This is a genomic window from Pseudomonas sp. NPDC089734, assembly GCF_044748865.1.
In the GTDB taxonomy this organism is placed as follows: domain Bacteria; phylum Pseudomonadota; class Gammaproteobacteria; order Pseudomonadales; family Pseudomonadaceae; genus Aquipseudomonas.
The window spans coordinates 114,012-170,055 of record NZ_JBIVGV010000007.1; the positions used below are offsets into that span (position 1 = coordinate 114,012).

Sequence of the window (56,044 nt, forward strand, 5' to 3'; positions counted from 1 at the left end):
GTTTCCCAGCGGAAGTGCAATTGCGCAACACCTGCGGGGGCCAGCACGCGATAGGCCGTGTAGAACACCAGCCACGTCAGGGCAATCTGCAACAAGGCTTCGCCCAGGTTGGCATTCTGTCCACGGGCATCGATCTGCAGGGCGTAACCGCACAGAGCCAGTCCCAATGCAACGGGCATTGCCAGCAGGACATTGATCAGCAGCGCCAGGGGCGTTTTCCACTGGCTGTCACGTTTGAAGTGGCCGATGTCCGCGTGCAACTGGCCCAGTTTCTGATACAGCGCCTTGCGCCGCCAGGTCAGTACGCCGATCAGCAGCAACAGGGGCATGAACAACAGCGGACGCTGCGTCAGCCCGTCGGACAGCTCGCTGATGCTGGAGGTCCAGGGCAGGGTGGCAAGCTGCTTTTTCAGACGCGGCCAGATGTTCTGGAACCACTCCATGTCCAGCGGCTTGTTGCTGGGAATCCAGAACATCTGCTCGTCCAGCGTGGCACGCAGGCTGATGGCGGTGCTGGTCAGCTGTTTCTGGTTCAGTTGCAGGGTGATGGATTCGTTGAGCAGGGCGCTGAGTTCGCGATTCAGGCGCTCCAGCAGGTCGCTGCGTGTAATCGCCAGATCCAGCAGGGTCTTGCGCAGTTGCGGAGTGATGTCTTCAGGAGGCTGGGTTGCCAGCAGTCTTTCGACATAAGCCGAAGGACTGCTCATCTGCTCGCGTTGCTGATTGACCTCGAACTGGTACAGACGAATGTTGGCGATTTCGTCGGCCAGCCCTTTGTCCAGTTGCAGATGAGGCAAGGCCTGCTTCTGTTTATAGAGAATCTTGGACAGCAGGAGGCTGCCGCTCAGTACGTTGATCTGTTCGTTGAGCGCCTGATCGGTCTGGGTCAGGTTGTCCAGTTGCTGCTTGGTCTTGAGGTTCTGCTGGGTCAGCTCGTTGAGCCGGTCAGTGCCACGCAGCAGGTAGTCGGACAGCTTCAGGTTGGCCGCGCTTTCGGTGGCCAGCAGGCTGCTGCTGCCTGCTTTCTGGGCTTCTAGAGCAAGCTCCGCCACGGTCTTTTGGGACTGGGCGCGGCGTTTGTCGTTGATCAGGGTTTGCAGGTCCTGAATTTCCTGCTCCTGGCGGCTGACTTTTTCGGTCAGCAGGTCGTGCTGGCTGTTGCCAAGATCCTGAAGCTGGCTGTTACCGGCCAGTTCCTGACGACGCAACAGGTTCAGGGCGTTGATCGAGGCCAGTTCGGCATTGAGCATATTGCGCTGGTCGGCGCTGAGCGTCTTGCCGTTGTCCTTGCCCAATTTGAGGATGGCATTGATCTGCTGGATGCGTGTCTGGTTGGCGCTGATTTCCGCCTGGGCCCTTTCCGGGCGCGTCTGGGCCGTGATGGTCAGGCTGTTCGCATCGTTCAGCGCTTTTTGCAGATCGCTTTGCTGGGTGCTGCGCTGGCTGAGCATCTGTTCCAGTTGCGGCACATCCAGGTTGCCATAGCGCTGGGCCACCGGGATGACTTTGCTTTCCTTCAGGCGCAGCAACTCGCGCTGGTTATCGGTGGTCTGTTTGGGGGCCTGATTCAACTGCTGCTTGAGGGCCGTCAGCTTCTGCTGGCTGTCCTGTTGGCTGTCGAGAAAGGCCAGTGTCTGTTCCAGCACCTGTTGCAGTGCTTTTTGATCGGCTTCCGGAAGTTTACGGTCGGCAATCTTGTCCAGACTCTGCTGTACGGTTTCCCTGGCCGGCGGGTCGGCAGCCAGCGCCGGGAAAGTGGAAAGGCAGAGCCCAAGCAGAGTGACAGCAAAAAAGGCACGCAGGGAGAACATAGACACCGGTCGCTGGATAAAACGAGTGGATTGGCAGTTTAAAGGAACAATCCGGGACTCGGGCGGCTTCCTTCTGGGAATCTGACGCCGACTTTGAGGATCTTGTTCCCTTCCATCACCGCAACCGTCCAAATAGTTCCGTTCCATTCGATCTGGTCGCCCACGACCGGCTCTCCACGGTTTTTCTGGATGATGAACTGACTGAGCGGCATGTTCGCGTCCAGACCGTCGAGTTTCAGGCCATAAAGTGCGGCAACGGCACCCAGTTGAGCATCGCCTTCAAGGACGAAGTCACCAAAGAAGCGCAGGTCCAGACCGCGCTGCGGGGCCTGGCTGAACAACTTGCCCAGTGCCGGAAGGTCGTGTTCGTGGCCGATCACGCACAGCAGGTCGCCCACTTCCAGTGTGGTACTGCCCGAAGGGTGAAGCAGTTGCTGGCCCCGGAACAACGCAGCGATACGTGTGCCTTCCGGCATCTTCAGTTCGCGCAGGGCTGCACCGATGCACCATTTTTCTGCGCCCAGTCGATAGACAAACAACTCCCATTCACTGGTGACATGCACTTCCAGTGCGGCGCGGGAAATCGGGGCCGGATCAGGCGGAACCGTCACCTTCAGCAACTTGGCCATCCACGGCAGGCTGGTGCCTTGCAGCAACAGCGAAACCAGAACGATGAAGAACGCGAGGTTGAAGTACAGCTGCGCGTTGGGCAGGCCGGCCATTAGCGGGAACACCGCCAGAATGATGGGGACCGCACCGCGCAGGCCGACCCAGGCAATGAAAGCCTTTTCGCGACCGTGGAATGCCTTGAACGGCAGCAGGCCGACCATGACCGAGAGCGGACGTGCCACCAGAATCATCCACAGCGCCAGGCCCAGGGCCGGGATGGCGATGGGCAGCAAGTCATGCGGTGTGACCAGCAGGCCCAGCACCAGGAACATGCCGATCTGTGCCAGCCAGGCCATGCCGTCGAGCATGTGCAGAATGCCGTGGCGACTGCGGATCGGTCGGTTGCCCAGCACCAGACCGCAGAGGTAGACGGCCAGGAAGCCGCTGCCATGGATGGCGTTGGTCAGAGCAAAGATCGCCAGACCGCCTGCGATGACCAGAATCGGATACAGCCCGGCGGCCAGGTTGATACGGTTGACCAGTTGCAACATCAGCCAGCCACCACCCAGGCCGATGACACTGCCAGTACCGAATTCCTGAATCAGATGCCCCAGCAGTCCCCAGTGAAGGCCGGTCTGGCCACTGGCAAGCATGCCGATCAGGGTGACGGTCAGGAACACGGCCATGGGGTCGTTGCTGCCGGATTCGATTTCCAGGCTGGCGGTCACCCGCTCGTTCAGGCCTTTGCCGCCCAGCAGCGAGAACACCGCTGCGGCATCGGTCGAGCCGACGATTGCGCCGATCAGCAGGCCTTGAATCATGTTCAGGTCGAACAGCCACGCAGCGACCATGCCGGTCAGTGCGGTGGTGATCAGCACTCCGACGGTCGCCAGCGACAGCGCAGGCCATAGCGCCACCCGGAAACTGGCGACTCGCGTGCGCAGGCCGCCATCGAGCAGAATCACGGCCAGCGCCAGGTTGCCCACCAGATACGCCGTGGCGTAGTTGTCGAAGATGATCCCGCCGCCGTCGACGCCTGCAACCATGCCGACGGCAAGGATGATGACCAGAATCGGAATGCCGAGTCGTGAAGAGAGTGAACTGACCAGAATGCTTGCAGCTACCAGCAACGCGCCGATAAGGAACAGGCTGTTGATGGTTGTGGCATCCAAGGGCGGTACTCCATATAAAACGAATCAAAACAGTGAGGGCGAAAACTGACCATGCAGTCCGCGTGCCAATCGATTTAACCTGTTGAATTGGCTGGCTGTCAAAGCATTGCTGCATGTGACCGGATAATAGTGGTCCGATTAGGGGAGGTGTGATGGGGTCTTGCCTTTGCATTCGCAAAGGCAGATCGGGGAAAGAGGGCTAGAACCCGTTTTCCTGCATGGACAGGCAAGTGTCATCGCGGGTTTCGAGAAGGGTCAGTTCATGATGGCAACCCGGTATTTCCCAGGTCAGAAAATAGCGAGCGGCCTGTAGTTTGCCTTTATAGAAGTCGGTGTCTGCCGGGTTTCCTTCTTTCAGGCCCTTCTCGGCGTGAATCGCCTGTTCCAGCCAGCGCCAGCCAATGACGGCATGGCCGAATACCTTGAGGTACAGGGCTGAATTGGCGAGTGTTTCATTGACCTTGCCGTGAGCCAGATCGGTCAGCAGGCCGACGGTAACCGTTTGCAGGTGTGTCACCAGTTGTTCCAGGGGCTGGCGCAAGGCTGTCAGGTTGTCGTGGGCACTGGCGCGTCTTGTGGTGTCAGCGATCAGGCGGATCAACTGCTTGAGCCCGGCTCCGTCATGTTGCGTCAGCTTGCGCCCCAGCAGGTCCAGAGACTGAATGCCGTGGGTGCCTTCATGGATCGGATTGAGACGGTTGTCCCGGTAATACTGCTCCACCGGATACTCACGGGTATAACCGTGGCCGCCCAGAATCTGGATCGCCAGCTCGTTGGCCTTCAGACAGAACTCCGAGGGCCAGGATTTGACGATGGGTGTCAGCAGGTCAAGGAGTTCATGGGCCTGATGACGGACTGCTTCGGTTTCGCCGGTGTGGGTGTCGTCGAACAGGCGAGCGCTATACAGGCCAAGATCGAAAGCGCCTTCCACATAGGCTTTTTGAGTCAGCAGCATGCGACGGATATCGGCGTGCTGGATGATCGGCACCGGTGCGCTATCGGGTTTCCTGTTGTCCGGCAGTCGTCCTTGCGGGCGTTCGCGTGCGTAGTTCAGCGAGTACAGATAACCCGCATAACCGAGCATCACGGCTCCCATGCCCACGCCGATACGGGCCTCGTTCATCATCTGGAACATGTAGCTCAGGCCCTGATGCGGCTGGCCGACCAGATAGCCCACACATTGCCCGTTATCGCCGAAGTTCAGTGCCGTTGACGTTGTGCCGCGCCAGCCCATCTTGTGGAACAGTCCGGCCAGGATCACGTCGTTACGGGGGCCGATGCTTCCGTCTTCACTGACCAGAAACTTGGGCACGATGAATAGCGAAATGCCTTTCACACCCGCTGGTGCGTCCGGCAGTTTGGCCAGCACCATATGCACGATGTTCTCCGACAGCGAATGATCGCCGCCGGAAATGAAAATCTTGTTGCCGCGCACGCGATAACTGCCATCTCCAGCAGGCTCGGCGCGGGTGCGGATATCCGACAGAGAAGAGCCTGCATGAGGTTCGGTCAGCGCCATGGTGCCGAAGAATCGGCCTTCGATCATCGGTTGCAGAAAGCGTTGCTTCTGCTCGTCGCTGCCAAAACTCTCGATAAGATTGGCTACGCCCATGCTCAGGAAGGGATAAGCCGTGGTGCCTGCGTTCGCGGCCTGAAAATGGGCAAAACAGGCTTGAGACAAAAGGGTCGGCAACTGCATGCCGCCAGCCTCGAAGTCCCGTGCCGCGTTGAGAAATCCGGCCTCCAGAAACGCCTCTACCGCCGGTTTGACCTCGGGGATCAGTACCGCTTCGCCATGCTCATACCGTGGCTCGTTTTCATCGGCCTTGCGGTTGTGGGGCGCAAAGTATTTCTCGGCAATCGTGCGGGCTGTGCCGATGGCTGCATCGAATGTTTCGCGGGAGTGCTCGGCAAAGCGCTCGCGCCGGGTCAGGGACTCGGCATCCAGCACTTCATAGAGCTCGAAAGCCAGATTGCGGGAACTGAGCAGCGTCTCGGACATGACCGTCACCATTCTTCTGGAATGGCCCGAGTCTAGGGCAGCGAAGGGGGACTGCACAGCATGATTGATACGGGTGATGGTGCAGAAAAGAGAGACAATCCGTTATCACCGCAGGCTGGGGCGGTGAATGGACGCAAAGCCCGCTATCCAGCGGATAGCGGGCTTTTCAGGTCAAGGCACCAGCTTTTCCAGCAGGGCCTTGTCGCGTACAGCGCCCTTGTCGGCGCTGGTGGCCAGCAAGGCGTACGCCTTGAGGGCTGAGGTCACTTTGCGTGGACGCACTTCGGCAGGCTTCCAGCCTTTCTTGTCTTGCTCTGCACGACGCGCAGCCAGCTCTTCATCGCTGACCAGCAGGTTGATCGAGCGATTCGGAATGTCGATCAGCACCTTGTCGCCATCGCGTACCAGGCCGATTGCACCGCCCGCAGCGGCTTCCGGCGAAGCGTGGCCGATGGACAGGCCGGATGTTCCGCCCGAGAAACGGCCGTCGGTGAGCAGGGCGCAAGCCTTGCCCAGGCCTTTGGATTTCAGGTACGACGTCGGGTACAGCATTTCCTGCATGCCCGGGCCGCCTTTCGGGCCTTCGTAACGGATGATCACGATATCGCCCGCTTTCACTTCGTCAGCGAGGATGCCGCGTACAGCGCTGTCCTGGCTTTCGAATATCTTGGCATTGCCTTCAAAGACATGAATCGACTCGTCCACGCCTGCGGTTTTCACCACGCAGCCATCCAGTGCGATGTTGCCGTACAGCACGGCCAGACCGCCTTCCTGCGAATAGGCGTGCTCGAAACTGCGGATGCAGCCGTTTTCGCGGTCGTCGTCCAGGCTCGGCCAGCGGGTGGACTGGCTGAAAGCCGTTTGTGTCGGAATGCCCGCCGGACCCGCCTTGAAGAAGGTGTGTACCGCTTCGTCGTCAGTCTGGGTGATGTCCCATTTGGCGATGGCTTCGGCCATGGACTTGCTGTGTACGGTCGGCAGATCGGTATGCAGCAGGCCGCCACGGGCCAGCGAACCGAGGATGCTGAAGATGCCGCCAGCGCGGTGTACATCTTCCATGTGGTACTTCTGGATGTTCGGAGCCACCTTGCACAACTGCGGAACCTTGCGGGACAGACGGTCGATGTCGCGCAGGTCGAAGGCCACTTCGGCCTCCTGAGCGGCGGCCAGCAAGTGCAGGATGGTGTTGGTCGAGCCACCCATGGCGATGTCCAGCATCATGGCGTTCTCGAACGCCTTGAAGTTGGCAATGTTGCGTGGCAGAACCGACGCATCGTTGTTGCCGTAATACTGTTTGCACATCTCTACGATGGTGCGACCGGCCTGCAGGAACAGTTGTTCACGGTCGCTGTGGGTCGCGAGTGTCGAACCGTTGCCCGGCAATGCCAGACCCAGTGCTTCGGTCAGGCAGTTCATGGAGTTGGCGGTGAACATGCCGGAGCATGAACCGCAGGTCGGACAGGCGCTGCGCTCGTACTCGGCAACTTTCTCGTCGCTGGCGGTGGAGTCGGCCGCGATGACCATCGCATCGACCAGGTCCAGACCATGGCTGGCCAGTTTGGTCTTGCCCGCTTCCATCGGGCCACCGGACACGAAAATCACCGGAATATTGAGGCGCAACGACGCCATCAGCATGCCGGGGGTGATCTTGTCGCAGTTGGAGATACAGACGATGGCGTCAGCGCAGTGGGCGTTGACCATGTACTCCACGGAGTCGGCAATGATCTCGCGGCTCGGCAGCGAATACAGCATGCCATCGTGACCCATGGCGATACCGTCATCCACGGCGATGGTGTTGAACTCCTTGGCCACGCCGCCGGCGCGTTCGACTTCACGGGCGACCAGCTGGCCCATGTCCTTGAGGTGGACGTGTCCCGGTACGAACTGGGTGAACGAGTTGGCAATGGCGATGATCGGTTTCTTGAAGTCTTCGTCCTTCATGCCCGTGGCGCGCCACAAGGCGCGGGCGCCGGCCATGTTGCGGCCGTGGGTGGACGTTTTCGAGCGGTAATCAGGCATTGGAGCACTCCGGCAAAACAGGCTAATCAGTAAGGGGAGTGAGCTTCTATTGACGCCACACGCACACGGCAGTGACCGGATGCAGCGAAGAAACCGAACGCCACGGGATCACCGTGCACTCGGCCTGAGCTCATAAACCCGCCGGGGGATGACTGGCGATGAATAGCGTCGATTCTACACCGGTCGGCAGGTTGCGGACACATCCTGAACAGCTAATCGGGGTGAGGGTTTTCGTTTGGCCCGTTCTTGGGAGTTGGCTCTATGCGTCGGATGGGAGCTGCTGTTTGGGCTTTTCAGGCCAAGTACGAAAGATATATCCCTGTATCGGTGTCGACAATCTGCTCATTCATGATCGAAAAAATCATATGGGTCAGAATCAGGTTTTTTTCAGGCAGGCGATTTTATCCCTGTTGTGGAGTGCAGAAATTCGGTTGTGCAAAATAAGGGCGCTTAAAAAAAGGGCTGTACCCTGAATAATGATAAGTGTAAAGAATTCGTGTTTATCCCATGAAAGGGTGTAAATAACAGGCGTGGCTGTAGTCAGCATAAGGATGTTGACTATTATTTGGGGGGTTAGGGTGTCATTTCGGGCGCGAAGATGGGCCATTGTCAGTGCCAGAAAGGCATTGCCTGTCAAAAAGAAAACGGTAGTCAGATACAGTGAGCTAGTAAGATGGAGAGTGTTGTTGCTGTAGGTGATAAAGAAATGGTTTCCTGTGATATAAAGCAATCCAGCGAGGGCGCTGCTTATTCCGGTTGTCCAGAGTATTCCATGATGGTAGTTGTATTTTGATTTCGTTGGTTGTTGGCTTGTATGAAGGCTGTGAATCTGGCTAAAGGCCTGTGACGGGGTTGAAATGATATTGATGATGCTCATGAAAATGGACAGCTGGATGGTCAGGTCTGGATTGGTTGTTGTGAGCCGTTCCACCATCAAATAAAAATAGATCTTTTGGCCCGCAACCCCACTTGCAAGAGGGCCTCCTTTTTTTAACAGGTCGCTGGCTATTTTCTGGGCGTGGCGGGTTGAGATGAAGCGGTATCCTGTACTGAGTTTTATCAGGTAAATGAATAATAATGCCTCCGTGAGAAGAAAATAGCTCATGGCGTAATATTTGAATGCGTTTCTTGGGCTGTAGGCAAAGGCGGTTAGCAAGAAGATTGCGCCGAGAAAGGTGGTGCCTGTTTTTATTTTTGAATAGTTTGAGTGCCTTTTGTCTGCTTCGTGAAAGAGTTGAAGGAAAAAATTTATTGAGAGTAGAGGTATGGCAGGTAGATAAATAAGTGACAGACTCACAAAGGCGGGTGTATGAACATTTCTCATGCCTGGAAGAGTAAGAGCTATGAAAAGCACCATGATAGAAAGTATGGTGCTTGCACTGGCCAGGCAAAGTGTCGTTGTAAATCCTCCTGTGAAAAAATTACGTTTCGCTGCCTCGTCATCAATCAACGAAGATGTGGTGTTGCCTGAGGTTGCTATCAGCATGGGAGCGATAGTCGATACAATGGAAAATAGTGCCAGCACGTAGGATATTGTGACGAGATCATCAGGTGCTTTATGGGCAGTCAGCGAGAAGAGTAAGGATATTCCCAATAGTGGAGTGAGACGGCTTGATGTAAATGCAGGTAATGTTTTTTTCACGAAGTTGTTGTACGTCATGCTATCGCTCCCAAAGAGATAGTATTCTATTGCCGAACTCAATTTCGTGAAGTGTTTGGGTAACCTCAAAGGCAATATTCAGATTTTTGGAGTCCTGTTTTCCTCGTGTCCCAAATTGAGGGTAGTGGTGAAAGTAGTGGCCGAATATTTTTCGGCAGTCTGTGGTGTAGGTGCGAGTGTCCAGAATGTGTTGATGCCATATTTCGTCGATTTCGATTGATGGTGGTATGACGGGGTAGTGTTTTAAATATTTTTTATTTAAAAATAAAAAGTTTTTATAGTATTGAATAGCTACTTCGCACTCTGCAGTGCTCCATGTTCTGGTCAGGAGTTTGCTTTCAGAGCACAGCTTGTTTTTAAGTGAGGATAAGTCCATTTGTTCTATGTGGATGACGGCCTCTTCAAGGGAGGGGGTACTGGTAGCCGTCGTGTCTTTCATGTGAGGCAAGGTATCGATGATTTTTTTATAGAGTTTGTTCATTTTTATTTGCCTTGAGTGGCTACGCTGTGTGAGCAGCGTAGCGCTTTTTAGTTTGAACTTATTAGTGCCAGCCTCCACCGCCTTGGCAATGATGGCCGCTCGCTTTCATTTCTTGACGCCTCATCAATAGCGATTGGGCTTCAGGAGAGAAGATTTGTGTGGGTTTGTTTTGAGTTTGATTGTTTTTAGTAGGCTTGTTCATGTTTTTTCCTATTCTTAAGTGATCACAATGTTGTGACAGGCTCAGAATAGTTTTTTGGAAAATATGATCAAGTACTGAATGTGTAAGGCGACGCTCTGAGTTTTGTGCGAAATTTTACTTTGTGGGCTGAATGCGTTTCAGCAAACTCTATGGCGGGGATGTGTTCGGTTTGTATCTTGGCGTTAGTTGGGTTTTTGAGAAAGAATAAAAGCATAGGGGGCTGATTTTGTATTCAGCAGGAAGTGGTTCAGCAGGCCGCCTCTCCCTTGCAGCGTTTCCAAATCATTTGATCAGACGCGCAAAGGAGGGCGGTTACCAAAATCAGCTATTGGGCAACAACCTGCAGGTAATGCTCTTGATATAGCGGGTTTCATGGATAGCCGGGTGGACGGGGTGATCCGGCCCCTGGCCACCGCGCTCCAGGAACTGGATATTGCGGTCCAGGTGGCGGGCGCTGGTCAGGAGGATGTTTTGCAGGTCATCCTCGGGCAGGTGCATCGAGCACGAGGCGCTGACCAGGATGCCGTCCTTGCTGAGCAGGCGCATGGCCTGTTCGTTCAGGCGGCGGTAGGCGCCTTCGCCGTTCTTGATGTCCTTCTTGCGTTTGATGAAGGCGGGCGGGTCGGCCACGATCACATCGAAACGCTCTTCGGCGGCTTTCAGCTCTTTCAGGGCTTCAAACACATCGCCTTCGATGCAGGTGACCTTTTCGGCAAAACCGTTGAGTGCCGCATTGCGTTCAACGCCGTCCAGAGCAAAGCCCGAGGCATCGACGCAGGTGACTTCGCTGGCGCCAAAGGCACCGGCCTGGATGCCCCAGCCGCCGATGTAGCTGTACAGGTCCAGCACGCGCTTGCCTTTGACATACGGAGCCAGGCGAGCACGGTTCATGCGGTGATCGTAGAACCAGCCGGTCTTCTGGCCGTCGAGCACCGGTGCTTCAAACTTCACGCCGTTCTCTTCCAGGGCGACCCACTCCGGCACTGCGCCGTAGGCGGTTTCCACATAGCGGGTCAGACCTTCGGCATCGCGGGCGGCCGAGTCGTTCTTGAACAGGATGCCGCTGGGTTTGAGCACCTGAACCAGAGCGGCGATCACGTCTTCCTTGTGATGCTCCATGGTCGCGGACGCCAGTTGCACCACCAGAATATGGTCGAAACGATCGACCACCAGGCCCGGCAGCAGGTCCGAGTCGCCGTAGACCAGGCGATAGAAAGGCTTGTCGAACAGGCGCTCACGCAGGGACAGCGCCACGTTCAGGCGGTGAACCAGCAGGGATTTGTCCAGCGGCAGCTTGATGTCGCGCGACAGCAGGCGAGCACAGATCAGGTTGTTGGGGCTCATGGCGACGATGCCCAGAGGCTTGCCGCCTGCGGCTTCGAGCAGTGCCTGATCGCCGGCTGCAAAACCATGCAGCGGGGTCGCGGCTACATCGATTTCATTGCTGTAGACCCACAGGTGACCGGCGCGCAGGCGACGGTCGGCATTGGCTTTGAGGCGCAAGCTAGGCAGGGACATGACGTCGCTCCGGAAAAAAGAGCGGGATTATAGCCTGTGATTGGCTTGCATGAGGCTCGGGATGTCAATTTACGAGTAAGAAACCGGATGTCTGGCAAGATCGGCAAATGAGAATCATGAAACTTGGATAAAGTCATAGCCATGTGCCCAAGTGGCTGTGGACCGGCTCTCATTAAGCGGGCAGAATCTTCACCTGACCTTGAGTAAGTTCTTATGTCTGAAGAGTTGACCCCCGAGCAGATCCAGAAAGCCCTCCAGGGCATCAGTGTCCCGCCGCAGCCACAGATCATGGTGGACCTGCAGATGGAGCAATACATGCCAGACCCCGATCTGGCCGTGATTGCACGTCTGATTTCACAGGACCCGGGCCTGTCCGGTGCGTTGCTCAAGATCGTCAACTCGCCGCATTACGGCTTGTCCAACAAGATCGCCTCGATTCAGAAGGCCGTTAACCTGCTGGGCAGTCGCACCGTCATCAACCTGATCAATGCTCAGTCGATCAAGGGTGAGATGAGCGACGAAACCATCGTGACGCTCAATCGCTTCTGGGACAGTGCACAGGATGTGGCCATTACCAGCCTGACCCTGGCCAAGCGCATCGGTTCGCAGACCGTGGATGAGTCCTATGCCCTGGGGCTGTTCCACGATTGCGGTATTCCGCTGATGCTCAAGCGTTTTCCTGACTACATGCAGGTGCTGGAAGACTCCTACGCCAAGGCCAGTTCCGAATGCCGCATCGTGGACACCGAAAACAGCGCGTTCGACACCAATCATGCCGTGGTCGGTTATTTCACGGCCAAGTCCTGGCGTCTGCCTGAGCACGTGTGCAATGCCATTGCCAACCACCACAATGCCCTGGCGATCTTCAAGGACGATTCGAGCCGCAACACGACGCTCAAGAATCTTCTGGCTCCCCTGAAAATGGCCGAGCATATCTGTGAGTCCAGCCGGGTGCTGGGCAACCAGGACCAGGATCATGAGTGGGACAGCATCGGTGACCTGGTGCTGGATTACGTCGGACTGTCCGAATACGACTTTGAATACCTCAAGGAAAGCATTCGCGAGCTGGGTGCGCACTGATCCTGCGCATCCGCGGTTTTTCTCTTCTGCACCACCGAGTTTTCCATGCCCGAATTACCTGAAGTCGAAACCACGCGCCGAGGCATTGCGCCCCATCTGGAAGGGCAGCGTGTCAGTCGTGTGATCGTGCGTGATCGACGTTTGCGCTGGCCCGTTCCCGAAGACCTGGATGTGCGTCTGTCCGGGCAGCGTATTCTGCAGGTCGATCGGCGCGCCAAATACCTGTTGATCCAGGCCGAGGTCGGTACGCTTATCAGCCATCTGGGCATGTCGGGCAACCTGCGTCTGGTGGAAGCCGGTTTGCCTGCGCTCAAGCATGAGCATGTGGATATCGAGCTGGAGTCCGGGCTGGCCCTGCGTTACACCGACCCGCGTCGATTCGGTGCGATGCTCTGGAGCCTGGATCCGCATAACCACGAACTCCTGATCCGCCTGGGTCCGGAGCCTCTGACGGACCTGTTCGACGGTGAGCGGCTTTATGAGCGCTCCCGAGGCAAGTCGATCGCCGTGAAGCCCTTCATCATGGATAACGCGGTGGTGGTCGGGGTGGGCAATATCTATGCGACCGAAGCGCTTTTTGCCGCCGGTATCGATCCGCGCCGCGAAGCCAAGAGCATTTCCCGGGCGCGTTACCTGAAGCTGGCCATCGAGATCAAACGCATATTGGCTCATGCCATCGAGCAGGGCGGTACGACGCTGCGTGACTTCATCGGGGGCGATGGAAAGCCGGGTTATTTCCAGCAGGAACTCTTTGTCTACGGTCGTGGCGAACAGCCTTGCAAGGTCTGCGGCTCCCAGTTGCGCGAGGTCAAGCTGGGCCAGAGGGCCAGTGTGTATTGCCCCAGGTGTCAGACCTGAAGCCCACGCTTTGAAATACCTGCTTCCTTGCTTAACCCTCAGTGCTGTTTATAGTTATCAGCATTCCAACCCGTAACACCTGAAGGACCACGTCATGAGTCTGTTTCGTATTATTGCCGCCACTCTGGCTCTGCTCGTCGGGCTACAGGCTGTACCGGCCGTGGCAGCCGACATTCCGGCGGGCAGCGGTGACCCGGTCTACAGCATCCAGACCCCGCCGGCTTACGCCATGATCGGTGATCTGATCATTGCCCGTCCCCTGTTGATTGCAGCGACCATCGTCGGCACGGGCCTGTTCGTCATTGCTGCGCCCTTTGCCGCAGCGGGTGGCAATCTGGGCGCAACGGGCAAGGCGCTCGTGGTCGACCCGGGCAAGGCTGCGTTCGTCAGGTGTCTGGGCTGTACCGGCGATGGGTATGGCAAGCAGGAATGATTCGACGCGTTTCCACCACCGGCGGATAAAGGCTAGGCCTTGCCGGTGATGAGGCGGTATTTGGTCATCAGCTCGTCTTTGCTTTCGACGCGGTTTTCGTCAAGCGGGATGCAATCCACAGGGCAGACCTGCTGGCATTGCGGCTCGTCGTAATGGCCAACGCATTCCGTACACAGGTTCGGGTTGATCACGTAGATCTCCTCGCCTTGTGAAATCGCCTCGTTCGGGCACTCGGGTTCGCAGACGTCGCAGTTGATGCAATCGTCAGTGATGATCAGGGACATGAAGCACTCCAGCCGCGGACTGTACCGGGGCATATGAAAACCAATGCGGCGAATTGTGCCGCATTAGCGCTTTTGATGCACCTCGACGTTACGAACGCTTGAAGCGGTCAGTCAGGGCCTGGGCCACGACCGGGTGCACAAACTTGTTGATATCACCGCCCAATGCGGCAATTTCACGGACCAATGTCGACGAAATGAACGAATAGCGTTCCGACGGAGTGAGAAACAGACTCTCGACGTCCGGTGCCAGTTGTCGGTTCATGTTGGCCAGCTGGAATTCATACTCGAAATCGGAAACCGCCCGCAGACCGCGCAGAAAGACATTGGCGTTCTGCTCCTTGGCGAACTGCGCCAGCAAGGTCGAAAAGCCTACGACTTCGACATTGGGCAGGTGTTTGGTGACCTCGCGCGCCAGCTCCACACGTTGTTCCAGTGGGAACAGCGGGTTTTTCTTCGGGCTGGCAGCCACGGCAATGACCACCTGGTCGAACAGGCGCGAGGCGCGTTCGACCAGATCGCCGTGGCCCTTGGTTATAGGGTCGAAGGTGCCTGGGTACAACACTCGGTTCATCGCGTCGTCCTGGTCGGAGTCCGGTTGGGGACTCGGATGTTATCGCAGCCGCTCCGGTGGGCCAAGTCGAGGTGTAGCTGGCGAAGGTCGTATTGTGCCGATTATCGGCGATTTTTTCTCATGCTGACGGCATCTGATAACACTGGTTGTCAGGTGAAACTCAGCGCAGGAACAGTTTATAGACCAATCGCTGAAGGAATTTTCCATAGGGTGGGTAGACCAGGCGCGCCGCATTGAAACGTTGCTTGATGAGCACGCTTTTGGCATGGCTGAAGGTCAGAAATCCTTCCCGGCCGTGGTAGTGCCCCATGCCCGAAGGGCCGATGCCACCGAACGGCAAGTCATCCTGAGCGGCATGCAGCAACGTATCGTTCAGGCATACGCCACCGGAGTGGGTGCGCTCCAGTACCTGTTTCTGTTCGGCCTTGTTGTAACCGAAATAGTAGAGCGCCAGTGGGCGAGGTCGCTGATTGATGTAGGCGAAGGCTTCATCGATATGGTTGTAAGGCACGACAGGCAACAAGGGGCCGAAAATTTCATCCTGCATCACCAGCATGTCGTCGTTGACGTCCAGCAGGACGCTGAATGGCATGCGTTGCGCCTGCCCCTGTTCATACAGTGTGATGACCGTGGCTCCTTTGCCGGTTGCGTCGCTCAGGTAGTGATTCAGACGTGCCAGTTGTCGTTGATTGATGATGGCCGTGTAGTCCGGGTTGTCGGCAAGTGTTGGATAGAAGCCTTGAACGGCCTGCTTATAGGCTTCGACAAAGTCGTCTGCCCGATCCTGTGGCACCAGCACGTAATCCGGTGCGATGCAGGTCTGCCCGGCATTCAGCGTCTTACCGAAGGCAATGCGCTCGGCGGCGTCCTTGAGCGGTACATCATGGGACACGATGGCAGGGGACTTGCCGCCCAGTTCCAGCGTAACCGGTGTCAGGTTCTCGGCCGCGGCCCGCATCACGTGTCGGCCAATGCTGGTGGCACCCGTGAACAGCAGGTGATCGAACGGCAAGCGGGAGAAAGCGATACCCACATCGGCTTCGCCCAGCACCACGGCAACCAGATCCTCAGGAAATACCTGAGCGAACAGGCGCTTGAGCAGTTCGCCTGTCGTGGGAGTGGCTTCACTGAGCTTGAGCATTACCCGATTGCCGGCTGCCAGAGCGCCAATCAATGGCCCGATGGCCAGAAAAAGCGGGTAATTCCACGGCACGATTACCCCGACCACGCCCAGAGGCTGGTACTCCACCCTGGCCGACGCTGGTTGAAAGACCAGGCCGACATGGCGGCGCGAGGGTTTCATCCAGCGTTTGAGCTTTTTACGGGCATCGCGGATACCCAGCAGGCTGGGCAGCAGTTCGGCCAGCAGGGTTTCGTCGGCGCTACGATGGCTGAAGTCATGGCTGATGGCCTCGATCAGGGCCTGACGATGCTCATTGAGCAGTTCACCCAGGCTTTTGAGCCATTGCGAACGCTGAGCGGCCGTGGGCATCGGGTTGGCTGCAAAGGCCTGACGCTGGAGGGCAAAGCACTGTTCCAGTTTGCTGTCTGGGGGCGTGGCGTCAGGCATGCCGTGAGGTCCGTGCTGATTTTTTCAATCTTTTAGAGTTAATACTCTATAAAGTCAAATGGCTTTATGATGCGGTTCAATCCAATCGCTTGCGCTACCATCCCCTGATCAATACACCCGAGGGATCGAGCTGAGTATGGCTCCGCGTATCAAAACCCGTGAACGTATCGTGCAGGTCAGCCTGGAGCTGTTCAACCAGCAGGGTGAGCGTAGCGTGAGCACTAACCACATTGCCGCGCACATGGACATTTCGCCGGGTAATCTCTATTACCACTTCCCCAACAAGCAGGCGATCATCGCATCCTTGTTCAGCGAGTACGAAGCGTTGGTGGACGGTTTTCTGTACCCCCCGAAGGAACGTCTGCCCACGGTCAAGGACAAGCGTGACTACTTGCTGGCGATACTGGATGGTATGTGGCGCTACCGTTTTCTGCATCGCGATCTTGAGCACCTGCTCGCTTCCGATCCTGAACTGGCGACACGCTACCGGCGTTTTTCCCGGCGCTGTCTGCTTCAGGCGATGGCGATCTACAGTGTGTTCGTCGAAGCGGGCATCTTGAGCATGGATAAGACGCAGGTCGAATCGTTAACCCTCAACACATGGATCATCCTGACGTCCTGGGTACGTTTTCTGTGCACCACGCGGGAAAACACCACGCACTTGAATGAGGATGCCATTCGACGCGGTGTCTATCAGGTGCTTATGCTGGAGTCCGGCTATATCACGCCTCAGGCGCGCAATGAATTCAATGCCTTGTGCAATGATTTCTGCACGCCCTTGCCGAGTGTCTTGGGGGAAGGGGCCTGATAAGGGCCGGATCAATAACATTGCCGTCTGCTCGGCCTGCATGAATATTCGATTTTCTGTCTACAGGAGTTTGTCATGTCCATTGCGCAATTGATCAGCCCGAAGCAACTGGCGGCACGTCAAAAAGAGCCGGGGCTGGTGATTCTCGATTGTCGTTTTGCCCTGGAAGACCCCGATTACGGGCAACGCAGCTATGCCCAGGGGCATATCGACAGAGCGTCTTTTGCGGATCTGGAGCGTGACCTCAGCGGGCCGGTCATCCGGGGCAAGACCGGGCGTCATCCTCTACCGGACCCAAAGGCACTCGTGCAGCGTTTTCAGGCGTGGGGTATCAACCCGGACAGTGAAATCGTGCTGTATGACGACGGTCCCGGTGCCTTTGCCGCTCGTGCCTGGTGGCTGCTGGCCTGGCTGGGCAAGCGCGAGGGCGTCTATCTGCTCGATGGCGGTCTGAAAGCCTGGCATGCCGCGGGGTTGCCGTTGAGCCTCGATGCACCGGGTAACAAGCCTGGCGAATTTGCAGGCGAGCCTGACATGTCGCTGGTGCTCACGGCCAGCCGCTTGCAAGGACGTCTTGGCCGGCCGGAAATGACCTTGATCGATGCGCGTGCCGAAGCCCGTTTCCGGGGGGAGGTCGAACCCATCGATCCGGTCGCCGGGCATATTCCCGGCGCCCAATGTGTGACCTTCAATGAAAATCTGGGGGCGGACGGGCGCTTCCTGCCAGCCGAGCAACTCAAGCAGCGTTTTGCCGATACGCTGCAGGGGCGTTCGCCGACCGAGCTGGTTGCCTATTGCGGCTCAGGCGTCACGGCCTGTCATAACCTGTTTGCTCTGTGCCTGGCCGGTTATCCGTTGGGCGTGCTGTATGCCGGATCGTGGAGCGAGTGGATTACCGACTCTGCCCGTGAGGTCGTCACCGGCCCATAAATCTGTAGGCGCGAATGTATTCGCGAACGAGTAAATTCGCGGATAAATCCGCTCCTACAGGCAGTGTGCGTGCACGTAAGGATTGTCCCGCTCATGGGCAATGCTCAGCCAGAGCGGGATACGTCTCTCCAGGTAATAGCCGGGGTTTTTCAACGAGCCGTCGACAAACCCCACATGCCCGCCTTTGGCCTGTAGCTCGAATTCCGTGCAGGGGGATAACTCGCCGGGTTCGGGCAGGCTGTGGATAAATACGAAAGGATCGTCTGCGGCCTGGATAATCAGTGTCGGCGTGCGGATCTGGCCCAGGAAATACCGGCTCGATGCCCGGCGATAGTAATCCTGGGCATCGACGAAACCGTGCAGCGGTGCAGTCACCCTGCCATCGAAGTCCCAGAACGTGCGCATGTTTTCCAGTGAGCCCAGAGCCGCCAGCTCTGCCAGCCCTTCGCTTAGCCCTTCATGCTTGAAGCGGCGTTGCTTGTCCCGGACGTAAGCCAGCATTTCCCGCATGAAATGCCGTTGATAGACCCTGGAAAATCCCTGCCCGATACGGTTGGCACACTCGTCCAGCCGGAAGGGGACCGATACCGCGACAGCCCCCAGCAACTCGCTCTGTGTGCCTGACTCACCCAGGTATTTGAGCAGGACATTGCCGCCCAACGAATAGCCCACGGCATAAAGCGGGGCCATGGGACGCAGTGCCCGCAGGTGGGCAATGACTTCGGCCAGGTCCTCGCTGGCACCGGAATGGTAACTGCGCGACAACAGGTTGGGTTCGCCGGAGCAACCGCGCCAGTTCAGCGCGACACTGGCCCACCCCTGCGCGGCCAGCGCCTTTTGCAGACCGGCGACATAAGGCGAGTTGGATGATCCCGTCAGCCCGTGCAGGACCAAAACCAGCGGCGTATCGGCCTGATGCGGGCCATGCCAGTCCATATCGAGAAAGTCCCCGTCCTCCAGCCACATGCGCTCACGGGTACGCTCAAGCCGCGTACGCTTGCGCAACAACGGCCCCCACAAGGTTTGCAGGTGGGGATTGCCCAAGCCTGAAGCCGGGACGAAATGATTCGCCAAGGGGAGTTGAAGGGGGCTGGTGGACACGGTCTTGCTCGTCGATGGAGGTAAAGACCGTACGTTGCCACTAAGTGATGCGAGATGTAAGCGGTTTTTGGCTGAGTGGTTTGAGGGCTTCGCGAATGAATTGGCTCCTATGCAGGCGGTAGGAGCGAATTCATTCGCGAACGAGAGGAGCGTTACCCCCGCTGCCAGAGTGCGTAATAAACCTGCCCGGCCTTTTTCTCTCGATGCAGCCTCCAGTTGCCCGGCAGGCCGGTGGTGGAGGGGGCTGTTTCGCTTTCGGTGTAGATCCAGGCGTTGTCGGTCAGCCAGCCTCGGGTTTCCAGCAGGTTGCAGGCGGATGCCAGCAAGCCCAGGTGGAAGGGCGGGTCGAGGAAGACGACGTCAAACGGCGCGGCGGTGACTGTTTCCAGATGACGCAGGGCGTCCGTCTGGGCGACCTGGCCTGTGGTGCAGCGCAACAGGCTCAGGTTTTCGCGCAGGCTGGCGATGGCGGCCGCGTTGCTGTCCAGTGCCAGGCCCATGCTGGCACCGCGCGACAGCGCCTCGAAATACAGTGCGCCGCTGCCGGTGAAGACATCCAGTACCTTGGCGCCTGCGATATAGGGGGCCAGCCAGTTGAACAGGGTTTCGCGCACGCGATCCGGTGTCGGGCGCAAGCCGGGAGCGTCGGGGAAGGTCAGGCGGCGGCTGCCCCATTCTCCCCCGATGATACGAAGTTGGCCCAGGCCGTTGTGGGTCTTTGGACGTGGATTGGCCATTAGTGCTCCGGAACCCCTACAGGTCGTTGGACGGGTTTGTCGGTGGGAGGTGGCAGAGGTTTCTGCGGCACGGTCGGGCCAACGGTGACAATCACCATCTTGTCCGCGCTCAGGTGCTTGTTCATGGCAGCCTTGACCTGCTCGACCGTCACGCTCTGTGCCTGAGCCATGTAGTCCTCAAGAAAGTTCAGCGGCAGGTCGTAGAAACCGATGGAGCCCAATTGGCCGACAATCGCGGCGTTGTTGGCGGCTGTCAGCGGGAAGCTGCCGGTCAGCTCGCGTTTGACGTCGTCGAGTTCCTTCTGGGTCGGGCCGTTGGCGAGGAAGTCACGGACGATGTCCTGCACCAGTTTCAGGGTGTTTTCACTCATGTCGGCTCGGGTTTGCAGGCTGATCATGAAAGGACCGAGCCCCTGCATCGGGGTGAACCCGGAAGATACGCCATAGGTCAGCCCGCGCTTTTCCCGGACTTCTGTCATCAGACGGCTGCCGAAACCGCCGCCACCCAGCACCGAGTTGCCCACGCTGAGGACGGCGTAGTCAGGGTCATTACGGTCAATGCCCATTTGCGCCAGCATCAGGTGGGTCTGGTTGGAGGCGAATTCGATGTGTGTGCTGCCGGGCTTGGGCTCGGCCGCCTTGGCAATTTTCGGCAGTGCCGGACCTTTGGGCAGCGAAGCCGAGACGTGCGCGGCGATGGCTTGCGCTTCATCCCGCGACAGGTCGCCGACCAGCGCGATGACCGCATTGCCAGCGGCATAGCTTTTGGCGTGAAAGGCCTTGAGTTGTGCCTGGGTGATGGCGTTGATGCTTTTGGCATCGCCGTCGCTGGGGTGGCCGTAAGGATGGTCGCCATACAGTTTCTTGAACAGTTCCTTGCCGGCAATCGCGCCGGGGTTCTGTTTCTTGTACTCGAAACTGGCGAGTATCTGGTTCTTGATGCGTGCCAGCGAGTCGGCGGGAAAGGTGGGTTTGCCCACGACTTCGCTGAATAGCTTCAGGGCCGGTTCGCGTTTGTCCGACGCGCTGAGGCTGCGCAGGGAGGCCACGGCCATGTCGCGGTAGGAGCCGTTGCCGAAGTCGGCACCCAGGCCTTCAAAGCCTTGGGCGATAGCGCTGACATCCTTGCCTTTTACGCCTTCGTTGAGCATGGCATTGGTCAGCAGGGCGATACCGGGTGTGTTCTGGTCCTGGCTGCTGCCTGCGGCGAAGGTCAGGCGCAGGTCGAACATCGGCAGTTCACGGGATTCCACGAACAGCACCTTGGCGCCTTCGGCAGTTTTCCAGGTCTGGATGTCCAGAGTGCGGCGGGCCGGCGTTTTGCCGTCCAGTTCCTTGAGGGTCTGTAACTGGCTGCCCAGTTGAGGCGTTGCCTGGGCGGTATTGTTACCTGCGGCGTTGTCCGCCAGAACGGGCTGGGCGATGAGTGCCGACAGCGTGAGGGCAAGCCATGTATGGCGGGGAGCGATGCGCTTGATCATTTGGCTTTCTCCTCAGGCAGAGCGTGTGCAACGCTGAGGCGTTCACGGGTGAAGTAGGTGTTGGCGGCTTTCTGAATATCGGCCGGAGTCACGCTTTGCAGGGCGGCAACCTCTTCGTCGATCAGTTTCCAGGACAGGCCGACGGTTTCCAGTTGGCCAATGGTGGTGGCCTGGCTGGTAATCGAATCACGCTCGTAGACCACGCCTGCAATGACCTGGGCGCGCACGCGCTCCAGCTCTTCGGCTGACGGTGCCTTGGTTTTCAGGTCATTGAGCAGGCGCCAGATGCCCGCTTCGGCATCGGCCAGGGTCTTTTTCTTTTGCACGTTGGGTGTGGCACTGATCATGAACAGCGTGTCGCCGCGGGTGAAGGCGTTGTACAGGGACGATGCGTTGGAAACCAGCTCTTCACCCCGCTCCAGACGGGTCGGAATGCGTGCGCTGTAGCCGCCGTCGAGCAGGGCTGCAATCAGGCGCAGGGCATTGACCGAGCGAGGGTCTTCGGCGGTGGTCAGGCTGGGTACGTTGAAGCCGTAGATCAGGCTGGGTTGTTGAGTCTGCACATGCATGCTGAGACGACGTTCGCCCGGCTCGGCCAGTTCCAGCGGTTTTTTCGACGACGGTACATCGCGGCGAGGGATCGCGCCGAAGAAGCGTTCGGCCAGGGCTTTGACTTCATCGGGTTTTACATCGCCCACGACCACCAGCGTGGCGTTGTTCGGCGCGTACCACGACTCGTACCAGTGACGCAGCTCCTCGACCTGCATGCGGTTCAGGTCCGACATCCAGCCGATGGTCGGCGTATGGTAGCCGCTGGCTGGATAAGCCATGGCCTTGAAACGCTCAAAGACCTTGTTCATGGGCTTGTCATCGGTGCGCAGACGGCGTTCTTCCTTGATGACTTCGATTTCGCGACTGAATTCGTCGGCCGGCAGCTTCAGGGTTGCCATGCGGTCGGCTTCCAGTTCCAGGGCCACGCTCAGACGATCCTTGGCCAGCAACTGGTAATAGGCGGTGTAGTCGTCGCTGGTGAAGGCGTTCTCTTCGGCGCCCAGATCACGCAGGATCAAGGAGGATTCGCCCGGGCCTGTCTTGCTGCTGCCTTTGAACATCATGTGCTCAAGGGCGTGGGACAGACCGGTCTGGCCCGGCGTCTCGTAGCTGGAGCCGACCTTGTACCAGATCTGGGATACCACGACCGGTGCGCGGTGGTCTTCCCGGACGATGACTTTCAGGCCATTGTCCAGCATGAACTCGTGAGTAGGCTGTGGATCGGCGGCCAATGCTGTCAGGGGCAGACAAATCGTGCTGAGCAGCAGGCCAGCGGCGCGGCGGGCTAGAGCATTCATTCGTAATTCGAACCTGTAGGACTGCCCGCTTGAACTTAGCGTCGGCGGGCGCGGGGGTGTTAGGATACTGATCCGTTTGCGACAGAAACAGCCTTCATTAGCCAAGTGCGAGTGAAACCTGTTCAAATCGCGGTTAAACACTAGACCTATAAAGAGCTGCGGAATGAACAAGCGGTTCTAAACGCAGTCTTGGTTACATGTCAGAATTTCCCGAAACGCCATATGGCGTTTCGCTACCTTGAGATAGCCGTCCTCCATGTTTGGTTCCAACGACGACAAGAAGACCCCAGCTGCGGCTGGCGAGAAGAAAGGCCTGTTCGGTTGGCTGCGCAAGAAACCGCAGGAAACCGTACAACCGCCGCAAGAATCATCCACTGCTCAGCCTGAGCCGGTCGTTGAAGCGGCTGTGCCCGCGGAGCCGTCACTCGCTGTGCCACCGACTTCCGAGCCTTTGCCTGAAGCGGTCGCACCAGCGCCCCAGGCACATGTGCAACCGGGAGAGCCGTCTCCACAGCCCTGGCTGACGTTGCCTGTGGCCGAAGAGCCCGTGGCGCTGACGGATGAGCACGAAGCCCATGTCACGCCGCCGATTCCGGCGCAGGCGCATGTTCCGGCCGCTCCAGAGCCGGACGTCGCTGCGGCTCCTGAGCCACAGGTGGCACCTGTCGTGGAGTCTGAGCCTGTTACTCCGGCTCCTGCGGCTGAGACGCCAGTGGAGGCACCTCCGGTTGCTCCGGTCGTTGCCGAGCCTGTCATCGAGCCCGCTCCTGCCGCCGAGCCGCAGGCCGAAGCCCCCAAGGCTGGCTTCTTTACCCGCCTCAAGCAGGGCCTGTCGAAGACCAGTGCCAGCATTGGCGAAGGCATGGCCAGCCTGTTTCTGGGCAAGAAGGCGATCGACGATGACTTGCTGGAAGAAATCGAAACCCGTCTGCTGACGGCCGACGTCGGTGTCGAAGCGACCTCGGTGATCATCCAGAACCTGACCCAGAAGGTCGCACGCAAGCAACTGACCGACGCCCAGGCGCTGTATACCTCGTTGCAAGGCGAGCTGGCCGAGATGCTCAAGCCCGTCGAGCAGCCTCTGGTCATCAAGGCCGAGCACAAGCCATTCGTGATTCTGGTGGTGGGCGTCAATGGTGCGGGCAAGACCACCACCATCGGCAAGCTGGCCAAGAAGCTGCAGCTCGAAGGCAAGAAAGTCATGCTGGCCGCGGGCGATACCTTCCGTGCCGCCGCAGTCGAGCAATTGCAGGTCTGGGGCGAGCGCAACCAGATTCCGGTCATCGCCCAGCACACGGGTGCCGATTCCGCTTCGGTGATCTTCGACGCCGTGCAGGCGGCCAAGGCCCGTGGCATCGATGTGCTGATCGCGGATACCGCTGGCCGTCTGCACACCAAAGACAACCTGATGGAAGAACTGAAAAAGGTTCGCCGTGTGATCGGCAAGCTGGATGCCGAGGCTCCCCATGAAGTGCTGCTGGTGCTCGATGCCGGCACCGGACAGAACGCGATCAATCAGGCCAGACAATTCAACCAGACGGTCGCCCTGACCGGTCTGGCACTCACTAAACTCGATGGCACGGCAAAAGGCGGTGTGATCTTCGCCCTGGCCAAGCAGTTCGGCCTGCCGATCCGTTATATCGGTGTGGGTGAAGGTATCGACGATCTGCGTACCTTTGAGGCGCAGCCTTTTGTTCAGGCTCTGTTTGCGGAGCGGGAGCGTTCATGATTCGTTTCGAGCAGGTCGGTAAGCGTTATCCGAATGGACATGTCGGATTGCATGAACTGAGCTTTCGAGTGCGTCGCGGTGAGTTCCTGTTCGTCACCGGCCATTCCGGTGCCGGTAAAAGTACCCTGTTGCGCCTGTTGCTGGCCATGGAGCGACCCACCAGCGGCAAGCTGATGCTGGCGGGTCAGGACCTGGGGCAGATCAGCAACGCACAGATTCCATTCTTGCGGCGGCAGATCGGTGTGGTGTTCCAGAATCACCAGTTGCTGTTTGATCGCACGGTGTTCAACAACGTCGCGCTACCCTTGCAGATCCTGGGCTTGTCCAAGGTCGAGATTGCCAAGCGCGTCGACTCGGCCCTGGAGCGAGTGGCCTTGTCCGACAAAGCCGAGCTGTACCCGGGCGACTTGTCCACCGGTCAGCAACAGCGTGTGGGTATTGCCCGTGCCATCGTCCATCGCCCGGCCTTGCTGCTGGCCGATGAGCCGACCGGTAACCTCGATCCACGATTGGCAGCGGAAATCATGGGTGTGTTTGAAGATATCAACCGGTTGGGGACCAGTGTGCTGATTGCCAGTCATGACCTGGCCCTGATCGCACGCATGCGCCATCGCATGCTGACCTTGCAGCGCGGCCGTCTGATCGGTGACGGGGAGGCCGGAGCATGAGTGCCACACGCAGCCCCAAAGTGTCGGATCGCGTTTCTCCAAAGGCCGCCGAGCCGGCCCCGCAGAAACAGAAGAAACGTCAGGATCACGATGATGATGGTCCAGACTTCAATACCTTGCTGGCGGCCTGGCTGGAAAGCCATCGCTCCAGCCTGCTCGACAGCCTGCGTCGCCTTGGCAAGCAGCCGATCGGCAGCTTCTTTACCTGTCTGGTAATGGCTGTTGCCTTGAGCCTGCCCATGGGCTTGTCGCTGCTGTTGAGCAATGTCGAGCGCCTGGGCGGGTCGTGGCAGCGAGCGGCGCAGATTTCCATTTATATGAATCTGAATGCCAGCACTGCTGACGGCACTCGACTGAGAGACGAAATCAAGGCAATGCCCGGCGTCGCCGAGGCCGAGTACATCAGCAGCGAGCAGGCACTCGATGAGTTCCAGCAGCAGTCCGGGCTGGGCGAGGCGCTCAAGGAACTGCCGCAGAACCCGTTGCCGGGCGTGGTGCTGGTTACGCCCCATGAAGTCGACAAGGCGGCACTCGAAGCCTTGCGTGCCCGTCTGGCCGAATTGCCCAAGGTGGAGCAGGCTCAGCTGGATCTGGTCTGGGTCGAGCGTCTGGCGGCCATTCTCAAGCTGGGCGACCGTTTTGTCTTCGGCTTGACGGTCCTGCTGGTTTCCGCTTTGCTGCTGGTGATCGGTAATACCATTCGCCTGCACATCGAAAACCGCCGTACCGAGATTGAAGTCATCAAGCTGGTGGGCGGCACCGACAGTTATGTGCGCAGGCCTTTCCTTTATATGGGCGCGCTGTATGGTTTCGGGGCGGGTTTACTGTCCTGGGGCGTGCTGGCATTCGGCCTGGACTGGTTGAACGACTCGGTTGTGGGGCTGGCCGGGCTGTATGGCAGCGACTTCGCATTGGCGGGTGTTCCGCTGGCCGATGGTCTGTCGCTCTTGCTTGGTGCGGTCTTGTTAGGGTATATCGGTGCATGGATTGCAGTCGCACGTCATCTAAGAGAGCTGGCGCCGCGCTGAAATGAATTTTGTTTCACCAATTGACTTTTTCAGCTTAGGGAACTTGTCTAGCGGTTCCCGGTCAATTTCGCAGTGCTGAACTGCACGAGTCATGTGAGTCGGAGGTTTTTTCGTATGACCACTTCTTTGCAACCTGCTTATGCATTGGTCCCGGGTGCAAACCTGGAAGCCTATGTGCACACGGTGAACAGCATTCCGTTGCTGACGCCCGAGCAGGAGCGTGAACTGGCTGAGAGTCTCTACTATGAGCAGGACCTGGACGCGGCCCGTCAGATGGTCCTCGCCCACCTGCGTTTTGTCGTACATATCGCACGCAGTTATTCGGGTTACGGTCTGGCACAGTCCGACCTGATCCAGGAAGGCAACGTCGGCCTGATGAAAGCCGTCAAACGCTTCAATCCCGAAATGGGCGTGCGTCTGGTGTCGTTCGCCGTTCACTGGATCAAGGCCGAAATTCACGAATTCATCCTGCGCAACTGGCGTATCGTCAAGGTCGCCACGACCAAGGCCCAGCGCAAGCTGTTCTTCAACCTGCGCAGCCAGAAGAAGCGTCTGGCATGGCTGAACAACGATGAAGTGCATCGTGTGGCCGAGAGTCTGGGTGTGGAGCCACGTGAAGTCCGTGAGATGGAAAGCCGTCTGACAGGCCAGGACATGGCATTCGACCCGGCAGCAGAAGCTGACGACGACAGCGCCTTCCAGTCTCCGGCCAACTACCTGGAAGACCACCGTTACGATCCGGCGCGTCAGCTGGAAGATTCCGACTGGAGCGACAGCTCCACGGCCAATCTTCATCAGGCGCTGGATGTGCTCGACGAGCGCAGCCGCGACATTCTCTACCAGCGCTGGCTGGCAGAGGAGAAAGCCACGCTGCACGACCTGGCGCAAAAGTACAACGTCTCTGCCGAGCGTATTCGTCAGCTTGAAAAGAGCGCGATGAACAAGCTCAAGACGTCGATAGCCGCTTGATAAAAACGCCCTGATCATCAGGGCGTTTTTGTTTCTGCAGGAGTGAATTCATTCGCGAAGGCTTTCGCGGATAAATCCGCTCCTACAGTCTGCGACTGTTGTTCAGCCCGGCCAGATAACTGTCCCCGCCCAATTGACGCATCTGTTGACGAATCCAGCCTGCGCGGCGTGAAACGTAACTGCTGGGGTGGCTGGCGCTCCATTGGCGTGGATTGGGCAGTACCGCCGCCAGATAGCTGGCCTGCTGGGTCGAGAGTGTGCTGGCGTTGGTGCGGAAGTGATGTTGCGCCGCTGCCTGGGCACCGAAGACGCCTTCATCCCACTCGACACTGTTCAGATAGACCTCAAGGATGCGTTCCTTGGGCCACAGCAGTTCGATCAGCACGGTAAACCAGGCTTCCAGCCCCTTGCGCAGATAGCTGCGGCCCGACCACAGGAACAGGTTTTTCGAGACCTGCTGGCTCAGCGTACTGGCCCCGCGTATCGAGCCACCGCGTTCGTTATGCAGAATTGCCGCCTGGATGGCATTGATATCAAAGCCCCAATGTTCGGCGAATTTTTGATCTTCGCCCGCAATGACCGCGACTTTCAGGCTGTCCGAGATCCTGTTCCAGGGTTGCCAGGTACGTTGCAGGTCAATAGGTTCGCCATCGATCCATGATTCAATCTTGCGCTCGACCATCAACGCGGTGCCTGGTGGCGGAATCCAGCGCAGGATCAGAACCAGAATGAAACTGCCTGCTGCGAACCACAGCAGGGCTTTGGCGACACGATGCAAGAGAAAACGCAGCATAGAGATGGCTTGGCCGAACCCGTTGAGCGGGCCATTATACAGACCATGCGCCATTGGACGATTTTTGACTGGAGATCCTGATGCTTCGTAGTTTTTTGATGCTTGCGGCCTTTTTCGGATTTACCGGCGTAGCGCTGGGCGCCTTTGCGGCTCATGGCCTGAAGGGGCGCTTGAGCCCTGAATATCTGGCCATTTTTCACACCGGTGTGCTTTACCAGTTGATTCATGCGTTGGCCTTGCTGGGCGTGGCTGTGCTGGCCGCACAGATTCCCGGAAGACTGGTCACGTGGGCCGGTTTCTCGTTTGCCATTGGCATCGTGCTGTTCTCCGGCAGCCTGTACGTACTGACGCTCAGCGGTATCAGCAAGCTGGGGATCGTGACGCCGTTTGGCGGGCTGGCCTTTCTGATCGGCTGGCTGATGCTGGGTGTGGCTGCGTGGCGTCTGGGCGGTGTATCCCAGTGATTGCAGGCCGCGCTTGAGACGAATGGCGCGGCTTTACCTTGGTCATACCGGCTGATCGGGCTAGAATGCTGGCCCCTAAAATGATGGCTGCTGTCGCGCATGCACATTCAGTTGAACGGTGAATCCTTTGAATTGCCCGATGGTGAAACCGTCGCGGCGTTGTTGGCTCGTCTGGATCTTGCCGGACGCCGGGTGGCCGTCGAGCTGAACCTGGATATCGTACCGCGCAGTCAGCATGTCTCCACGGTCCTGTCCGAAGGCGATCAGGTCGAAGTGGTCCATGCCATCGGCGGCGGCTAGCCCCGGCACCGCAATGACCCCATTGTGCTAGTTAAAGAGGATTCCCGATGAGCAATGTTCGCAGCGACAAGCCATTCATCCTGGCCGGTCGTACCTTTGAGTCGCGTCTGCTGGTAGGTACCGGCAAGTACGCGGATATGGAACAGACCCGCCTGGCTATCGAAGCCTCGGGCGCAGAAATCGTCACGGTCGCCGTGCGACGCACGAACCTGGGTCAGAACCCGGGCGAGCCGAACCTGCTGGATGTACTGCCGCCGGACCGCTACACCATTCTGCCCAACACCGCCGGTTGTTTTGATGCGGTCGAAGCCGTGCGCACCTGCCGCCTGGCCCGCGAATTGCTCGACGGCCGCAATCTGGTGAAGCTGGAAGTGCTGGCCGACCAGAAGACCCTGTTCCCCAACGTGATCGAAACCCTCAAGGCCGCCGAAGTGCTGGTCAAGGACGGATTCGACGTGATGGTCTACACCAGCGACGACCCGATCGTCGCCCGGCAACTGGCTGAAATCGGTTGTATTGCCATCATGCCGCTGGCCGGTCTGATCGGCAGCGGTCTGGGGATCTGCAATCCGTATAACCTGCAGATCATCCTGGAAGAAACCAGGGTTCCGGTGCTGGTCGATGCCGGTGTCGGGACTGCGTCCGATGCCACCATCGCCATGGAGCTGGGCTGTGAAGCCGTGCTGATGAACTCGGCCATCGCCCATGCCCAGCAGCCGGTCATGATGGCTGAGGCCATGAAACACGCTGTAATTGCAGGTCGTCTGGCGTACCTCGCCGGGCGTATGCCACGAAAACTCTATGCCAGCGCCTCCTCGCCGCTGGATGGCCTGATCAAGTAAGAGCCCGTTGATGACTGATTCGCACGTTCCACACCCAGAGTTGCCTGCTACCGAAGAGGGCGAAGAGCGCCATCACCGCCGCATCAAGAGTTTCGTGATGCGTGCCGGGCGTATGACCGAAGGCCAGCAGCGCGGCCTGGATCAAGGATTACCGCGCTTCGGGTTGCAATTGACCGATGCACCGGTGGATTTCGATCAAGTGTTCGGCCGCTCTGCACCACGCACTCTGGAAATCGGCTTCGGCATGGGGCATTCGCTGCTGGAAATGGCCGCCGCTGCACCTGAGCACGACTTCATTGGTGTCGAAGTGCATTCTCCGGGTGTCGGGGCGTTGCTGAATGGCGTGCTGACTCAGGGCCTGACCAACGTGCGGGTCTACGATTGCGATGCGATTGAAGTGCTCAATCGTTGCGTGGCCGATAACAGCCTTGACCGGCTGATGCTGTTCTTCCCTGACCCATGGCACAAGAGCCGTCACCACAAGCGCCGTATCGTGCAGCCCGAGTTCGCGGCACTGGTGCGCAGCAAGCTCAAGGTCGGCGGTGTATTCCACATGGCCACCGACTGGGGGCCATACGCCGAGTACATGCTGGAAGTGATGAGCGTAGCGCCTGGCTATCGCAATCAGGCTGAAGACGGCCAGTACATTCCCCGTCCGCAAGAACGCCCGATCACCAAGTTCGAGCGCCGTGGCGAGCGTCTTGGGCATGGTGTCTGGGATCTGAAATTCGAGAAGCTGTAGGAGCGAATTCATTCGCGAAATACGCGATGTTCGCGGATAAATCCGCTCCTACAGAGGTTATTTGCGGTCTGCGATGACGCCAATCAACACCAGCACCACCAACAACACCGGTGCCAGGCTGTAATTGTTGAACTGGCTCAGGCCACGCACGACCCAGGGCGTGGCGTAGATCAGCGCAAGGCCGCTGCCGATGGTGCACAGCAGGGCCAGAAGCGGGATGCGCAATGCACCCGCCATGCTGCTGATGCGTTGTTCGATCCATACCTTGAAGTCCGAGCCGAACAGCACCAGCAGACATCCCACCAACGCCAGTGCAATTTCTGAGAGATTGTTGCGACTCCAGCGCGAGACGGTGGCGAGCAGATCGAGTATGAGATCCATGCAGGGTCCTTAGATCAGAAAGTATTGCAGCAAGTCATTGAGAAAAAGCTGGCCTTGCGGGGTGGCGACCAGACGTGTCGGGTCGGCTTGCAGCAGGCCGCGTTGTTCGGCCTGCCTGCGTGCGCTGGCCAGTGAGTCGACGCTTAGACCTGTTCTTTCGGCAAATAATGCAGCGTCCACGCCATTTGTAAGGCGCAGTGCGTTCATCAGGAATTCAAAGGGCAGTTCTTCGACGCTCAGCAGTTTGGAACCAGCCTGGAACGGCTTTTTCGGATTGAGGTAATCCTTGGGCAAGCGCGTCTTCCAGGTGCGCACAATGCGCCCGTCCGGATGGCTGAGCTTGCCGTGGGCACCGGCACCGATACCGATGAAGTCCCCGAAGCTCCAGTAATTGAGGTTGTGCCGTGCCGGTTTGCCGGGTTGCGCATATGCCGAGACTTCATACTGGGCATAACCGCTGTCGGCCAGGAGTTGTTGGCCGGTTTCCTGAATATCCCAGAGGATGTCGTCTTCGGGCAGAGCCGGTGGCTGATTCCAGAAGACGGTGTTGGGCTCAAGGGTCAACTGGTACCAGGACAAATGGGTCGGAGCCAGGGCAATGGCCTGGCGCAGGTCGCCCAACGCTTCGTCCTGAGACTGATCCGGCAGGCCGTGCATCAGGTCAAGGTTGAAGTTGTCGAAACCGGCCTGACGCGCCATGTCGGCGGCTCGGATCGCTTCGTCACCGTTGTGAATGCGGCCCAGCGCCTTGAGCTTCGATTCCTGAAAGCTCTGGATACCAATGGACAGGCGATTGATGCCCAGGGTGCGATAGGCGCTGAACTTGGCCTGCTCGAAGGTGCCGGGGTTGGCTTCCAGAGTGATCTCGATGTCGCTGGCAAAACGGATGCGCTGTTCGACACCGGCCAGCAGGCGGCCCAGGGCTTCGGCGCTGAACAGGCTTGGCGTGCCGCCACCGAAGAAGATCGAACGCAGCTCGCGCCCATGGACGTGAGGCAGGTCCATATCCAGGTCTGCCAGCAGCGCGTCGACATACTCCTGTTCTGGCAGAACAGGGCTTGCACTGTGGGAGTTGAAGTCGCAGTACGGGCATTTGCGTACGCACCACGGAATATGGATATACAGCGACAGCGGTGGCAGTTGCGGCAGTGCAACCCTGGGGCTTTCCGAGGAGAAACCTGTCTCACCCAGAAACAGTGGTTGCACGGGCGGATCGTGGATCATTTCAGGCCCAGGCGTTGACGCAGTATGGCCATGGCGCGGGCGCGGTGGCTGAGCTGGTTCTTCTCGGCCGGGCTGAGTTCGGCGCTGGAGCAGTTACGTTCCGGCACCCAGAACAGCGGGTCATAGCCGAAACCATGTTCGCCACTGGCCGCGTGCAGGATCCGGCCGTGCCACAGGCCTTCGCAGAGAATCGGCAGCGGATCGTCGGCATGGCGTACCAGCGCCAGCACGCAGACAAACTGTGCTCCGCGCTGCTCATCAGGCACGTCTTTCAGCACTTCCAGCAACTTGGCATTGTTGGCGGCGTCACCCTGGCCATCGGCATAGCGTGCCGAATAGATGCCGGGTGCTCCGCCAAGGAAGTCCACGGCCAGCCCCGAGTCATCGGCCAGCGCGGGTAACCCGGACAGGCGCGATGCATTGCGGGCCTTGAGGATTGCGTTCTCGACGAACGACAGGCCGGTTTCTTCCGGCTCGACGTGACTGAACTCGCCCACCGAGCGCAGTTGCACGCTGTCGCCCAGCATGGCCTGGAGTTCTTTGAGTTTGCCGCCGTTATGGCTGGCCAATACAAGTTGTGTAAGGTTCATCATTGGCCCGGAAAGAGTTCCTGGTTGAAACTGAAGCTGTTGGTGCTGCTGCCAGTTTTAACGGTGATGTCGAAGGTCCGGTTTTCCTGCTGCGGAACCGGGTACTGCGCAATGTAATAGATCGCGCCTTTTTCGGTGATCTGCCTGAAGCTCAGCGGTATCGACGCGCTGGTCAGGTCCTTGACCGCTCCGCTGACCTGCGCCATCTGCGGCTTGCCATCCTTGAGTACGGAAATGTTGATCACGCCCTGGTTCTTGCTGCGGATCAGTTCCGTACCCTTTGCGATCTCCGGTTGCAGGAAGGTCGAATTGAAAGTGGAGTAATGAACGGTTATGTCACCAAACGTCTCCTGTCGTTCGCCTTTGATGGCGTCGGCTGCCAGAACAGGCAGCCCCAGACAGGCAGTCAGCAGGAAAATGGCCAGGCGGCTCATGTTCGTTCTCCTCGAAAGACAATGGCTTAAACAGCGACCTGATGTTCGGCCAGCCCCGGGCTGCTGACCCGGTAGATGCCGATTTCACCCAACAGGTTAGGCCATAGCTTACTGGCCCACCCATGGCGGTGCTGTTGATCGACGGCAAGCCTGTCGATCACTTGCGCATCACGTTCGCGGCACAAGGCTTCAAAGTCTTCAAAGGTGCAGAAGTGAATGTTCGGCGTGTTGTACCAGGTGTAGGGCAGAAACTCGGACACCGGCATGCGTCCCTTGCTCGCCAGGTACCAGCGGCAGCGCCAGTGGCCGAAGTTCGGGAAGGTGATGATGCACTGGCGACCGACACGCAGCATCTCGTCGAGGATCTTGTCCGGATAGTGAACAGCTTGCAGCGCCTGGGTCATGACCACGATATCGAAGCTGTTGCTGGCAAAGTTGCCCAGGCCCTTGTCCAGGTCCTGCTCGATCACGTTGATGCCCTTGGCCACGCATTCGGCAATGTTGTTCGGGTCGTTTTCAAGACCGTAACCGGTGACTTGCTTGTTATCGCGCAGCCAGGTCAGCAGTTCACCATCACCACATCCCAGATCGAGGACGCGACTGCCAGCGGGAATCCATTCCTGGATGATCTCAAGGTCGGCTCTCATGGCGTCCTCACAACGAAATTCGGTTCATGTAGTTACCGAAAGCCTGCAGGTAGCGAGGGATCGGAATCAGGAAGGCGTCGTGCCCTTGAGGCGCATCGATTTCCAGGTAGCAGACGTCCTTGCGGGCCGCCATCAAGGCATCCACCAGCTCCCGGGAGCGGGCAGGCGAGAAGCGCCAGTCGGTGGTGAAGGACATCACGCAGAACTTCGCCTTGGCACCGGCGAAAGTCTGTGCCAGATCGTCGTTGAAGTTCGCCGCCGGGTCGAAATAGTCCAGCGCCTTGGTCATCAACAGGTAAGTGTTGGCGTCAAAGCGGCCGGAGAACTCCTCGCCCTGGTAGCGCAGGTAGCTCTCGACCTGGAATTCCACGCTGTGGAAGTCGTAGTTGAGTTTTTCACTCTTGAGGCCGCGGCCGAATTTCTCGCCCATGGAGTCATCGGACAGGTACGTGATGTGCCCGACCATGCGCGCCAGCATCAGGCCACGCTTGGGGATGACGCCACGTTCCTGGAAGGAGCCGCCATGGAACTCCGGGTCGGTGAGAATCGCCTGGCGTGCGACTTCGTTGAAGGCGATGTTCTGCGCCGACAGCTTGGGTGCCGAGGCGATAGCCAGACAGTGGCGTACGCGCTCGGGGTAGCTGATGGTCCATTGCAGGGCCTGCATGCCGCCCAGGCTGCCACCGACAATGGCTGCCCACTGCTCGATGCCCAGCAGATCCGCGAGTCGGGCCTGGCTGTTGACCCAGTCCTCCACGGTCACGACCGGGAAGTTCGCACCGAAAGGTTTGCCGGTATCGGGATCGATGCTGCTCGGGCCTGTGGAGCCGTTGCAGCCGCCAAGGTTATTCAGGCTGACGACAAAGAACTTGTTGGTGTCGATAGGTTTGCCGGGGCCAATGCAGCTGTCCCACCAGCCGGGCTTGCGATCTTCAGCGCTGTGATAGCCCGCCGCGTGGTGGTGACCGGAAAGTGCATGACAGATCAGTACGGCGTTGCTGTGCGCAGCATTGAGTTGGCCGTAGGTTTCATAAATGAGGTCGTAGGCTGGCAGCGAACGCCCGCAGGCCAGGGCCAGAGGTTCGCTGAAATGTGCCAGTTGCGGTGTGACCAGACCGACAGAATCGTGGGGGAAGACCGTGGGCATCGACCCTGCTCTCGCTTAAATGAGGCGTAAGTCTAAAGATCGCGGGGGGGAGCGGCAACAGAGTAAATGGTCTTCACGGATGAATCGGCTGCCACACAGCCTTCAATACCTTTCTCGCGGGCCCGGTAGGCGCGAATTCATTCGCGAAGAGGCCGGTGAAATCGATAAATCTCTACTGTCTGTAATACATTCTCGCGGATGAATCCGCTCCCACAGAGTAGGAGCGAATTCATTCGCGAAAGAGTCAGATCAACATACGCAGAACCTGCGGCATCATGCTCATGGCCGCCAGGTTATTGATGACCAGCATGTCCAGCAGTTTGAGCACCAGGAAGGCCAGGATCGGCGAGATGTCCAGACCGCCCAGATTGGGCAGGATCCGGCGGAACGGTGCCAGGGCCGGTTCGCAGATCTGGTTGACCAGTTCGGCACCCGGGTTGTGGCTGCCCGGAGCGACCCAGGACAGGATCACGCTGATGATCAGGGCAAAGAAGAATATCTTCAGGAACAGCGCGGTCACGCCAATGATCGACCAGATCAGCAGGTGCAGCGGATCGCCTGTGGTGCCGTAGCTCAGCAGCAGGGTCAGGGCCATGAGGATCATCTGCACAACGATGGCCAGCAGCAGCGAGGACATGTCCAGCCCGAACAGGCTGGGAATGAACCGGCGCAACGGTTTCAGCAGTGGCTGTGTGGCTTTTACGGTGAACTGGCTCAGCGGGTTGTAGAAATTGGCCCGCACCAGTTGCAGCACGAAGCGCAACAGGATGATCAACAGATAAAGACTGCCAATGGTTTGCAGGACGTAAATTGCAGCGGTGTTCAATCCAATCATCGATCTGCTCCGGAAAGGCGTGAAAAATTATTTGCCCAGTAGTTCGGCCAGTTCGGCCGAGCGGTGATCGGCGGCGCTGAGAGCCGTTTCCACCAGCGCTTCAAAGCCGCCTGCCTGGAAGGCCTTGATGGCGGCTTCCGTGGTGCCGGCAGGGGAGGTCACGCGGCGGCGCAGTTCGGCGGCATCCACCTCGCTGCCCGTGGCCATCAGTGCGGCACCCAGCGCGGTCTGTAGGGTGAGTTTTTTGGCGATCTCTTCGGACAGGCCCAGTTTCACGCCCGCAGCGGTCATCGCTTCGATCATCAGGAAGAAATACGCCGGGCCGCTGCCGGACACGGCGGTCACGGCATCGAGTTGCTTCTCTTCATCCAGCCATACCGCGACGCCGACGGCCGACAGCAACTGCTCGGCCTGTGCGCGTTGTGTGGCGTTTACCTTGTCGGTGGCGTACAGACCGCTGACACCCTGGCGCAGCAGGGCTGGTGTATTGGGCATGCAACGGACGATAGGCTGCTCGCCCAACCATTGGGTCATGCTGGCGCAGGTGATGCCTGCGGCAATGGAGACTATCAGTTGTTGAGGTTTCAGGCTTGGGCGCAAGGCTTCGCAGACGGCTTTCATCATTTGCGGCTTGACTGCCAGCAGTACCACATCGGCGCCTTCGATGGCTTCGGCGTTATTGGCCACGGTCACGATGCCGTGCTCGGCCGAAATCCGCTCACGGGTTTCGGCACCCGGATCGCTGGCACGAATGAGGGCCGCATCGACGCCCTGGGCGCGCAGCCCGCCGATGAGGCTGGCGGCCATGTTTCCGGCACCGACAAAGGCAATACGAGTCTTGCTCATGTAAAGAGGTCCTTGTTTGAGGTTATGGCTGGCCGTAGTCACGGGCACCAAAAAGGGCAGTACCGATCCGTACCCAGGTCGCGCCTTGTGCAACGGCGGCCTCCAGGTCGTGGCTCATGCCCATGGAAAGTGTGTCCAGTGGCAGGTTCAAGTGTTCTTGCAGTGTACGTACAGCGGCAAAAGCAGCGTTCTGGGCGACGCTGTCTTCTGTCGGCTCTGGAATGGCCATCAAACCACGCAGTTTCAGACGTGGCAGTGTACTGATGGCGGCAGCCAGCGCCGGGAGGTCTTCAGGCGTACAGCCGGATTTGCTCGCCTCGCCGCTGACATTGACCTGAATGCAGATATTGAGCGGTTCAAGGTGTTCCGGGCGCTGTTCGGACAGGCGTTGAGCGATTTTCAGGCGATCCACAGAATGTACCCAGGCGAAATTTTCGGCGATGGCGCGCGTCTTGTTCGACTGAATGGGGCCGATGAAATGCCAACACAAGGGCAGGTCGGTCAATTCGAGCTGTTTGCCCAGGGCTTCCTGCAAATAGTTTTCGCCAAAGTCGCGCAGACCGGCCGCATAGGCTTCGCGCAAGGCACTGGCAGGCTTGGTTTTGCTGACCGCCAGCAGGGCGATGGAGGACGGGGTGCGCTGCGCGGCGTGTGCCGCTGCGCTAATTCGTGCTTCGAGCGTTGAAATGTTCGCTGCTATCGTGGACATTGGGTTTGCGCCAGCAGGGCTAAAGTCTGCGGCATTCTATGTGATTGAGGAGCTGTATGGATATTACCGAACTGCTGGCCTTCAGCGCCAAACAGGGCGCGTCGGATTTACACCTCTCTGCCGGTTTGCCGCCGATGATCCGTGTCGACGGCGATGTGCGGCGGATCAACTTGCCAGCGCTGGATGCCAAGGAAGTCAAGGCACTGATCTACGACATCATGAACGACAAGCAGCGCCAGGCGTTCGAGGAGTCGCTGGAAACCGACTTCTCGTTTGAGGTGCCGGGTGTGGCGCGCTTCCGGGTCAACGCGTTCAACCAGAACCGTGGTGCGGGTGCGGTATTCAGGACCATTCCCTCCAAGATCCTGAGCATGGAAGACCTGGGGATGGGGGAGGTCTTTCGCAAGATCACCGATGTGCCGCGAGGCCTGATTCTGGTGACCGGGCCGACCGGTTCGGGCAAGTCGACGACGCTGGCGGCGATGATCGATTACCTGAACTGCAACAAGCATCACCACATCCTGACCATCGAAGACCCGATCGAATTTGTTCATGAGTCCAAGAAGTGCCTGGTCAACCAGCGTGAGGTGCACCGCGATACGCTGGGTTTCTCCGAAGCTCTGCGCTCTGCCCTGCGTGAAGACCCTGACGTGATTCTGGTCGGCGAGCTGCGCGACCTCGAAACCATTCGGCTGGCGCTGACCGCCGCTGAAACCGGTCACCTGGTATTCGGCACGCTGCACACGACCTCGGCCGCCAAGACCATCGACCGGGTCGTGGACGTCTTTCCTGCACAGGAAAAGTCCATGATCCGCTCCATGCTTTCTGAGTCGCTGCATGCCGTGGTTTCGCAGTCATTGCTCAAGAAGGTGGGCGGTGGCCGTGTGGCTGCGCATGAAATCATGATGGGGACCCCCGCGATTCGTAACCTGATTCGCGAAGACAAGGTGGCGCAGATGTATTCGGCCATTCAGACCAGTGGTTCTGTCGGTATGCAGACGCTGGATATGTGTCTGGCGGACCTGCTGAAGAGAGGGTTGATTACCCGAGAGAGTGCCCGTGAAAAGGCTAAGGTGCCTGACAACTTCTAGTCGCTGGAAGGCCTGCCGCCGAGGCAGGCCTTGGCATTATCGCTGTGCGACATGTATCGGTACCGCCTGTTTCGGCAGTACACGCTTGGCGATCTTGTAGTGGCTGTTCCAGTAAGGCTTCTTCAGCGTATCGACTGTCACTGCCTTGCCGCGACGAGGGGCGTGAACGAAGCGATCATTGCCCAGGTAAATGGCGACGTGATTGATCTTGCGGCTCTTGATGTTGAAGAACAGCAGGTCGCCCGGTTTCAGGTCCTTGCGTTCGACCTTCTGGCCGTGACCTTCGGCCATGGCATTCGAGGTGCGGGGAAGGTCGACTTCCTGGACATCATTGAACGCGTATTTCACCAGACCGCTGCAATCCAGACCCTTGCCCGGTGTCGTGCCGCCCCAGCGATAAGGCGTTCCTACAGCCTGCAAGGCGCGCTTCACGACCGCGTTGCCCTGCTTGGCATTGCTGGCTGCCAGGGCTTTGGTCTTGACGGGCTTGCTTGAAGTCTTTCGGGGAGCCGGTATCTGAGTGTCGTGGGTGTCGTGAATCCGAAGAGGGATGACAGTCGCTTGCTGAGGTGTACTACGCATTGCGATGGCGGGAGAGAAGTGGCCTTTCGCGGTGTAGCCAGTGAAACTCGCAGGAAGCTGTTGCTCACGGTTGGTGGCGTGGGCGGCCAGAGGCATGAAGAGGCAAATGGTTAGCCATGTCTTGAAAAAAGAACGCATGAAGCAGGGCTCATAGTGATCAGCGCGCAACTTTATAACAGCTTTTTTTGAATTCCTGACCCCATTTGTCGATCCGATCACAGTTCAATCGTTACGTTTTATGCGAAAGACACTTTCCTTTTCTGCTGCAATCCCTTTGGTTACAAGGGGTTGAGCTGTTCATGAGCGAGGTTTTGCCATACGTCGGAACGGGTAGCAGAAGTCACAGAATTTACACATATTTTTTTCTATCAGCCCAAAGAGGTAATGAATGAACAGCTATCGACCTGACACACACAGCAAGCTTCTGGGTTATCTGTTGTGGATCCTGGGTTTTCTCGGCGCTCACCGTTTCTACTACGGCAAGCCCGTGACCGGGACGCTCTGGTTCTTCACTTTCGGTCTGTTGGGGATTGGCTGGCTGATCGACCTGTTCCTGATTCCCGGCATGGACCGCGATGCAGACCTGCGTTTCACCCAGGGAGAGACTGACTACAACGTGGCATGGCTGCTGCTGACATTCCTCGGGTTTCTAGGTGTCCACCGCATGTACCAGGGCAAATGGATCACCGGTATCCTCTACCTGCTGACGGGAGGACTGTTTCTGATCGGTGTGCTCTATGACTTCTGGACCCTGAACGACCAGATATCCATGAAAAATGCACAACAGAATCGTGCGTAAGGTCGCGTTTTTTCAGCGCGGTCGAGCCAGGCACAGGTGCGCAAGAAGTTGCGCACTCAAATGTGGATAAAGTTGTGGATAGATCTATAGAGAGCTTTTAGATCAGGATGTGCAGACGAGTGCGCAAGAAGTTGCACAGTGGTGCGCAACTTCTTGCGCACTTTTTCTTGGGTTATGGCCGGTCTGGGACGGTAAATGGCCTTGGTGTTTATTTAACTGATTGATTTTTATCAATAATTTATTTGTTGGCACGTTTCTTATTATCTCTTTGCCATTCGACCAGCCTTTTTTGCTGTCTGGTCCCGCCATTTGAGCAAGGAGAGTCCTCATGGCAATGCGCATCTTTCGTGCACATCTGAACGCCCCCCTCGCACAGCCCGTAATCGATCTTTCTGCGGGTGAGATGCTGTCATGACGACTGAGACAACGGCTGTAGCCAAGCGTGAGCCGCAGGTGGCGGTTGTTCCATTGAATCTCATCGGCGTTGAGGATGTGGGGGGCAGCGCGGCTGTAGTCGATGCCTGGTTGCAAGAGATAAGCGGCGGGGCTGTCACTCTCGAACGGATCAAGACGGTAGCCGGTGCCTTGCCAGTGATCGGCAATATCATGGCGCTGGTAGATGCACTGTCCGATATCGTCACCTTGTCTCGAAGCAAAAAGCAGGATCCGCTCGATTGGGTCAGTCTGGGTATCAACCTGATTGGCGTACTACCGGCTCCGCCAACCATGGCTGCGGCGCGTATGAGTCTGCGCCCCATGTTGTTTCTGGTTCGCCAGGAGCTGCGAAACAGTGGGAAACAACTACTAGGGGACGCGCTGATTGAAATAGTGTGTGGCCATCTGAATGCGACCATTGTTGGTGAGATTGATGAGTTTCTGAAAGAAGCCGATGGTTTGCTCAAGGGCATTCTTGATGACGCTGGCCAGTACGGCGAGAAGATCATCAATGAAATTGCCGATGGCTTGGAAAAAACGGTTACAGGCGGCCATAACGCCCAAGAGGACTTGGACGATGCCGGTAATCTGTTCAGCAGCGGCCTGACCAAGTTAACGCGTGATCCCACGGCCGAGGGCAACTTCGACAACTTTCTGGGCGCGGCTTCCAGCCTTCTCAAAGCTGCCGGAAAGGGCATGAGCAACAGCGCGGCCAAGTACTTGCTTCCTGATGAGGCCAAGGAGTTGGTGCTTTCGCATACTCCGGCCTTGCGGGCCATGGGGCCAGAATTACGCCTGAATCTGAACAAGCTAGCTGACGCAGGCGTTCCAAACTCCATTGGGGCGCACATGCTTGTGCTCGCCAAGACCAGTGCCCAATGGAAGCTTCGTAATCCCAATGCTCAGGCAGGTGTTGTCAAACAGGACTCTGTCAGCAAGTCCAAGCATGTAGCAGGCAAGGGGGAGGTCGACGTTGTAGACAAGGAGTCCAAGGCGGCACAAGCGGCCAATCTTGAAAAGAACAAGGTTTGCCCTATCACATGTAACAGCATCAGCTTCGCCCTGGGTTCCGAGTCCTTCAACCACACCGACTTCAGCCTGCCTGGCCCGTTCCCGATCACCTGGACCCGCCTCTACAACTCACGCCTGTCCGCCTACGACCAGGGCATTCTGGGCGCCCGCTGGGTCACCGAATTCACCACCCGCTTCGACCTGACCCAAGAAAACGACGGCCTGCTGCTCCACGACGCCGACGGCCGCAGCCATGCCTGCCCGCTGCCCGAAGTGGGCCTGTTCCACTACGACGCCATCGAAGACTTCACCGTGGTGCGTGCGGCCGAGGACCAGCTGGTGCTGTGCCGGGGCCTCGAGCGTAAGGAAACCTACGTTCGCGACGGTCGCCAGTATCGCCTGACCCGCATCGAACTGCGCAACGGCACCGGCGTCATGCTGCATTACGAGCACCGTCACGGCGACGCCCGCGTCCTGTCGGATATCCTGACCTATCAGGAAGGGGACATCAGCAAGGTGCACCTGCACCTGGGCACGATGCTCGACGAACAGGGCCGCCTGATCGGGCTGTGGGAGATCAAGGACGGCAAGCCCCTGCGCCAGCTGTGTCGCTACCAGTACGACGTTTATGGCGATCTGGTCCAGGCCCAGGATGAACACGGCGCCGCCTGGCAGTATCACTACCAGTCCCACCTGATCGTGCGTTACACCGACCGCACCGGCCGGGGCCTCAACCTGCAGTGGGATGGCAGCGGCGCCGACGCCCGGGCCGTGCGCGAATGGGCCGACGACGGCAGCTTCGACACCCGCCTGGAGTGGGACGAAAACATCCGCCTGACCTACGTCACCGATGCCCTGGGCCATGAAACCTGGCACTACTACGACATCAAGGGCTACACCTACCGCATCCGCCACCCCGACGGCCGCTCCGAATGGCTGTTCCGCGACGATGCCAAGAACGTCGTGCGCCACGTCCACGCCGACGGCAGCACCGACCGCTACACCTACGACGAGCGCAGCAACCTGCTGCAACATATCCGTGCCGACCAGACCGTGGTGCACTACGCCTACGACGACCAGGACCAACTGATCAAGATCAGCGACGCCGAAGGCGGGCAGTGGCAGCGCGCCTATGACGACAGCGGCAACCTGGTGGAAACCGTCGACCCGCTGGGCAACACCACCGAATACGCCTACAACGGCAACGGCCAGCCCACCGCCATCAAGGACGCCCACGGCAACGAAAAGGCCCTGGCCTACAACGATGCCGGGCAACTGGTCGAATACACCGACTGCTCCGGCAAGACCAGCGCCTGGGCCTACAACGACCTGGGCCAGTTGGTCGCCTTCACCGACGCGGCCGGCAACACCACCGAATACCAGTACAAGGCCGGGCAGCTGGCGCTGATCGTCCACCCGGATACGACCGAAGAACGTTTCGAGCGCGACGCCGAGGGCCGCCTGCTGGCCCACGTCGATGCCCTGGAACGCTGCACCACCTGGACCTACACCGCCGCGGGCCTGATTGCCGAGCGGGTCGATGCCGCCGAACAGACCCTGCGCTACCGCTGGGACCTGCTGGGCCGCCTGACCACCCTGGAAAACGAGAACGAACGCCGCGCCCACTTCCACTACGACCCGGTGGGGCGTTTGCTGGACGAATCCGGCTTCGACGGCCGGGTGACCCGCTACCAGTACGACCCGGCCACCGGGCGTCTGGCCCGTACCGTCAATGGCGAGCGCACCATCGACCTGAGCTTCGACCCCATGGGCCGCCTGATCGAACGCACGGCGCGCCTGGGCGACCAGACCCAGACTGAAACCTTCGCCTACGACGGCAACGGCCACCTGATCCAGGCCCGCAACACCGACAGCCGCCTGCAATGGTTCCATGACCCGGCGGGTAACCTGCTGCGTGAACACCAGCACTACCTGGGCCTGGACAAACCGCAGGTCGCGGTCTGGCAGCACGAATACGACGTGCTCAACCAGCGCATCGCCACCGTGCGCCCGGACGGCCATCGGGTCAGCTGGCTGACCTACGGCAGCGGCCACCTGCTGGGCCTGCGCCTGGACGATCACGAACTGATCGGCTATGAGCGCGACGACCTGCACCGCGAGATCGCCCGCCACCAGGGCAACCGCCTGCTGCAGACCCAGCAATGGGACCCGGCCGGTCGCCTGACGGAACAACTGCTGGGCCGCCCTGACGACAAATCCACGCTGCTCAAGCGCGAATACACCTACGACGCCGCCGGGCAACTGACCGACATCAACGACAGCCGCCGCGGCCCGCTGGCTTACCGCTACGACCCGGTGGGCCGCCTGCTCAGCGCCATCAGCCGTCAGGGCGTGGAAACCTTCGCCTTCGACCCGGCCGGCAACCTGCTGGACGACACCGTCGCCGACATCCGCCGCCCGCTGGACCAGGACCCCAAACGCAGCCAGCTGCTCGACAACCTGCTGCGCGAATACGCCGGCACCCACTACGAATACGACGACCGTGGCAACCAGGTGCAGCGCTGGCACAACGGCGCCTACAGCCGCCTGACCTGGGACCTGTTCGACCGCCTGGTGCATTTCGACGATGCCCGCCTGGCCGTGGACTACGCCTACGACGCCCTGGGCCGACGCCTGTACAAGCACTCGACCGCCCACACCCGGAACCGTCCCGAGGCGGGCACCCAGTGGAACCGCAACGAATATGGCCGTAAACAGCGGGAACTGGGCTGCGGCTTCACCCTGTACGGCTGGGACGGCGACACCCTGGCCTGGGAAAGCAGTCCGGCGCAGCACGAAAGCGGCACCGGCCGCACCGTGCACTACCTGTACGAACCGGGCAGCTTCATCCCCGTGGCCCAGGCCCTGCGCCAAAGCCCGATCCTGCTGCTCGACCTGCCGGACTACAGCGGCCCGTACGACTTCGACGACGACCCGCTGTGGCACCACAAACCCGAGGTCCAGCCCTTCGACGCCCTGGCCTGGTACCAGTGCGACCACCTGGGCACGCCCCAGGAACTCACCGACCAGCACGGCGAGATCGCCTGGAGCGCGCAGTACAAGGCATGGGGCGAGATCAAGGAACAGCGTTCAGCCAGCGCACAACAACTCGGCCTGACCAACCCGATCCGCTTCCAGGGTCAGTACCACGACCACGAGACGGGGCTGCACTACAACCGGTATCGGTACTATGATCCGAGGGTGGGGCGGTTTGTCAGTAAGGATCCGATTGGGTATGCGGGTGGGATTAACCTGCATCAATATGCTCCGAACCCCACGGAATGGGTTGACCCTCTAGGATTAGCCAAACATAGCCCAGATAGTGCGTACTGCCGAGATTTACAGCGGAAAATGGGAAATATTCGTCTAGATCTAGATAAGCGCTGGAGTGAATTGAACTCGGATGATCAGGGTTTACCAGAATATATTGGCCCTGGAGAACAGTTCTATCAAACCCGGCGTGGACATAGGACCATAATAAATAAGTTGGACAGGAACTTGAGGGATGTTGAGCGTCAGTATGATGAGGAGTGTGGTGGAGAGGAGAAGAAAAAATGCCCATGCAAAAATAAATAAATTAATGGCGATGGATGTACGTATTTTTGCTTAATTGGTGTGGAGGTAGGATGTGGACGCTGTAAGGCTGGCATTGTACGAGGTTGAAGGAAAAGGCGGGAGAAAGAAAATTCGAGAGCTAGCGACGGAGTATGATCGCATGACGCTGGGGCATGAGATTTTTCCTGAGGAGTGTCTTGAATTTATTTTAGAACTGTTATCAACGGAAGCTCTTTTCTCGAAAGCTGGTATTGATGCTTTTTTAATTAAGCTTTCAACGGATATGGATAAACTATCTGTGCAGCAAAAAGAAAAATTGTTGAATGTGATTCGGAATAATTATTGCAATTATTCTGATCTAGAGCTGTGCTGGGTTGTGGGTGATATGGTTGCAAGGTATTATGATCGAAAGCAAGCGATGAATTTTTTTAGAGATGTATTTGGCTCTGCTGGTAAAGCAGGAAAAGAAGGTGTTGTTCTTGGTTTAGATGTTGTCGCAAAGCATTCAGGCCGTGATGCTAAAGTAATGCAAGATATTGATAATATTTTGAAGTGAAAGTTAAGCTATATTCGTCTGGCGGGAGTGAAAAAATATTTTATTTTTCCAATCTGATAGGGTTTTTATATGTCAGAGGATTTTTCGGATAGTTTGATGGTGTTATGTAATAACATGGTGATGGGCTCATAATCTCTTGCGTATAAAATTACTCAAGAGTTTGAGTTTTGATAGCATCTAAAGCGCTAGAGAAAGCCGGTCATTCCCACAACCGGCCCCTTCATTACATCAGCTCTCAATCACCCGCTATAACTGATCCGCCCATCCACCAGCGTATAACGCACCGCTCCTGGCAGGCAGTGGCCTAGGAATGGGCAGTTATCGCCTTTGGACAGCCATTTCTCGCCAGCCACCGTCGAGGCTGTCGGATCGAACAGGACCAGGTCGGCAGCCGAGCCTGCGCTCAATTGTCCAGCCGGCAAGCGCAGTGCCGCTGCCGGGCCTGTGCTCAGGCGAGCGATCAGGGTGGGGAGGTCGAGCAGGCCGTCTTCCACCAGAGTCATCGCCAGTGGCAGGAGCAGTTCGACGCTGCTGATGCCTGGTTCGGTTGCGCCGAACGGTGCCAGCTTCGCGTCGCGTTCGTGAGGCTGGTGGTGACTGGAGATGGCTTGAATCACGCCGGACTTCACTGCTTCGCGCAGGCCGTCGCGGTCGGCACGGGTGCGCAGTGGTGGCTGGACGTGGTAGAGGCTGGAGAAGTCGATCAGTGCTTCATCGGTCAGGATCAACTGATACAAGGCCACGTCGGCGGTTACTGGCAAGCCGCGGGCCTGGGCCTGGGCGATCAGGGCTGCGCCACGGGCGCTGGTCAACTGGCTGAAGTGCGCGCGCACACCGCTTTGTTCCACCAGCAGCAGGTCACGGGCCAGTGCAACGGTTTCGGCGGTTTCCGGAATACCGGCCAGACCCAGGAAGCTGGCGGTCGGGCCTTCATGGGCCAGGCCTCCGGCCGCCAGGTCGTGATCCTGAGAGTTGAAGATCACGGTCAGGTCGAACGTGGCGGCATATTCCAGGGCGCGGCAGAGCGTGCGGGTGTTTCTGAAGCTGTTCAAGCCATTGCCGAATGCCACGCAGCCCGCATCGCGCAGGGCCACCAGCTCGGCCAGTTGCTCGCCTTCCAGCCCCTTGCTCAGGGCACCGATAGGGAAGACCTTGCTGTAACCGGCTTCACGAGCACGGTCCAGAATCAGCTCGGCGACGGCCGAGGTATCGAGTACCGGCTTGGTACGTGGTGGGCAGCACAGGCTGGTCACACCACCAGCCGTTGCGGCGCGGGTTTCGCTGGCGATGGTGCCTTTGCGGCTGTAACCCGGCTCACGCAGGGATACGTTGAGGTCCACAAGGCCGGGAGCTGCGACCAGGCCGTTGGCCTCGATGGTTTGTACGGCTTCAAATCCTGCAGGAGCGGCACCGATGGCGAGAATCTTGCCTGCCTCGATGTGCAGATCGGTGACTTTATCCAGACCGCTGTTCGGGTCGATGACGCGAGCGCCGAGAATGCTGAGCTTCACAGGGCGTTCTCCTGCTCGAATTGTCGTTGTGCGGTTTGTCCGCTCATGGCCATGGACAGAACGGCCATGCGGACCGCAATGCCGTAGGTCACCTGATTGAGAATGACCGAATGCGCACCGTCGGCCACCGCTGATTCGATTTCCACGCCACGGTTGATAGGGCCGGGGTGCATGACGATCGCGTCAGGCTTGGCGCCCGCCAGACGGGCCGTGGTCAGGCCGAACAGGCGGTAGAACTCGCCCTCGCTGGGCAGCAGGCCACCGGTCATGCGCTCGCGTTGCAGGCGCAGCATGATGACCACGTCCACATCCTTCAGGCCTTCGGTCATGTCGGTGTAGACCTTGACGCCATACTGCTCGATACCGACAGGCAACAGGGTCTTGGGTCCGATGACGCGGATGTCCGGGCAACCCAGCGCCTTGAGCGCAAGCATGTTCGAGCGTGCAACGCGGGAGTGCAGGATGTCGCCGACAATGGCCACCGACAGGTTCTCGAAGCTGCCTTTGTGACGACGGATCGTCAGCATGTCGAGCATGCCCTGGGTTGGGTGGGCGTGACGGCCGTCGCCGCCATTGATGATCGCGACTTCCGGGCAGACGTGTTCGGCAATGAAGTGAGCTGCGCCGGAGTCGGCGTGGCGTACGACGAACATGTCGGCGGCCATGGCTTCCAGGTTGCGCAGGGTGTCGAACAGCGTTTCGCCTTTGCTGGTGGAAGAGGTCGAGACGTTGAGGGTGATGACGTCCGCCGACAGCCGCTGGGCCGCCAGCTCGAAGGTGGTGCGTGTCCGTGTCGAGTTCTCGAAGAACACGTTACAGACCGTCTTGCCACGCAACAGCGGGACTTTTTTCACCGCACGGGCACCGACCTCGAGGAAGGAGTCCGCCGTGTCGAGAATTTCAGTGAGCAGCTCGCGGGGCAAGCCGTCCAGAGACAGAAAATGGCGCAGCTGACCCTGATGGTTGAGCTGCAGCGGGCGCTTGGCGTCGAGAGGCGTCATCGCAAGGGACTCTTAAAGGGCTGAGGCGGTGGAAAGGTCTTGAAGTTCGAGAGCCAGCGGCTCGGGGCCGGTCAGCTTGACGCGCTCGTCGGGTGCCAGTGCAAGCGTTGCACCTACCACGTCAGGGCGGATGGGCAATTCACCGGCATCCAGATCCAGCAGGCAGACCAGGGTGACACTGGCCGGACGTCCGTAATCGAACAGTTCATTGAGGGCTGCACGAATGGTGCGCCCGCTCATGAGCACGTCATCGATCAGCACAAGATGCTGGCCTTCGATCTCGAAAGGCAGCTCTGACGGACGCACTTGAGGATGAAGGCCGTTCTGGCTGAAGTCGTCACGGTAGAAGGACACATCCAGTGTGCCGAGTGGCGATTCATTGTTCAGCGTCTTGAGCAGCGCTTGCGCGACCCATACGCCGCCGGTGCGAATGCCGATGAAGCGAGGGTCGCTGATACCGCGTTTGCCCAGATGAGCATTCAGGTCCGTGGCCATCTGACGAATCAGATCTGTAGGGTTGGGCAAGCTCATGATTGCTCCTTTAAAAGCTCAAGCATTGCCTGTGCGGCATTGCTCAAGCGGAAACGTGAAATCCGGATATCTCGAAGCTGTCATGGCTCGAAAAGTCACGCATGCAGCAGCTCGGGATTGGCATCGAGCCAGCCTTGCAGCAAGAGTGCGGCGGCAATGGCGTCCACCGGGTTGTCGCGATAACTGCCGTGTTGACCGCCACGGGCCATGCGTTCGCCCTTGGCCTCGAAGGTGGTCAGGCGTTCGTCATGGGTGTAGACCGGAATATTGAAACGGCCATTGAGCCGACGCGAGAACTTTTCGGCGCGGGCACTCATTTCACTGGGCGTACCGTCCATGTTCAACGGCAGCCCCACGACGATGGCATCGGGTTTCCACTCTGTAATCAAGGCCTGGACCTTGTCCCAGTCCGGGACACCGTTCTGTGCCTTTAAGGTGCAAAGCTCACGGGCCTGCCCGGTGATGGCCTGGCCGACTGCAATGCCGATCTGTTTGGTGCCGTAATCGAAACCCAGGAGTAAGCGCAATCCGGCCATCAGGCGTGGCCTGCTTGAGTCGAGAGCAGATTGAGGTTGATGCCCAAGCGAGCTGCCGCCGCGTCGAGCCGCAGTTCGCTGTCGGTATCGAACAGTATCGCCGGGTCGAAAGGGCAGGTCAGCCAGGCGTTGGCGGCCATTTCGGCATCCAGTTGCCCGGCATCCCATCCGGCATAGCCCAGGGCGATCACATTCTGATCGGGCCCATAGCCGTCCGCGATGGAGAACAGCACATCCTGCGACGTGGACAACGAGATGCCCCCCAGATCAACGGTCGCCTGGAAGACCTGACCGCTGGGGTGCAGGACGAAGCCCCGGTCTGTCTGTACCGGGCCGCCGGAGTGAATCGGGATGTGCTGGCAGTGAGCGGGAGCAGGCAGCTCCGGGCGCAATTGCTCCAGAACATCGGCCAGATTCAGGTTTTGTGGGCGGTTTATCACCAGGCCCATGGCACCATTGGCGTTGTGCTCGACGATATACGTCAAGGTTTGCGCGAAATTCTGGTCGTGCATATGGGGCATGGCGATCAGAAATTGATGCTTGAGGTAGGTCGGGGATACGTTTTTCATGAGCCTTAGTGTGGCGCTGCCGGGCTGGCCTGACAACTGTCAGTTATAGCAGCGCCTGAGGTTTGTGAAGAAAGCATCAATTGCTCGAAAGCCTGTCGCCCCGTGCAAACTTCCAGGTCCGGATGATTTCCAGCCGGTCGATGTCGGCCAGATCGCCGGTGAACGGTGAAAATGGGGCTGCCAGACGGACGATTCGTTGTGCCGCCTGATCCAGCAACGGTTGGCCCGATGACTCCAGAACCAGCACCTCATGAAGCGAGCCGTCGTGGTTGATCGAGACCAATAGTCGCAGGTTGCCGTAGATCTGTTGGCGACGGGCTTCTTCCGGGTAGTTCAGGTTGCCGACCCGTTCGACCTTCTTGCGCCAGTCGTCCTTGTACCAGGCGCCCTTGTCGCGCATGGTCGAGGCGGCGTTGAGGCGATGGATTTTCGGACGCTTGGCGTAGAGCTGCTGCTCGGCGGACAGCTCGGCTTCCAGGCTGGCGATCTCATTACTCAGTTGAGAACTGTCGAAAGTCGGGGCGGCCTTGGCAGCGGGCTCGGGTTTGACCTCTTCGCGTTTGGTTACCGTGTGCTGCGGTGAGGGGGCTGTCGTGGCGACAGCGGTTTTCGGTGCTTCCTGTCTTTCCACGGGCTTGTTGGCCGGTGGTGGCGTCACCTTGTTGACCTTGGTGTCCTGATAAGGCGCAATTTCCGTGGTTTTCAGCGTTTCGGCCTTGTCCAGGGTGCCGCTGCCCTGTTGGTCGTCCTGAGCCAGGAAATCCGCCTCCTTGGGCTTTTCCGGGCTTTTGAAGGTCGCGAGGGTGATTTCCAGTGTCTGGGAAATCTGTTCGGGTTTTACATAAGTGAAACCCACGCCAAGAATCACCGCGGCATGGATCAGCGCGGCGATCATGATGGTAAAGCCCAGGCGGTCGGCTGGACGTACGCCTACGCTCGACAGTTCGAGGGGCAGGTCGTTTCTTGCCATGGAGGTCATTGGCGGTTCAGTGTCTCGTTCAAAATCCGTTTCATCCTAATCTCTTCGTGGATGAATCCGCTCCTACAAGACTCGTGCAGGAGCGAATTCATCCGTGAAAGGGTTTACCGCGCCTGCAGTTTCTTCTCGATCACGTCCATCAGCATGCCGCCAATGTTTGTGCCGAAGGCGTTGTCGATTTCCCGGATGCAGGTCGGGCTGGTGACGTTGATTTCGGTCAAGTGCTCGCCAATCACGTCCAGTCCGACGAAGATCAACCCTTTTTCACGCAAGGTCGGGCCGACCTGTTCGGCAATCCAGCGATCTTTATCGGTCAGAGGGCGAGCTTCGCCACGGCCGCCTGCTGCCAGGTTGCCACGTGTTTCACCGGCCGCCGGGATGCGTGCCAGGCAGTAGGGCACCGGCTCTCCGTCGATCATGAGGATGCGCTTGTCGCCGTCCTTGATCGCGGGCAGGTAGCCTTGCGCCATGATTTGCTGGGTGCCGTGGGCGGTCAGAGTCTCCAGGATCACCGACAGGTTCGGGTCGCCGACGCGATGACGGAAGATCGAGGCACCACCCATGCCGTCCAGTGGCTTGAGGATCACGTCGCCGTGTTGCGCGGCAAATTCGCGCAGAATGTCCGGTCGGCGGCTGACCACGGTCGGCGGGGTGCATTGCGGGAACAATGTGGCGAACAGTTTTTCGTTGCAGTCGCGCAGGCTTTGCGGCTTGTTGACCACCAGCACACCCGCCCGCTCGGCTTGTTCAAGCAGATAGGTGGCGTAGACGAATTCCATGTCGAACGGCGGGTCCTTGCGCATCAGGATGACATCCAGGTCGTCCAGACCTGTGTCGATTTCGTCTTGCAGCTCGAACCAGCGGGCCGGATCGGCAAACACCTTGAGCGGTTTCATCCGGGCACGTGCCTGGCCTGCGCTTTGATACAGGTCCTGCTGTTCCATGTAGAACAGCGACCATCCACGCGCCTGTGCGGCAAGCAGCATGGCCAGCGAGCTGTCCTTTTTGTAGGAAATGCGCTCAATGGGGTCCATGACAATCCCTAAGCGAACGCTCATGTGCAATATCCTCTGATCGATAATGGCCGTGATGGCCTGAAATAGGCGTCAGGGTGGCGCTCCGAGTGCCTTGGGTCAAGGGGCACACTTTATGGATTGCGTCTGGAGAGTATGCTAAAAAGGCTCGGCATCTGGTCTTCTGCCCTATGGATCGGCCCAGCGCCCCGATCCGGCTCCCAGTGCCACGCAGAACGCGCCAAGAATCGCTGCGGCGACGGAAGAGCAGACATGGAACAGCACGCCACAGCATTGAAGGTCATGGTCATCGATGACTCGAAGACCGTTCGCCGTACTGCCGAAACGCTACTCAAGAACGCCGGCTGTGAAGTCATCACGGCAATAGATGGCTTCGATGCGTTGGCAAAGATTGCCGATAACCATCCGCGAATCATATTCGTCGATATCATGATGCCGCGCCTGGACGGCTACCAGACGTGTGCCCTGATCAAGAACAACAGGGCTTTCAAGTCGACGCCCGTCATCATGCTGTCTTCCAAGGATGGGTTGTTCGACAAGGCCAAGGGGCGGATCGTGGGCTCCGACCAGTTTTTGACCAAGCCTTTCAGCAAGGAAGAACTACTGAACGCTATCAAGGCCCATGTGCCCGGTTTCGTTGCGGTGGAACAACAAATATCGTGATGCCTGTGCCCTTGGCCGCAAGCTCGCAACCTGATGGGGAACACCATGGCTCGAATATTGATCGTCGATGATTCGCCGACCGAAATGTACAAACTCACCGGCATGCTTGAAAAGCATGGCCATGAGGTGCTGAAGGCTGAAAATGGCGCCGACGGCGTCGCCCTGGCCCGTCAGGAAAAGCCCGATGCGGTGCTGATGGATATCGTCATGCCGGGGCTCAACGGTTTTCAGGCGACGCGGCAGTTGAGCAAGGACGCCGACACCAGCACGATCCCGGTGATCATGATCACCACCAAGGATCAGGAAACCGACAAGGTCTGGGGCAAGCGCCAGGGCGCGAAGGACTACCTGACCAAGCCGGTGGATGAGGAAACCCTGATGAAAACCCTGAACGCGGTGCTGGCCGGCTGAAAGCCGGGCTTGCCATGGCCGAATCGCGTACCGCCTTCGAGCTGCTGCTCGATATCGATCAACGATGCCGTTCTCTGGCGGCGGGCCTGCCCTTGCAGGAAACCCGTCAGCAGGACTGGAGTGGTATCGGTTTTCGCATGGGCGAACACCGCTTTGTGGTTCCCATGGGCGAGATCGCCGAAATCCTGCATGAGCCACGCTATGCGGCCATGCCCGGAGTCAAACCCTGGGTGGTCGGCATGGCCAATCTGCGCGGCCGACTTTTACCGCTCATGGACTTGTGCGGTTTCTTCGGTCACGAGCTGTCTGCGGTACGCAAGCAACGACGTGTGCTGGTCGTCGAGCATCAGGAGGTGTTTGCCGGTCTCCTGGTGGATGAAGTCTTCGGCATGCAGCATTTCAGTCAGATGAGCCTGATGCCCGAGGCGCTCGAGGTGCCTGATGAGGCCGTAGCGCCGTTTCTGCGTGGACAGTTTTTGCGTGAACAAGCCTGGTTCGTGTTCAGCCCCCGGGCGCTGACACAATCGCCGGACTTCATGGACGTGGCATTTTAAAGTGAAAGGTCTGTCCGGCATTGCCGGGCGTGTTTTGTTTCACGAATCGCGGTTGGTCCAGGCGGGGGCCTGATTGATGAGTAATACAGGCAGGTCATTGGAAGGCGCACAGAGCCGCGCGCAGATTATTCTGTTGTTCGTCGCGCTCATCGTTTTCATCATTTTGCTGTTCGCCAACTTCGCTTACCTCAACACTCAGTCGAACTACGACAAGCAATACATCGGGCATGCCGGTGAGCTACGGGTGCTGTCCCAGCGTATTGCCAAGAACGCCACCGAAGCCGCAGCCGGCAAGGCCCAGGCGTTCAAGTTACTGGCCGATGCGCGCAACGATTTCGACGTGCGCTGGGGTTACCTGAAAAAAGGTGATCAGGCGACCGGTCTGCCGGCGGCACCTCCCGCCGTGCGTGAAGAATTGCGAACCGTGCAGAACGATTGGGAGAACCTGCGCAAGAGTACCAACGTGATTCTGGCCAGCGAGCAGACGGTCCTGTCGCTGCATCAGGTGGCGGCGACCTTGTCCGAAACCATCCCGCAGTTGCAGGTCGAATACGAAAAGGTCGTTGAAATCCTGCTGAAAAGCCGTGCGCCCGCCAGCCAGGTCGTACTGGCCCAGCGTCAGGCCTTGCTGGCGGAGCGGATTCTCGGTGCGGTCAACACGGTGCTGTCCGGCGATGAAACCGCTGTGCAGGCCGCCGATGCCTTTGGACGTGATGCCAGCCAGTTCGGACGGGTGCTCAATGGCATGCTGGAAGGCAACCCGACAATGCACATCACGCAAGTCGAAGACCGCGATGCCCGCACCCGCCTTGCGGAAATCTCCGAGCTTTTTGAATTTGTTTCCGGTTCGGTCGATGAAATCCTGGAAACCTCTTCCGAGCTTTTTCAGGTACGAGAAGCATCGGGCAATATCTTCAATACCTCGCAGACGCTGCTGGATGAAACGTCGGTCCTGACCAACGGCCTGGAAAACCTTGCAACCAGTCGTTCGGCCAACACCATCGGCGGGTATGTCCTGGGGTTGCTGGCCTTGATGTCGGTCATTCTCATCGGTCTGGTGATGGTGCGTGAAACCAATCGCCAACTGCGGGAAACCGCCGAGAAGAATGAACGTAACCAGACCGCGATCATGCGCCTGCTCGACGAGATCGAGAATCTGGCCGATGGTGATCTGACGGTCACCGCTTCGGTCACCGAGGACTTCACCGGCGCGATTGCCGACTCCATCAACTACTCGATCGATCAGTTGCGCGAACTGGTCGTGACCATCAACCTCACCGCCGAACAGGTCGCGGCAGCCGTTGCAGACACCCAGGCCACGGCGTTGCAACTGGCTGCGACCTCCGAGCATCAGGCGTTGCAGATCAGTGCTGCCTCGTCGGCGATCACCGACATTGCCGTTTCCATCGATCAGGTCTCGGCCAACGCCTCGGAGTCCTCGGCGGTGGCGGAGCGTTCGGTAGCCATCGCCAACAAAGGCAATGAGGTGGTGCATAACACCATCCACGGGATGGACAACATCCGTGAGCAGATTCAGGACACCTCCAAGCGCATCAAGCGTCTGGGTGAGTCATCCCAGGAAATTGGCGACATTGTCAGCCTGATCGACGACATTGCCGATCAGACCAACATTCTGGCCCTCAATGCAGCCATCCAGGCCTCCATGGCCGGAGATGCCGGACGCGGGTTTGCCGTGGTGGCCGATGAGGTCCAGCGTCTGGCGGAGCGTTCGTCGTCTGCCACCAAGCAGATCGAGATGCTGGTGCGCGCCATCCAGAACGACACCAACGAAGCGGTCATTTCCATGGAACAGACGACCAGTGAAGTGGTGCGTGGAGCACGACTGGCGCAGGATGCCGGAGTGGCGCTGGAAGAGATCGAAGGTGTTTCCCGGGTTCTGGCCGAGCTGATCGAAAGTATTACCGATGCGGCCCGCCAGCAGGCGTCGTCGGCCGGGCAGATTTCTCAGACCATGACCGTGATCCAGCAGACCACCACACAAACGACTTCCAGCACCTCGGCCACCGCGGAGAGCATTGGCAACCTGGCGAAAATGGCCAGTGAAATGCGCCGCTCGGTGTCGGGTTTTACCTTGCCGCCTTCCGGTGAAGCCGGATGATGTTCCGCAAATGAGCCGTCTTGATTGGGTAAAGGGCAGGAATTTTCATGGCTGATCGTCGCGATTATGTTGCTCTGGAATGGCTCAAGGGCGAGATAGCCGAAACCCTCAGGCAGGCCCGGCAGGCGCTGGACGAGTTCGCGGGGGAGCCTGCGAACACGGTTGCCATGGATGAATGCCTGAACCTCGTGCATCAGGTTCATGGCAGCCTGCAAATGATCGAGTTCTACGGGGCGGCCCTGCTCGCCGAGGAAATCGAACAACTGGCCCTGGCCCTGCAACAAAATCGTGTCGCGCAGCAGGCCGAGTCTGTGCAGTTGCTGGATCAGGCCATGACACAGCTGCCGGTTTATCTGGAGCGGGTTCATTCTGCACGGCGTGATCTGCCGCTGGTGGTCTTGCCGTTGCTCAATGACTTGCGCAGTGCCCGGGGCGAAAGCCTGCTGTCCGAAACCAATCTGTTTGCGCCTCAACTGGTCAGTGTGCCCGCGCTCGATGCCGAAACACTGGCCCACCGCAATACCCCGGAGCTGCCGGACTTGCTGCGCAAGCTGCGTCATACCCTGCAAGCCGCGTTGGTGGGGCTGATGCGCGAACAGGATGTACAGGCCCAGTTGGGTTTCATGGCCAGAGTCTTTGCCCGTCTGGAACTGTTGTGTGAAGACGCGCCCCTTGGCCCGCTCTGGAGAATAGCCTCGGCGCTGGTCGAAACGATGGTCAGCGGCAATTTCACCAACAGCCCGGCCCTGCGCAGCCTGCTCAAGGATGCCGACAAGGAGCTCAAACGTCTTCTGGAGCAGGGCATCGAAGGCATCAACCAGCCGGCACCCGAAGAGCTGCTGAAAAGCCTGTTGTTCTATATCGCCAAATCCGACAGTCAGGCGCCGAAGATGCAGGATCTGAAGGAGCAATACGCCCTGGCCGACGCCTTGCCCGGCAATGACGTGGTCAATGAAGAACGTGCACGCATGGCCGGGCCGGATCGCGATGCGATGCGTTCGGTGATCGTGGCCTTGTGTGAAGGGTTGGTGCGCGTCAAGGAGCGGCTGGACGTGTTCGTGCGCGGCGACCGCCAGCACGTCA

55 protein-coding genes (2 of these 55 only partly in view) are annotated in these 56,044 nt (G+C 58.6%); 22 read left to right on the plus strand and 33 right to left on the minus strand.

The window, feature by feature from the left end; all coding sequences use genetic code 11:
• The 8 genes from mscK to ACIPY9_RS11440 form a co-directional block, all read right to left on the minus strand.
• On the minus strand, positions 1-1,811 hold the 5' portion of the coding sequence (gene mscK, locus ACIPY9_RS11405) for a mechanosensitive channel MscK (RefSeq protein WP_400700571.1). Its footprint begins 1,576 nt before the window's first position; the window shows 1,811 of its 3,387 coding nt (coding positions 1-1,811); its start codon is at positions 1,809-1,811; its stop codon lies beyond the left edge, outside the window.
• Between the two features lie 38 nt (positions 1,812-1,849).
• Entirely contained in the window at positions 1,850-3,592 is a 1,743-nt protein-coding gene (locus tag ACIPY9_RS11410; protein ID WP_400700572.1) for a potassium/proton antiporter, read from the minus strand.
• Between the two features lie 199 nt (positions 3,593-3,791).
• Complete coding sequence (locus tag ACIPY9_RS11415; protein WP_400700574.1) at positions 3,792-5,594, minus strand: acyl-CoA dehydrogenase; 1,803 nt, start codon at positions 5,592-5,594, stop codon at positions 3,792-3,794.
• Positions 5,595-5,765: 171 nt separating this feature from the next.
• The gene (gene ilvD, locus ACIPY9_RS11420; RefSeq protein WP_400700575.1) at positions 5,766-7,613 is read right to left on the minus strand and encodes a dihydroxy-acid dehydratase; all 1,848 of its coding nucleotides are present in this window, start codon (positions 7,611-7,613) and stop codon (positions 5,766-5,768) included.
• Positions 7,614-7,989: 376 nt separating this feature from the next.
• Complete coding sequence (locus tag ACIPY9_RS11425; protein ID WP_400700577.1) at positions 7,990-9,273, minus strand: hypothetical protein; 1,284 nt, start codon at positions 9,271-9,273, stop codon at positions 7,990-7,992.
• A gap of 1 nt (position 9,274) precedes the next feature.
• Entirely contained in the window at positions 9,275-9,754 is a 480-nt protein-coding gene (locus ACIPY9_RS11430) for a glycine-rich domain-containing protein (RefSeq protein ID WP_400700579.1), read from the minus strand.
• A gap of 61 nt (positions 9,755-9,815) precedes the next feature.
• On the minus strand, positions 9,816-9,956 hold the full coding sequence (locus ACIPY9_RS11435; RefSeq protein ID WP_400700581.1) for a hypothetical protein: 141 nt from the start codon (positions 9,954-9,956) through the stop codon (positions 9,816-9,818).
• Positions 9,957-10,277: 321 nt separating this feature from the next.
• Entirely contained in the window at positions 10,278-11,474 is a 1,197-nt protein-coding gene (locus tag ACIPY9_RS11440; protein WP_400700583.1) for a class I SAM-dependent rRNA methyltransferase, read from the minus strand.
• 213 nt (positions 11,475-11,687) lie between these two features.
• Here ACIPY9_RS11440 and ACIPY9_RS11445 point away from each other — a divergent pair, with 213 nt between their 5' ends.
• The 3 genes from ACIPY9_RS11445 (at position 11,688) to ACIPY9_RS11455 (ending at position 13,845) form a co-directional block, all read left to right on the plus strand.
• Positions 11,688-12,554, plus strand: a complete 867-nt coding sequence (locus ACIPY9_RS11445; protein WP_400700585.1) for an HDOD domain-containing protein — start codon at positions 11,688-11,690, stop codon at positions 12,552-12,554.
• A 45-nt stretch (positions 12,555-12,599) separates the two neighbouring features.
• On the plus strand, positions 12,600-13,412 hold the full coding sequence (gene mutM / locus ACIPY9_RS11450; protein WP_400700587.1) for a bifunctional DNA-formamidopyrimidine glycosylase/DNA-(apurinic or apyrimidinic site) lyase: 813 nt from the start codon (positions 12,600-12,602) through the stop codon (positions 13,410-13,412).
• 94 nt (positions 13,413-13,506) lie between these two features.
• Positions 13,507-13,845, plus strand: coding sequence for a multidrug transporter (locus ACIPY9_RS11455; RefSeq protein WP_400700589.1), 339 nt, complete (start codon positions 13,507-13,509; stop codon positions 13,843-13,845).
• A gap of 32 nt (positions 13,846-13,877) precedes the next feature.
• Here ACIPY9_RS11455 and ACIPY9_RS11460 read toward each other — a convergent pair whose 3' ends face one another.
• The 3 genes from ACIPY9_RS11460 to ACIPY9_RS11470 form a co-directional block, all read right to left on the minus strand.
• A complete protein-coding gene (locus ACIPY9_RS11460) occupies positions 13,878-14,129 on the minus strand; it encodes a YfhL family 4Fe-4S dicluster ferredoxin (RefSeq protein WP_025258125.1) in 252 nt (83 codons plus the stop codon).
• An 88-nt stretch (positions 14,130-14,217) separates the two neighbouring features.
• The gene (gene coaD / locus ACIPY9_RS11465) at positions 14,218-14,700 is read right to left on the minus strand and encodes a pantetheine-phosphate adenylyltransferase (protein ID WP_122315044.1); all 483 of its coding nucleotides are present in this window, start codon (positions 14,698-14,700) and stop codon (positions 14,218-14,220) included.
• Between the two features lie 160 nt (positions 14,701-14,860).
• Positions 14,861-16,270 carry a coniferyl aldehyde dehydrogenase gene (locus ACIPY9_RS11470; protein ID WP_400700592.1) on the minus strand — a complete coding sequence of 470 codons (1,410 nt, stop codon included), beginning with the start codon at positions 16,268-16,270 and terminating at the stop codon, positions 14,861-14,863.
• Positions 16,271-16,406: 136 nt separating this feature from the next.
• Here ACIPY9_RS11470 and ACIPY9_RS11475 point away from each other — a divergent pair, with 136 nt between their 5' ends.
• Entirely contained in the window at positions 16,407-17,078 is a 672-nt protein-coding gene (locus ACIPY9_RS11475; RefSeq protein ID WP_400700594.1) for a TetR/AcrR family transcriptional regulator, read from the plus strand.
• A gap of 75 nt (positions 17,079-17,153) precedes the next feature.
• Positions 17,154-18,008: a sulfurtransferase gene (locus ACIPY9_RS11480; RefSeq protein WP_400700596.1), complete on the plus strand. Its 855-nt coding sequence runs from the start codon at positions 17,154-17,156 to the stop codon at positions 18,006-18,008.
• A gap of 54 nt (positions 18,009-18,062) precedes the next feature.
• Here the strand turns inward: ACIPY9_RS11480 and ACIPY9_RS11485 are convergent, their stop codons facing one another.
• The 4 genes from ACIPY9_RS11485 to ACIPY9_RS11500 form a co-directional block, all read right to left on the minus strand.
• Positions 18,063-19,109, minus strand: coding sequence for a hydrolase (locus tag ACIPY9_RS11485; RefSeq protein ID WP_400700598.1), 1,047 nt, complete (start codon positions 19,107-19,109; stop codon positions 18,063-18,065).
• 152 nt (positions 19,110-19,261) lie between these two features.
• Complete coding sequence (rsmD, locus tag ACIPY9_RS11490; RefSeq protein ID WP_400700600.1) at positions 19,262-19,846, minus strand: 16S rRNA (guanine(966)-N(2))-methyltransferase RsmD; 585 nt, start codon at positions 19,844-19,846, stop codon at positions 19,262-19,264.
• Positions 19,846-21,327, minus strand: a complete 1,482-nt coding sequence (locus ACIPY9_RS11495) for a M16 family metallopeptidase (RefSeq protein WP_400700602.1) — start codon at positions 21,325-21,327, stop codon at positions 19,846-19,848. Before ACIPY9_RS11495 ends, rsmD begins: the two co-directional genes overlap by 1 nt.
• Positions 21,324-22,676, minus strand: coding sequence for a M16 family metallopeptidase (locus ACIPY9_RS11500; RefSeq protein WP_400700604.1), 1,353 nt, complete (start codon positions 22,674-22,676; stop codon positions 21,324-21,326). The genes ACIPY9_RS11495 and ACIPY9_RS11500 overlap by 4 nt, the downstream gene beginning before the upstream one ends.
• 256 nt (positions 22,677-22,932) lie before the next feature.
• Between ACIPY9_RS11500 and ftsY the strand changes: the two genes are divergently transcribed.
• The 4 genes from ftsY (at position 22,933) to rpoH (ending at position 27,070) form a co-directional block, all read left to right on the plus strand.
• Positions 22,933-24,405, plus strand: coding sequence for a signal recognition particle-docking protein FtsY (gene ftsY / locus ACIPY9_RS11505; protein ID WP_400700606.1), 1,473 nt, complete (start codon positions 22,933-22,935; stop codon positions 24,403-24,405).
• Positions 24,402-25,073 carry a cell division ATP-binding protein FtsE gene (gene ftsE / locus ACIPY9_RS11510; protein ID WP_400700608.1) on the plus strand — a complete coding sequence of 224 codons (672 nt, stop codon included), beginning with the start codon at positions 24,402-24,404 and terminating at the stop codon, positions 25,071-25,073. Before ftsY ends, ftsE begins: the two co-directional genes overlap by 4 nt.
• On the plus strand, positions 25,070-26,101 hold the full coding sequence (gene ftsX, locus ACIPY9_RS11515) for a permease-like cell division protein FtsX (RefSeq protein WP_400700610.1): 1,032 nt from the start codon (positions 25,070-25,072) through the stop codon (positions 26,099-26,101). Before ftsE ends, ftsX begins: the two co-directional genes overlap by 4 nt.
• A 114-nt stretch (positions 26,102-26,215) precedes the next feature.
• Positions 26,216-27,070 carry an RNA polymerase sigma factor RpoH gene (rpoH, locus tag ACIPY9_RS11520; RefSeq protein ID WP_400700612.1) on the plus strand — a complete coding sequence of 285 codons (855 nt, stop codon included), beginning with the start codon at positions 26,216-26,218 and terminating at the stop codon, positions 27,068-27,070.
• 82 nt (positions 27,071-27,152) lie between these two features.
• Here the strand turns inward: rpoH and mtgA are convergent, their stop codons facing one another.
• On the minus strand, positions 27,153-27,863 hold the full coding sequence (mtgA, locus tag ACIPY9_RS11525; RefSeq protein WP_400700614.1) for a monofunctional biosynthetic peptidoglycan transglycosylase: 711 nt from the start codon (positions 27,861-27,863) through the stop codon (positions 27,153-27,155).
• A gap of 80 nt (positions 27,864-27,943) precedes the next feature.
• Between mtgA and ACIPY9_RS11530 the strand changes: the two genes are divergently transcribed.
• The 4 genes from ACIPY9_RS11530 (at position 27,944) to trmB (ending at position 30,211) form a co-directional block, all read left to right on the plus strand.
• Positions 27,944-28,327, plus strand: a complete 384-nt coding sequence (locus tag ACIPY9_RS11530) for a DUF423 domain-containing protein (RefSeq protein WP_400700616.1) — start codon at positions 27,944-27,946, stop codon at positions 28,325-28,327.
• Between the two features lie 99 nt (positions 28,328-28,426).
• Entirely contained in the window at positions 28,427-28,627 is a 201-nt protein-coding gene (gene thiS, locus ACIPY9_RS11535) for a sulfur carrier protein ThiS (protein ID WP_122315030.1), read from the plus strand.
• A 47-nt stretch (positions 28,628-28,674) separates the two neighbouring features.
• Entirely contained in the window at positions 28,675-29,469 is a 795-nt protein-coding gene (locus tag ACIPY9_RS11540) for a thiazole synthase (RefSeq protein ID WP_400700618.1), read from the plus strand.
• A 97-nt stretch (positions 29,470-29,566) separates the two neighbouring features.
• Positions 29,567-30,211 (plus strand): tRNA (guanosine(46)-N7)-methyltransferase TrmB, encoded by a 645-nt coding sequence (trmB, locus tag ACIPY9_RS11545; protein ID WP_400700984.1) that lies wholly within the window; start codon positions 29,567-29,569, stop codon positions 30,209-30,211.
• Positions 30,212-30,268: 57 nt separating this feature from the next.
• On the opposite strand, the gene ACIPY9_RS11550 is transcribed toward trmB, so the two are convergent.
• From ACIPY9_RS11550 to ACIPY9_RS11590, 9 genes are all read right to left on the minus strand, one after another.
• Positions 30,269-30,592 (minus strand): DUF3392 domain-containing protein, encoded by a 324-nt coding sequence (locus ACIPY9_RS11550; protein WP_400700620.1) that lies wholly within the window; start codon positions 30,590-30,592, stop codon positions 30,269-30,271.
• Positions 30,593-30,601: 9 nt separating this feature from the next.
• Entirely contained in the window at positions 30,602-31,816 is a 1,215-nt protein-coding gene (gene hemW / locus ACIPY9_RS11555) for a radical SAM family heme chaperone HemW (protein WP_400700622.1), read from the minus strand.
• Positions 31,813-32,409, minus strand: coding sequence for an RdgB/HAM1 family non-canonical purine NTP pyrophosphatase (rdgB, locus tag ACIPY9_RS11560; protein ID WP_400700624.1), 597 nt, complete (start codon positions 32,407-32,409; stop codon positions 31,813-31,815). The genes hemW and rdgB overlap by 4 nt, the downstream gene beginning before the upstream one ends.
• On the minus strand, positions 32,406-32,840 hold the full coding sequence (locus ACIPY9_RS11565; RefSeq protein WP_400700626.1) for a DUF4426 domain-containing protein: 435 nt from the start codon (positions 32,838-32,840) through the stop codon (positions 32,406-32,408). Before ACIPY9_RS11565 ends, rdgB begins: the two co-directional genes overlap by 4 nt.
• Before the next feature lie 26 nt (positions 32,841-32,866).
• Positions 32,867-33,487, minus strand: coding sequence for a methionine biosynthesis protein MetW (metW, locus tag ACIPY9_RS11570; protein WP_400700628.1), 621 nt, complete (start codon positions 33,485-33,487; stop codon positions 32,867-32,869).
• A 7-nt stretch (positions 33,488-33,494) separates the two neighbouring features.
• Positions 33,495-34,634, minus strand: coding sequence for a homoserine O-acetyltransferase (locus tag ACIPY9_RS11575; RefSeq protein ID WP_400700630.1), 1,140 nt, complete (start codon positions 34,632-34,634; stop codon positions 33,495-33,497).
• Between the two features lie 244 nt (positions 34,635-34,878).
• A complete protein-coding gene (locus tag ACIPY9_RS11580; RefSeq protein ID WP_400700632.1) occupies positions 34,879-35,469 on the minus strand; it encodes a YggT family protein in 591 nt (196 codons plus the stop codon).
• A 27-nt stretch (positions 35,470-35,496) separates the two neighbouring features.
• Positions 35,497-36,315 (minus strand): pyrroline-5-carboxylate reductase, encoded by an 819-nt coding sequence (gene proC, locus ACIPY9_RS11585; protein WP_400700633.1) that lies wholly within the window; start codon positions 36,313-36,315, stop codon positions 35,497-35,499.
• A gap of 22 nt (positions 36,316-36,337) precedes the next feature.
• Positions 36,338-37,024, minus strand: coding sequence for a YggS family pyridoxal phosphate-dependent enzyme (locus ACIPY9_RS11590; RefSeq protein ID WP_400700635.1), 687 nt, complete (start codon positions 37,022-37,024; stop codon positions 36,338-36,340).
• 56 nt (positions 37,025-37,080) lie between these two features.
• Here ACIPY9_RS11590 and ACIPY9_RS11595 point away from each other — a divergent pair, with 56 nt between their 5' ends.
• A complete protein-coding gene (locus ACIPY9_RS11595; RefSeq protein ID WP_400700637.1) occupies positions 37,081-38,115 on the plus strand; it encodes a type IV pilus twitching motility protein PilT in 1,035 nt (344 codons plus the stop codon).
• A gap of 36 nt (positions 38,116-38,151) precedes the next feature.
• Here the strand turns inward: ACIPY9_RS11595 and ACIPY9_RS11600 are convergent, their stop codons facing one another.
• Complete coding sequence (locus ACIPY9_RS11600) at positions 38,152-38,835, minus strand: C40 family peptidase (RefSeq protein ID WP_400700639.1); 684 nt, start codon at positions 38,833-38,835, stop codon at positions 38,152-38,154.
• A 250-nt stretch (positions 38,836-39,085) separates the two neighbouring features.
• On the opposite strand from ACIPY9_RS11600, the gene ACIPY9_RS11605 reads away from it, so the two are divergent.
• The 3 genes from ACIPY9_RS11605 to ACIPY9_RS11615 all read left to right on the plus strand — a co-directional run bounded on the left by ACIPY9_RS11605 (position 39,086) and on the right by ACIPY9_RS11615 (position 45,053).
• The gene (locus tag ACIPY9_RS11605; protein WP_400700641.1) at positions 39,086-39,496 is read left to right on the plus strand and encodes an NINE protein; all 411 of its coding nucleotides are present in this window, start codon (positions 39,086-39,088) and stop codon (positions 39,494-39,496) included.
• A 411-nt stretch (positions 39,497-39,907) separates the two neighbouring features.
• On the plus strand, positions 39,908-44,518 hold the full coding sequence (locus ACIPY9_RS11610; RefSeq protein ID WP_400700643.1) for an RHS repeat-associated core domain-containing protein: 4,611 nt from the start codon (positions 39,908-39,910) through the stop codon (positions 44,516-44,518).
• A gap of 52 nt (positions 44,519-44,570) precedes the next feature.
• Entirely contained in the window at positions 44,571-45,053 is a 483-nt protein-coding gene (locus tag ACIPY9_RS11615) for a hypothetical protein (RefSeq protein ID WP_400700645.1), read from the plus strand.
• Between the two features lie 239 nt (positions 45,054-45,292).
• Here ACIPY9_RS11615 and ACIPY9_RS11620 read toward each other — a convergent pair whose 3' ends face one another.
• The 7 genes from ACIPY9_RS11620 to gshB all read right to left on the minus strand — a co-directional run bounded on the left by ACIPY9_RS11620 (position 45,293) and on the right by gshB (position 51,238).
• Complete coding sequence (locus tag ACIPY9_RS11620; protein WP_400700647.1) at positions 45,293-46,564, minus strand: dihydroorotase; 1,272 nt, start codon at positions 46,562-46,564, stop codon at positions 45,293-45,295.
• On the minus strand, positions 46,561-47,565 hold the full coding sequence (locus ACIPY9_RS11625) for an aspartate carbamoyltransferase catalytic subunit (RefSeq protein ID WP_400700649.1): 1,005 nt from the start codon (positions 47,563-47,565) through the stop codon (positions 46,561-46,563). The genes ACIPY9_RS11620 and ACIPY9_RS11625 overlap by 4 nt, the downstream gene beginning before the upstream one ends.
• Before the next feature lie 12 nt (positions 47,566-47,577).
• The gene (pyrR, locus tag ACIPY9_RS11630) at positions 47,578-48,096 is read right to left on the minus strand and encodes a bifunctional pyr operon transcriptional regulator/uracil phosphoribosyltransferase PyrR (RefSeq protein WP_400700651.1); all 519 of its coding nucleotides are present in this window, start codon (positions 48,094-48,096) and stop codon (positions 47,578-47,580) included.
• A 95-nt stretch (positions 48,097-48,191) separates the two neighbouring features.
• Positions 48,192-48,632: a Holliday junction resolvase RuvX gene (ruvX, locus tag ACIPY9_RS11635; RefSeq protein WP_400700653.1), complete on the minus strand. Its 441-nt coding sequence runs from the start codon at positions 48,630-48,632 to the stop codon at positions 48,192-48,194.
• Entirely contained in the window at positions 48,632-49,201 is a 570-nt protein-coding gene (locus tag ACIPY9_RS11640; RefSeq protein ID WP_400700655.1) for a YqgE/AlgH family protein, read from the minus strand. Before ACIPY9_RS11640 ends, ruvX begins: the two co-directional genes overlap by 1 nt.
• 76 nt (positions 49,202-49,277) lie before the next feature.
• On the minus strand, positions 49,278-50,180 hold the full coding sequence (locus ACIPY9_RS11645; RefSeq protein WP_400700657.1) for a TonB family protein: 903 nt from the start codon (positions 50,178-50,180) through the stop codon (positions 49,278-49,280).
• Between the two features lie 104 nt (positions 50,181-50,284).
• A complete protein-coding gene (gene gshB, locus ACIPY9_RS11650) occupies positions 50,285-51,238 on the minus strand; it encodes a glutathione synthase (RefSeq protein WP_400700659.1) in 954 nt (317 codons plus the stop codon).
• A 228-nt stretch (positions 51,239-51,466) separates the two neighbouring features.
• On the opposite strand from gshB, the gene pilG reads away from it, so the two are divergent.
• From pilG to ACIPY9_RS11675, 5 genes are all read left to right on the plus strand, one after another.
• Positions 51,467-51,877, plus strand: coding sequence for a twitching motility response regulator PilG (pilG, locus tag ACIPY9_RS11655; protein WP_400700661.1), 411 nt, complete (start codon positions 51,467-51,469; stop codon positions 51,875-51,877).
• A 45-nt stretch (positions 51,878-51,922) separates the two neighbouring features.
• Positions 51,923-52,288 carry a twitching motility response regulator PilH gene (gene pilH, locus ACIPY9_RS11660; RefSeq protein ID WP_400700663.1) on the plus strand — a complete coding sequence of 122 codons (366 nt, stop codon included), beginning with the start codon at positions 51,923-51,925 and terminating at the stop codon, positions 52,286-52,288.
• Between the two features lie 14 nt (positions 52,289-52,302).
• Positions 52,303-52,842 (plus strand): chemotaxis protein CheW, encoded by a 540-nt coding sequence (locus ACIPY9_RS11665; protein WP_400700665.1) that lies wholly within the window; start codon positions 52,303-52,305, stop codon positions 52,840-52,842.
• A gap of 76 nt (positions 52,843-52,918) precedes the next feature.
• The gene (locus ACIPY9_RS11670; protein WP_400700667.1) at positions 52,919-54,961 is read left to right on the plus strand and encodes a methyl-accepting chemotaxis protein; all 2,043 of its coding nucleotides are present in this window, start codon (positions 52,919-52,921) and stop codon (positions 54,959-54,961) included.
• Between the two features lie 47 nt (positions 54,962-55,008).
• Positions 55,009-56,044, plus strand: the beginning of a protein-coding gene (locus ACIPY9_RS11675; protein WP_400700669.1) for an Hpt domain-containing protein. 4,961 nt of this gene lie beyond the right edge of the window; 1,036 of the gene's 5,997 nt are visible here — the first part of the coding sequence; the start codon lies at positions 55,009-55,011; the stop codon falls past the right edge of the window.

Bases quoted from the DNA above. Each gene is read 5' to 3' on its own strand.
- ACIPY9_RS11500 (WP_400700604.1), bottom strand. From the start codon at position 22,676: ATGAATGCTCTAGCCCGCCGCGCCGCTGGCCTGCTGCTCAGCACGATT.
- ACIPY9_RS11475 (WP_400700594.1), top strand. From the start codon at position 16,407: ATGGCTCCGCGTATCAAAACCCGTGAACGTATCGTGCAGGTCAGCCTG.
- ACIPY9_RS11425 (WP_400700577.1), bottom strand. From the start codon at position 9,273: ATGACGTACAACAACTTCGTGAAAAAAACATTACCTGCATTTACATCA.
- gshB (WP_400700659.1), bottom strand. From the start codon at position 51,238: ATGAGCGTTCGCTTAGGGATTGTCATGGACCCCATTGAGCGCATTTCC.
- ACIPY9_RS11540 (WP_400700618.1), top strand. From the start codon at position 28,675: ATGAGCAATGTTCGCAGCGACAAGCCATTCATCCTGGCCGGTCGTACC.
- coaD (WP_122315044.1), bottom strand. From the start codon at position 14,700: ATGAACCGAGTGTTGTACCCAGGCACCTTCGACCCTATAACCAAGGGC.
- ilvD (WP_400700575.1), bottom strand. From the start codon at position 7,613: ATGCCTGATTACCGCTCGAAAACGTCCACCCACGGCCGCAACATGGCC.
- ACIPY9_RS11440 (WP_400700583.1), bottom strand. From the start codon at position 11,474: ATGTCCCTGCCTAGCTTGCGCCTCAAAGCCAATGCCGACCGTCGCCTG.
- ACIPY9_RS11645 (WP_400700657.1), bottom strand. From the start codon at position 50,180: ATGACCTCCATGGCAAGAAACGACCTGCCCCTCGAACTGTCGAGCGTA.
- ACIPY9_RS11495 (WP_400700602.1), bottom strand. From the start codon at position 21,327: ATGATCAAGCGCATCGCTCCCCGCCATACATGGCTTGCCCTCACGCTG.
- ACIPY9_RS11445 (WP_400700585.1), top strand. From the start codon at position 11,688: ATGTCTGAAGAGTTGACCCCCGAGCAGATCCAGAAAGCCCTCCAGGGC.
- ftsY (WP_400700606.1), top strand. From the start codon at position 22,933: ATGTTTGGTTCCAACGACGACAAGAAGACCCCAGCTGCGGCTGGCGAG.
- ACIPY9_RS11600 (WP_400700639.1), bottom strand. From the start codon at position 38,835: ATGCGTTCTTTTTTCAAGACATGGCTAACCATTTGCCTCTTCATGCCT.
- rsmD (WP_400700600.1), bottom strand. From the start codon at position 19,846: ATGGCCAATCCACGTCCAAAGACCCACAACGGCCTGGGCCAACTTCGT.
- ACIPY9_RS11575 (WP_400700630.1), bottom strand. From the start codon at position 34,634: ATGCCCACGGTCTTCCCCCACGATTCTGTCGGTCTGGTCACACCGCAA.
- ACIPY9_RS11415 (WP_400700574.1), bottom strand. From the start codon at position 5,594: ATGTCCGAGACGCTGCTCAGTTCCCGCAATCTGGCTTTCGAGCTCTAT.
- metW (WP_400700628.1), bottom strand. From the start codon at position 33,487: ATGAGAGCCGACCTTGAGATCATCCAGGAATGGATTCCCGCTGGCAGT.
- ACIPY9_RS11640 (WP_400700655.1), bottom strand. From the start codon at position 49,201: ATGAAAAACGTATCCCCGACCTACCTCAAGCATCAATTTCTGATCGCC.
- trmB (WP_400700984.1), top strand. From the start codon at position 29,567: ATGCGTGCCGGGCGTATGACCGAAGGCCAGCAGCGCGGCCTGGATCAA.
- ACIPY9_RS11530 (WP_400700616.1), top strand. From the start codon at position 27,944: ATGCTTCGTAGTTTTTTGATGCTTGCGGCCTTTTTCGGATTTACCGGC.
- proC (WP_400700633.1), bottom strand. From the start codon at position 36,315: ATGAGCAAGACTCGTATTGCCTTTGTCGGTGCCGGAAACATGGCCGCC.
- ftsE (WP_400700608.1), top strand. From the start codon at position 24,402: ATGATTCGTTTCGAGCAGGTCGGTAAGCGTTATCCGAATGGACATGTC.
- ACIPY9_RS11670 (WP_400700667.1), top strand. From the start codon at position 52,919: ATGAGTAATACAGGCAGGTCATTGGAAGGCGCACAGAGCCGCGCGCAG.
- ACIPY9_RS11470 (WP_400700592.1), bottom strand. From the start codon at position 16,270: ATGCCTGACGCCACGCCCCCAGACAGCAAACTGGAACAGTGCTTTGCC.
- hemW (WP_400700622.1), bottom strand. From the start codon at position 31,816: ATGATCCACGATCCGCCCGTGCAACCACTGTTTCTGGGTGAGACAGGT.
- ACIPY9_RS11595 (WP_400700637.1), top strand. From the start codon at position 37,081: ATGGATATTACCGAACTGCTGGCCTTCAGCGCCAAACAGGGCGCGTCG.
- ACIPY9_RS11480 (WP_400700596.1), top strand. From the start codon at position 17,154: ATGTCCATTGCGCAATTGATCAGCCCGAAGCAACTGGCGGCACGTCAA.
- ACIPY9_RS11550 (WP_400700620.1), bottom strand. From the start codon at position 30,592: ATGGATCTCATACTCGATCTGCTCGCCACCGTCTCGCGCTGGAGTCGC.
- ACIPY9_RS11625 (WP_400700649.1), bottom strand. From the start codon at position 47,565: ATGACGCCTCTCGACGCCAAGCGCCCGCTGCAGCTCAACCATCAGGGT.
- ACIPY9_RS11580 (WP_400700632.1), bottom strand. From the start codon at position 35,469: ATGATTGGATTGAACACCGCTGCAATTTACGTCCTGCAAACCATTGGC.
- pilG (WP_400700661.1), top strand. From the start codon at position 51,467: ATGGAACAGCACGCCACAGCATTGAAGGTCATGGTCATCGATGACTCG.
- ftsX (WP_400700610.1), top strand. From the start codon at position 25,070: ATGAGTGCCACACGCAGCCCCAAAGTGTCGGATCGCGTTTCTCCAAAG.
- ruvX (WP_400700653.1), bottom strand. From the start codon at position 48,632: ATGGCCGGATTGCGCTTACTCCTGGGTTTCGATTACGGCACCAAACAG.
- ACIPY9_RS11590 (WP_400700635.1), bottom strand. From the start codon at position 37,024: ATGTCCACGATAGCAGCGAACATTTCAACGCTCGAAGCACGAATTAGC.
- ACIPY9_RS11460 (WP_025258125.1), bottom strand. From the start codon at position 14,129: ATGTCCCTGATCATCACTGACGATTGCATCAACTGCGACGTCTGCGAA.
- mtgA (WP_400700614.1), bottom strand. From the start codon at position 27,863: ATGCTGCGTTTTCTCTTGCATCGTGTCGCCAAAGCCCTGCTGTGGTTC.
- rdgB (WP_400700624.1), bottom strand. From the start codon at position 32,409: ATGATGAACCTTACACAACTTGTATTGGCCAGCCATAACGGCGGCAAA.
- ACIPY9_RS11455 (WP_400700589.1), top strand. From the start codon at position 13,507: ATGAGTCTGTTTCGTATTATTGCCGCCACTCTGGCTCTGCTCGTCGGG.
- pilH (WP_400700663.1), top strand. From the start codon at position 51,923: ATGGCTCGAATATTGATCGTCGATGATTCGCCGACCGAAATGTACAAA.
- ACIPY9_RS11565 (WP_400700626.1), bottom strand. From the start codon at position 32,840: ATGAGCCGCCTGGCCATTTTCCTGCTGACTGCCTGTCTGGGGCTGCCT.
- ACIPY9_RS11430 (WP_400700579.1), bottom strand. From the start codon at position 9,754: ATGAACAAACTCTATAAAAAAATCATCGATACCTTGCCTCACATGAAA.
- rpoH (WP_400700612.1), top strand. From the start codon at position 26,216: ATGACCACTTCTTTGCAACCTGCTTATGCATTGGTCCCGGGTGCAAAC.
- mutM (WP_400700587.1), top strand. From the start codon at position 12,600: ATGCCCGAATTACCTGAAGTCGAAACCACGCGCCGAGGCATTGCGCCC.
- pyrR (WP_400700651.1), bottom strand. From the start codon at position 48,096: ATGAGCTTGCCCAACCCTACAGATCTGATTCGTCAGATGGCCACGGAC.
- thiS (WP_122315030.1), top strand. From the start codon at position 28,427: ATGCACATTCAGTTGAACGGTGAATCCTTTGAATTGCCCGATGGTGAA.
- ACIPY9_RS11610 (WP_400700643.1), top strand. From the start codon at position 39,908: ATGACGACTGAGACAACGGCTGTAGCCAAGCGTGAGCCGCAGGTGGCG.
- ACIPY9_RS11605 (WP_400700641.1), top strand. From the start codon at position 39,086: ATGAACAGCTATCGACCTGACACACACAGCAAGCTTCTGGGTTATCTG.
- ACIPY9_RS11665 (WP_400700665.1), top strand. From the start codon at position 52,303: ATGGCCGAATCGCGTACCGCCTTCGAGCTGCTGCTCGATATCGATCAA.
- ACIPY9_RS11435 (WP_400700581.1), bottom strand. From the start codon at position 9,956: ATGAACAAGCCTACTAAAAACAATCAAACTCAAAACAAACCCACACAA.